This is a genomic window from Paenarthrobacter sp. 10L412 (genome assembly GCF_056395565.1).
In genome coordinates, this window is record NZ_JBFTJT010000013.1 from 115,343 (window position 1) to 170,519 (window position 55,177).

Consider the following 55,177-nt stretch of genomic DNA (forward strand, 5'->3'; position numbering starts at 1 on the left):
ACTGCTGGTGGGCCGAAGGAGTCCCGCAAGTAGACTGCGTCCGAGGTAAAGATCTTGGTCCCGTCCTCCGCCAGGTCGACCTGAAGCGACATTGTTCCCCAAGTGTGGCCGGGGGTGTCTATGACGGAAACCCCAGGGACAATTTCCGTATCGCCCTCGATGGCATCGATGTTGAGACCTTCGAAGTCCGCTTTTAGGTGTCCTCCCAGGTGCGAGCCCATTATTTCCTTGACTCCCTCCAGTTCCTTACGGTTCGCGACGATCTTGGTCTTGCCGTTGTCGAAGAGCCGCGCGTTACCTGCGTGATCAAGATGCAGGTGGGAAAGGATGAGTAAGTCTATGTTCGAGGGTTCAAGGCCGACTTGTGCGAGCGAAGAGTCCAGGAAACCAGATGCGCTGGATGCATCAGTCTTGACCGGAAAGAAATTGTCCATGCCGCTCTCTTGCCAGCGCGAACTCCAATCACGGGGGACGCCGGTGTCCCAGAGAATGCGTCCTTCGGGGTGTTCAATCAGGACTGCATGCGTTGGGATTTCGCCCCACTCACGCTGACGCTCCTTATTGTTGCGGTCCGCGATGATCCTTCCTGGCTTCAACAGGAGCCACGCCATGTCGGCTTCCATCACCCCGGTCTCCAGAACACGGACCTTCAACTGATCTGTCATCGCACTCCATTCCCTAATCAAGGTCACAGCAGTAGATCGCCATACTGTCAGACGATCGGCCGATCATCAAGACTGGCACTTGCACACAAAAGCTATTGCGCGTGACCTGCCTCATACCTATACTCATGGAACAGCTCGTTATGATTGTCATACATTCGTTCTTCATACAAACGAGTTGGTGCGTATCCGTCGCCGGCTGACGTTGAAGTGGCTGTCAGCCAACTTATAAGGAGTTCAGAATGGTCAAAGAAGACCACGATTGCGTTTCTTCTCCCGGCAGCGGGAAGAAACTGGTCAGGCGTGCGGGGTGGGCATTTGCCGTGGCATCGGTCTTGGCGCTCACTGCCTGTGGCGGCGGGGGTAATGACTTTGGTCCGGCGGGTGGTTCTGGGACTTCAACGTCTTCCGAGTCAGCATTGTCATCCCTTCCGCCTGATGCACAGACCGCTTACCAGAATGCTGACGCGTTGACCGGAAAAACGCCCTACGGTGAATCATGGCAGCCCAAGGGGCCTGCACCATGGACCATTGGCTATACAAGTCCCTACGCGGGCAATTCCTGGCAGACAACGGCCATGGACCACCTGATGAAGGATGTAGTTCCGCGGTACCAGAAGGCTGGCCTCATCAAAGAGGTGATCGTCGCCCAATCAGGGGGCGACGACACGGTGCAAAACCAGCAGATCCGGCAACTCGTAGACCAAGGCGCCGACATCCTGATCGCTTGCTGCTCAGCAAAAACCGCCTTGAACCAGTCCATTGAGTACGCTCATGAAAAGGGAGTACCTTTCGTTGCATGGAGTGGGCATGTGGATTCGCCTTACACCGTCAGTGCTGTGACCAACTACCGTCAGGCCGGAAGCGTCTTTGCGAAGTCAGTCTTCGACAAGATCGGTGGCAAGGGCAACGTCCTGGATGTTCAAGGTGTGCCGGGAGCCACAAATGCCATCGATTTCGAAGCCGGGGTTCAGGATGCGCTGAAGGAATACCCCGAGGTTAAGCTTGTAGGCTCTGTAAACGGGATGTGGTCAGCGCCGGTGACAAAGACCGAGGTGCAGAAGTTCCTAGCGACCCACCCAGGCCAGCTCGACGGCATCGTCGCTCAGCCTGCCTCCGCTACCGGTGCCTTGCAGGCACTGCAGCAGTCTGGCCGTCCCGTGGTTCCGATTAACATCGGTGGCGAAACAGGAGCTGCGTGCTATTGGGTGAACCATCCGGAATTCGCTGACACTGGCTACAATATTTGGCCGCCCAAGGGTGAGATGGAACTTGGCATCGAGACCGCAGTCCGGATCCTTCAGCAGCAGGGGCCGAAAATTCAATCCATTGTTCTAAGCGTGTCGCCCATAAGTTACGACGAAGCCAAGGAGGCCCTCGGGTCCAACTGTGATCCTAACGCCGATGGCTGGCTGGAACCTAAGGATGGGTGGCTTACCGGCACCAAGCTTGATGCTTTCTTCGAGAAGCCAAGTGATCCCTTTGCCTGGAAGAAGCCGTAGAAGTCGGGCATGCTCCGCTCCCGAGATAGCTGATCACCGGAAGCGATAGTTACCAAAGAAACAAAACCAAGAAGCTGTCAGATGCGCTGACAGACATCAAAGATGATGGATGGAGAATACGAGAAATGTCTGAGTATGATCTGGTCGTAATTGGTAGCGGTTTTGCCGGGGCCTCCGCGGCTCTGAGCTACTGCGAAAAAGCAGCCGACGAAGGTCGTTCCGGCCGCGTAGCACTGGTCGAAGTTGGAGCAGAAGACGAACGTTCTGGAGGGTCCCGCTGGACCATGGCTTGGCTTCGCGTCTACGAAGACGGCAGGCTCGACGAATCTTGGAAGGACCGAGTGCAGGAAACTTCCAAGGGGCTGGCTGACTTGGAATACTGCCTGGCACTCGAGCGCGAAGTCCCTGGAACCATCAAGTACCTGGAAGCCCACGGGGTCGAGCTGTACCAGCACTGGGAAAACGATGTCGCTCTTGAATACGAAACGGACAAGAGCATCAAATGGCCGGTCGGAGGCGGCCTTCAAATCGTCAATAACCTCCTGGCGCATTTCAAGAAGTTCGATAATTCCGAAATCCTCTATGAAACCGAGGCGGTGAAGCTCAGCATCTCGGATGAAGGGCGTGTTAACGGCGTAGTGGTCCGCGGTAAGGACGGGCTTCTTCGAACGCTCAGCTCGAAGGCCGTCATCATTGCATCGGGTGGGTTCGAGGGCAATCCCGAAATGTTGACTCAGTACCTTGGCAACAACGCTGTCGACATTAAGCCAATCGTTCCAGGGCTGCACCGCAATAAGGGCGCAGGTATCCGCATGGCCATGGACATCGGGGCCGACACCGCTGGACAGTTCGACATGTTCCACTCGGAGGTCGTCGACTCCCGGACCAGTCGCCCTGACTCTGTAATTTGGGGCCACAACTACGGCATCTGTGTCAACCAACAGGGCAAGCGCTTCTTCGACGAGGGCGAAGACTACCTGTTTGCCCACTTCGAACTGCTGGCATACGAAGTCTGGAAAAACCAGAACCAGAAGGCCTACTTCATCACTGATAAGCCAGTCATGGAACGCATGCGTCCAGGCTGGGTCTATGAGACCACCGATTTGGAGCCTGAGGAAGGCGCGACACTGGCTGAACTGGCAGGCAAGCTGGGCCTCAGCCCGGAAGCACTCGAAGCGACCGTTCAGGAATTCAACGCCGCTACCACCGGCGGACCATTCCAACCCGAAATCCTTGACGGGTTGAGCACCCAAGGTCTCGTCCCGCCAAAGTCCAATTGGGCGAATCGGATCGAATCCGGGCCATACTACGGATACCCGCTTGAGGCTAGGATCACGTTCACCTTTGGTGGGCTCAAAACAGACACCGAGGCGCGGGTTATCTCCGGCGGGGGAGTGCCGATCCCAGGCCTTTACGCAGCGGGCGAAATCACGGGATTGTTCTACCACGAGTACCCGCCGGCGACGTCCTCAATTCGCTCCATGACCTTTGGCCGAGTCGCAGGAGCGAACGCTGTGGGCTACCTGAACGAGCTGGAATCAGGCGACGCCTCCGTTTCGGGACCGGCGACTCCACTCGCCAGCCGTGCGGCTGAGGCGGCAGACAGCCAAGGCTCGGCCATCCCCGCAGTGCCGGAGTCCGAAGCTGCGTCGAAGGCTGCTGAGGCAGCCGGAAGCAGGCGGTAGCTGATGCAGGTGAGAGGCCTGCCGCGGGGTTACCTCGCCAAGTCCCCATCCGGGCATAAAACTAGATAACAGGAGTTGGCACGCCTCGGGAACGGGGCGTGCCACTCCCTTTGGGAGGAAGAATGAGTCAACCACGTGTCTTCGACATGCCGCGTATCGAACGAGTCATCGAGGGCGGTGGTGCAATCCAGCAAATTCCTGCCGAACTCGAGCGGCGAGGACTTAAACGCGCTCTTCTCATAACAGGTAAGTCAATCAGCGCCACCCAACCATTCGAGGAGCTCGTCAGCGCGCTGGGAGCCAGAGCCGTAGAGGTTTACAGCAGGGTCGAGGCCCATAACCCAGTCAAGCGACTGGCTGAGCTTGTGGAGATTGCTCGGAACGCACATGCCGACGTCGTGATAGGCGTCGGCGGAGGCTCTGCTGTTGACGCGGCAAAGCTCACCGCCTTGGGAGTGGGGGAGGGTATTCATTCGGAGCAGGACTTCTTGCGCTACAGCATTTCCCACGGGCTGCCGGAGCTGCAGGGTGTCCCGCTTCCTGTCATAGGGGTGCCGACAACCCTATCGGCGGCAGAGTGGAATGGCGTTGCCGCCTTTGTCGACGACACGACCAACACCAAGGAACTCACCAGATACCTCGCCCTTACACCAAGGATTGTTGTGCTGGATCCGGAGCTGTGTGCCTTAACTCCCAGGAAATTGTGGATCACAACCGGTGTAAGGGCCATCGATCATGCGATCGAAATTGCTTATGCCACGAATGCGCACCCGGTCACTACCGCGCTGTGCACTGCTGCTCTCCGCACCCTGGCCGAGGATCTTCCCCTGACGGCGTCTGACCCTCATGACTACGAAGCGGCTCTGCGCTGCCAGCAGGCGGCCTGGATGTCACTGGTCGGAGTTCACAACGTACCAGTTGGGTTATCCCATGCCATAGGCCACCAGTTGGGTGCGGCCGGCGTTCCTCACGGCGTAACGTCCTGCATCACGCTGCCTCACGTTATGCGGTTCTACGCTGAAGCGACCGCAAGCCAACAAGCCACGATGGCCACCGCGATGGCAGCGGCAAGAGGAGCAACGAACGCGATGCCGGCTCCTGAGGAGCTGGAGCTACTCTTCGACAAGCTGGGAGTACCGCGGCAAATCCGTGAATTTGGTCTGAGCCCGGAGGCGTTGGAGAACGTTGTGCGCGCGACGATGGGCGAGGCGGAAGCCGTCATTCGTCAAGCACCGCGACCGGTATCAGCCGATGATGTAAGGGAGCTCTTACAGAAGGCCTATTAGGGAGCGGCATATAAAGCCGAGAACACGTGGTCCTCCTTCGTGGAGCGCAACAGATGCCCAGGCTCGCAATCAGCAGTTCCCGTCGGTCGTCGCGACACCCAAATAATTGGGGCCGCGGCGACCGACCTCTTTAACGTTGACAGGAGGTTGCATAAGCCGGCATACGGCCAGACTGTCCGTTGGTTAGCAGGCTGCTTTGGCACGGTCCGCCGCAGTGCCAAGCGACTTGGGGACTCATTGGTAATCGCGCAAGGGGCACGCAAAAGCCCGGCGGAGTCCCAGCCGGGCTTGAGCGTACTTTCGATCGATGGCGATCATGTCATCGTGCGGGCCCCTATATGGCCTTGATCTCTTCGGCGTCAGCATCGGCGCCCGTGGCTTCGTCGACGTCGGCGGAGCGGGCAACTTCGTTGAGCGTTTCCTGGACGACGCGCATCGCAGCGAGTCCCGCAGGCGCACCGCAATAGGCTGTGGCCTGGACGATTGACTCTACGATCTCGCTTGGTTTTAAACCGTTCCGCAGGCCACCCCGGACATGGACAGAAAGTTCATGGTGCTGGTTGAGCGCGACCAACATGCCGATATTGAGGAGGCTTCGGCTTCGACGGTCAAGGCCAGGTCGCGTCCACACGGCACCCCATACTGTTTCGGTGATGTGGGTCTGAAGGGCTTCACTTTCGGTTCCGGCTGTGCGCTCGAGGGAACCAGTGACGTATGAATCCCCGAGAACCTCCCGGCGTACCTTAATTCCGTCATTCCATAGTTCGCTGTGTTCGTCTGCTTCATACTGGTTAGTCATGTCGGTCCTTCATGTATTCAGTCGATCCCGGGGAGCGGCGCCACTGCCGGAGTTCCCCGGGGCAGAAAGTTGAGTTGGATGTCGGGCGTTAGATTTGCTGTCTGATGTGGGGATTGCGCGCGTAGAAGCCGACGAGGGGCACGATCAGTAGGCCGAGTACAAATTGTTGCGCGTTGTTGTTCAGGCCGTAGCCCACCAAGAGCGAGGTCAAGGCGATCAGGACGAGCACGCCGACGAGAGTGCTGCCATATCCGCCCCTGCCGCCAAGCAAGGAGGTTCCGCCCACGGCAACTGCGGCCACGGTGAGGAACAGGTAGGGATCGCCCACACGCACGAACGCTCCACCAGTGAAGCCGAGCAGGAGTATTCCTGTGGCTCCTGAGAAGAGACCGCTAAGCGCGTAGACAGTGACCCACCTGCGCGGTTCAGAGATGAGCATGAGCCGCGCGGCTGAGCGGTTACCACCTAAGGCGTAGGTGCTCCGGCCAAACCACGTTGAACGCATGATGAAGATCAGGGCAGCGGCGAGAACAAGCCAAATGAGGATGACTGGAGGTACAGGGAGACCCAGCGTTTCTCCGCTCAGCGAGGAAATGTTGGCGAGCCAATCGGGTACTACACCGCTCGTGCCCCCGGCATTCGATGCGCCTGCGCTGGTGAGAACCTGCGTTGCCCCCACCGTGGCGAATCCAACACCCAGCGTCACGATGAGAGCTTGATTCTGGAGATGGAGACTTATGAGGCCGTTTATCGTGCCGACGACGATGCCGAGAACAAGAGTTATCACGATCGCCATGCCTGCCGGTACTCCAGAGCTGATCATGTAGAGGGTCCCGATGTTGGCCGAACCGATCAAGTAGGGAATGGAAAGGTCAAGCCCGCCGAGCAACGCGCAGAGAGTCTGCCCAACCGATGCCAGTCCAAGGAATGCGCCGAGCAGCAGCATGGAGCGAACATTCGAGCCAGAGAGGAAACCTTGTACTGTGGCGGCTCCGACGGCAAGCAATGCCGCCAGCATGATGAGCCCGAGGATGACGTTCTTTTGCCCCGAGGCCTTGGACAGCAGCGGTACCCGGATGGTGCGTTGCTGCGCTTTTACGGTTGTCATGATGCCTTTACCTCCTGGCGCTTGCGCCACAGTGATGGGATTATCACGCTGATCAGAAGTGCTGCGACCAGGATGAGGCCGTACGAGAGCTGCACAACGAATGAAGCCAATGACCCCAGCGAGAACGTGGTCAGAGTGAATGAGATAAGGGTGACGGCGATGGCCCCGGGAATGGAGCCCAATACGCCGCCGCGGCCGCCCGCAAGGCTGATGCCTCCAAGCACCAGGGCCGTGATCGCTGCGAGTGTGTAGGTGCCTCCTTGGGTGGGGTTTCCCGATGCTATTTGACCGGTGTAGGCCAGGCCGCCAGCACCAATCAGCAACCCGGAAATACCGTGGGCGACTACGCGGATCATTGTTACGGGTACTCCGCTGACGAACGCGGTGCGCTGGTTCGACCCCACGAGCCTTAGGTTCGTGAACAGTTGGGTCCTGGTGAATGCCCACCAACCCAATATTGCCGTGATCAGAACTATCGTCATTGGGGCGAGTATCGACCTGCCGGATCCCCATTCAGCGAGCCATCTCGGAGCTTGTCCGCCCGGTTGTGCAAGGATGACCAGGTTGATCCCGGACAGTGCCAGGAATGCACTCAGAGTCACGATCACAGGTTCGATGCGAGCGACCGTAATGACGATGGCCTGGATGATTTGTATCAAGACTCCAATGCCAAGTGCCCATGCGATGACAGCAACGGGTGACCCTATCTGTTGGTCGAAGAGGACTTTGACAAGGGTGACATTGACGAAGATCATCAGCGGACCGGCGGACAGATCGACGCCACTGCCCACCAGGGCCGTGACGGTAATTCCCATCACGACAAGGACCAGAGGTACGGCCGAGACCAGCAGCCCTCCGATTCCGCTGGCGGTGAAGAGGTAAGGCGCGCGTACTTCGCACACGATGAGAAGGACGGCAAGCAAACCCCACGCGGCGAATGCGTAGGCAGATTTGCTGGTGAATCTGCCGAATCGGCTTTGTTGTTTCATTGCTGTTCCACCAGTGCTTTCTCGACGTCGAAGTCTGCTTCAAGGTGACCGAACATTCCGGCAAGAACGCGATCGGAGGTGATGTTGTCGCCGGTCACCCAACCCAGGAGTGCGCCATCGCGGAAAACAGCCACACGGTCGCAGAGCCCGATGAGTTCATCGATTTCAGTAGAGAGATAAATGATTCCGGCTCCTTCCAAGGCGAGATGTTCCAACTGGGCATACAGTTCACGCTTTGTGCTGATGTCGACTCCCCGTGCGGGATCGTTGAGGGCAACAACCTGCGGATCTTGAGCCAGTTCCCGACCGATGAGGACCTTTTGTTGATTACCGCCGCTGAGGGAGGTGATGGGATTCGACGATGCGCCTGACCGTAGCTTCAGGGTTTTGGACATGTCATCAAAGCGCGCGGAGATGGCAGTCCTGTCGATGACGCCGGCACGGCGGTGATGACGGTACAACGGCATTCCGAAATTCTCGAAAATGCTGAGATTTGGGAAAATCCCCTCCTTGCGTCGATCGCCTGAAATATAGGAGACGTTCGCTGCTATAGCCTCTGCCAGGTTGTTAATTGGGTGCTCTGCGCCGGTCCTGGCAGTGGCGGTAACTTCGCCGTTGATTGCCTGTCGGACGCCCGTGAGGGTTTGGAGGAACTCAGCCTGACCTTGACCGTCCAGCCCGGCAAAGCCGACGATCTCGCCACTATGCAGCACAAAGTCCGAAGGCCGTGCTCCCTGCGTTGCCACGAGACCGGCCGCTTGAAGGACGATTTCTGCTGTTCCGCCCTTGGAGACCCTGCGCGATTGAGTTGCCAGGCCGTTCCGCTCCTTGACGCCGGTCATGAGTTCAATGAGGCGGGATTCGGTGATCTCGCTGCCTCTGAGGATGCCGACGTCGATTCCGTCGCGCAGAACCGTTGCACTGTCGGCGAAAGTCGTGAGCTCAGCGATACGGTGAGTAACAATCACGACGCAGACACCTTCGGAACGGAGCCGCTCCATTTGGGCGTAAAGCCGTGCGGCCCCTGATAGGTCGAGCGCCGCGGTGGACTCATCGAAGATCACTACTCTCGGGGAACGGACAAGGGCGCGCGCAATGGTGACCCATTGCCGGTCTGCCAGACTCAGGGTTTCCACCAATGCCGAGGCGTCGACGGGATGGCCCATAAGCTGCTCCAGCACATCGGTTGCACGTCGGTGCTGCTCACTCCTGGACATGCGGGAGCGCCATACGCCCTGCGATCCAATGAAAACGTTGTCCGAAATACTGGCGCCTTCTGCGACGAGGACTTCCTGGAACACGGTCGCGACGCCTGTCTTGAGTGCCTCGGCGGGACTCGACACGTGGTGACCATGGATGTCCACGGATCCTTCGTCGGGGAGAACGATGCCGGACATGATTTTCGCCAGCGTGCTTTTCCCGCTCCCGTTCTCACCGACAATGGCGTGGATTTCCCCAGCACGCGCGGAGAAGCTCGCTCCCCGCAGGGCCTGTGTCTCCCCGAAGGACTTCTTCACGTCCTGGATTGCTACTGCTGTCTCGTGATAGTCGGCCACCATTGCACTCGGGGCCGAATCGAGGTTCAGGTCTTCATTGACCATTATTTTGTCCTTACGGTCGGTATCTGCTTCATCCCTCCTCGGGAAGGAGTGCAGATCACACCAAAAACTGCCCAGTACGATTGTCCCAATGCATTTTTGTCATACAAACAGCTCTTTGCTTGAGTATAGGAGCGGGATGGTGTTAGGGCAATAGACTCTTGGGGTGCGAGAAGATGAACCAGAAGAACGTGACGCGATGACGTGTCGGACAATCCGATCGCCAGTCATTATGGCCGCTCCGGCCCTGACCGTAGTACCCTAGGTCAAGGCATGTTCACGACGGGAGGGGAGGCTGTCATGGAGTCACCACTGGGTTTGAGGCTGCAGCGCGACGACATGTCGCTGCGGAAACTGGCCGAAAACACACTGCGGGACGCTATCTTGTACGGCGCCTTCACGCCCGGGCAAAAACTCATAGAACGGGACCTCTGCGACAGGCTCGGTGTTAGTCGTACCCTCCTAAGGGAAGCGCTGAAGCAATTGGAGGCCGAAGGGCTGATAACCAACGTGGTCCACAAGGGCCCGTCAGTTGCGGTGATCACCGAAGAAGACGCCCGTGAAATTTATGAGGCGAGGGGGCTCATCGAAGGGCACCTCGCGTATTGCTTCACGCTCAAGGCGTCAGACGCCGAAATCGACAAACTCGCAGCCTCTGTTCGGACTCTCCATGAGTCGGACATTGCTGCCAACCAAATAAACGTACTCCAGGCGAAGAACGGGTTCTACGAAGTTCTCTTCGCCGGGTCCGGAAACCACGTACTCGCGCAGATGCTCCAGCAGCTGAACAATCGTGTAACCATGCTGCGTAGGATGACCCTGTCCTCCCCGGGTCGGTTTGACCAGACGGTGGCTGAGTTGGACGAAATCGTTCAGGCGGTCCGTAGCCGAGATGCTGACGAGGCCAGCAGGCTGTGCCGTGCCCACGTTAAGAATGCCGGTGATATTGCGCTTGCCAGTTTCACCACCGCTGATGCCGAAGGTGCGCCCAGCGGGCACTCGGCCGTGGGGGCAAGTTAGTTCGATCCGGGCAGTGTCACTTCCCGCTTCGCTGTAGTCGGGGAGTAGTGGTCGGCCTACTCAGCCGCGCACTTCGGCGCCCGAATCTCCGTCCGGAGTGTCAATCCCCGGTGCGTTTCGTCGTCGCTGACGCGCCCTCCGACGACAGCAGTACCGCATCCAGCAGTCCCGGGAACCTCGCCTGGAGGTCGTCGTTTCGTAGTTTGCTGATACGGGATGTTCCCCGGTAGTGCTGTCGAATGACGCCTGCCTCCCGAAGCACGCGGAAGTGGTGCGTCGACGTGGATTTGCTCACGGGCAGCTCAAATGCGATGCATGCCATGTCGTCGTGCCCCATGGCCAGGTCCCCGACAATTTTCAGGCGGATGGGATCCGATAGCGCGTGCAGAACTGCCTCGAGTCGAATCTCTTCAGGCTCGGGGTGATCCAATAGTCGCGCCTCGGATGTAACTATGGCAGAGCGCATTGTGTCCCTTTCGTTGGTCATCATCAAAGGTACGATACACATCGTAGTTTGACAATATACATACTACGATGCTTATCGTACTTAGGGCCGCTTGCGAACAACGCTGGCTGCCGTCCTCCACGCAGAACCAAGAAGGAGATTTCCTTGAGTAGCCTTTTCGCTCCCCTTAAGCTGCGGGATCTAACAATTCCGAACCGGGTTTGGATGTCCCCGATGTGCATGTACTCGGCCGCTGCCGATGGCCCGGAAACGGGCGTCCCCACGGATTTCCATTTGACCCACTTGGCCAGTCGTGCGGCAGGCGGTGCCGGCCTGGTCATGGTCGAAGCGACCGGTGTCCGGCCGGACGGGCGCATCAGCCAGTGGGATCTGGGGCTGTGGAATGACGAGCAAGAAGAGTCTTTTGGCCGTATAGCAGCAGCAATCCGGTCTTATGGTTCACTGCCCGCTATCCAGCTGGCCCACGCGGGGAGAAAGGCGTCCGTTGACAAGCCTTGGATTTCTGACGGCTACTTAGACGAACGCGACGGCGGCTGGACAGCGGTCGGCCCCAGCCAGGAAGCCTTCCAGGGACTGTCTCTGCCAACGGAGCTGTCCGTCGCCGAAATCAAGCAGCTCGTCACCGACTTCGCCGAATCTGCAAAGCGAGCCCTCAAAGCGGGCTTTGAGGTTGTCGAGGTTCACGGTGCTCATGGATACCTGATCCACTCATTCTTATCTCCGGCGTCCAACAAGCGCACGGATGCCTATGGCGGAAGCTTCGAAAACAGGATGCGTTTTGCGCTCGAGGTAGTGGACGCCGTCAGGACAGTTTGGCCCCAGGACCTCCCGGTCTTCTTCCGTACCTCAGCCACCGACTGGCTAAGCGAGAACGACGATGATCCCCGCGAGGGTTGGACCGCAGACGACACCGTCCGTCTGGCCAAAGAACTACAGGCTCACGGGGTCGATTTCCTTGACGTTTCCACCGGAGGCATCGTTCGGGACGCCAAGATTCCTGCCCGCCCCAACTATCAAGTTCCCTTTGCGGGGCAAGCACGCGACCAAGCTGGAATTGCTACCGGTGCTGTGGGACTTATCACCGACGCCCACCAGGCTGAGGACATACTGAAAACCGGACAAGCAGATGCCGTATTCCTTGGCCGCGAGCTGCTCCGCAACCCGTACTGGCCGCAGCAGGCTGCCAGTGAGCTCGGCATCGAACCCCAGTGGCCCGCACAATATGGCTACGCCGCACAACGTCGCAAGAAGTAGGAAGGTCTCTCCATGAATCACTTGCATAACAAGACCATCATCATCACCGGCGCATCATCAGGCATCGGTGCCGCAGCAGCCAAGGCCTTGGCAGCACATGGCGCGAAACTGGTGCTCGCTGCCCGGGACCAGGATCGCCTCGACGCCCTCGTCGGGGAGATTCGTGCTTCTGGGGGAACCGCGGCAGCGCGTGTCGCCGACGTTACGGATTCTGCAGATATGGACGCTCTGGCCCATTATGCTGTCGAGACCTTTGGTGGCGTCGACATCTTGGTCAACAACGCCGGACTCATGTTGTTCTCCGCCTGGAAGGATTTGGCCGTCAACGACTGGGGCCGGATGATCGATACGAACATCCGGGGGTATCTCAACGGTATCCAGGCTGTCCTGCCCATGATGCTGGAGCGTCAATCAGGCTACATCTTGAACATGGCGTCTGTTGCGGGTCATCAGATCGGCGACTCTGCCGGGGTATACAGCGCAACCAAGTTCTTCGTACGAGCCATCACGGAGAGCATGCGCAAGGAACTCGGAGTGCAACACGGTATTCAGGCCAGCACTATCAGCCCCGGAGTCATCGACACCGGGTGGGCCGACAAAGTGGGCGACCCCGCTGGACGCGCAGCAGCCAAAGAGCTCAATGCACTGGCCATTACCCCGGAGGCTGTGGCCGACGCCGTGGTTTATGTCCTTAACCAACCAGCAAATACCACCGTCAACGATTTGGTGATCTCCCCAACCCGCCAGAATTGGTGACATCAGATGCACCGGGAAGGGGCCGTTCCTTGGAACGGCCCCTTCCCGGTGCAGTTAGTCGCGCTGGTGACGTGGGGTACCTGTCCGCCCTGACGTGAGCGTTAAGCCCAGCAATGCTGTGGCACCGGTCGCCGACGCCAATAGACTGAGCGCACTCACAGGACCGGCGAGGTCGTCACCACAAAAAGCCAACGCCAGTAAACCGGATATCACGGCCCCGGTTGCTGCCACAGACAGCGACTCTGCGGCACTGGTACGACGACGGAGAGACGGAACGGACAGGACCACTGAAGCAACACCCGCACCTATCCCCAGGAAAATCATCACCGTCTGCATGGATCAGCCCCACATTCCTGGTCGACCTGAGCGACTTCCATCCGGCTAAAGCTGAATCCCGGTGTATTTGGTTTCTTGGTAGGCCTCGAGGCCTTCGGTTCCGCCCTCGCGTCCCAGTCCGGAGGCGTTTGTTCCGCCGAAGGGTGCGGACGGGTTGGAGACGAGTCCGCGGTTGATGCCGGTCATACCGGCATCTATGGCGTTTGCGACGCGCAGCGCACGGGAGAGGTTTTCGGTGAAGACGTAGGAGGCCAGCCCGTATGGGGTGTTGTTGGCTTCGTGAATAGCTTCGGCTTCAGTAGCGAACTCGTATATTGCTGCGACGGGACCGAAGATTTCCTCGGTGCGGATGTCTGCGTTTGCTGGGATGTTAGTCAGGACCGTGGCAGGGTAGTAAGAACCAGGGCCCTCGGGAATAGTTCCGCCCGTCAGGCAAACGGCGCCCTTGGCGATGGCGTCGGCAACCAATGCAGCCACCGTATTTACTTGTTTTGCATCCACAAGCGGACCCAGATCCGTGTCGGGGTGTGCGCCGTCGCCGAGACGAGCAGCAGCCATCCGCTCGGTGAAACGGGCAGTGAATTCGGCCGCAATGCCACTTTGCACATAGATGCGGTTGGCGCCGACGCAGGATTGGCCGCCGTTGCGGAGTTTGGCGAGCATGGCGCCTTCGACAGCCTGCTCAAGGTCGGCGTCATCGAACACGATCAGTGGAGCGTTGCCCCCGAGCTCCATGGACGTGTTCATGACGTTCTCGGCTGCTTGGGCCAAGAGCGCACGCCCAACCTGTGTCGATCCGGTAAAGGAGATCTTCCGGACTCGTGAGTCCTTCATAATTGCGGCGATAACGTCGCGGGAATTGGAGGTGGTGATGACGTTGACAACACCGGCAGGGGCGCCTGCTTCTTCGAGAACCCGGGCCAGTAACAGCGAAGTCAAGGGGGTCAGCTCGGCGGGCTTAAGAATCGTTGTACACCCTGCGGCGAGGGCCGGGGCGATCTTCCGTGCGCCCATCGCGAGCGGGAAGTTCCAGGGCGTGATCAACAGGGAAGGCCCCACGGGACGTTTGGAGACGGCGATCTGGTAATTGCCTCCGGGTTCGACGCCGAACTGGCCTTCGGTGTGTATCCGACCGGCGGATTCGGCGAACCAGCGGAAAAACCCGGCACCGTAATCGACTTCAGTCTGGGCTTCCGGGAGAGGCTTACCCATTTCCGCGGTGATCAGTGCCGCGAACTCGTCGCGACGAGCCAGGATTCCTTCGTAGGTGCGAAAGAGGATGTCGGCGCGTTCCCGGGCAGGGGTCGCAGCCCAGGCAGGCTGTGCGTCGACCGCGGCATCGACAGCAGACATGCCGTCTTGAACCGTTGCAGAGGGAACTTCCGCGATGGGTTCTCCAGTTGCCGGGTTTGCGACTGTGAGAGTTGCAGCGTTGCTCGAGGCGATCCATGAGCCGCCGATGGGCATAAGCTTCTCCGGAAATCCAAGCGGGGGAGCGGAAGCAGTTGTGGTCATTTCCATTGAAGTTCTCGTGCTTTCAGCAGATGGGCACTGCCGGGCCCGCTCGGGCCCGGCAAGTGATTGATTGTTGGCTACTTTGACTCGGTGAGTTGTGGGGTGAGCCAGTTTTGGAAGCGGTTGCCGTGGGTGACGGGGTCGATGAGGAGGAGTTTGGTGTTGGGTTCGTTGCCGGGTTCGGTGCGGGTGTGGATGAACCAGGGTCCGTCTTGGGTGAGGGTTTGTTTCAGGGCGAGGGTGAGTTCTTCGGTGTTGTTGGCGCGGAGGACCTTGAGGTCGACGGATTTGGCGAAGCGTCCGAGGTCGATGGTGACGGCTTGGGTGGGGATGGAGGCGGTGGAGGCGTAGACGCCGTTGTCGAGCAGGATGATGACGAGGTTTTCGGGGGCGAGGTAGCCGGCGGTGATGGCTGAGCCGGGGTTCATCAGGAGGGATCCGTCGCCTTCGATGACGACGGCGCGGGTGACGGGGGTGTTTTTGATGGCTTGGGCGATGCCGGTGCCGACGGAGATGGCCAGGCCCATGGCGTCCAGGAGGTAGAGGTGGTTGGGGCGGTCGGCGACGGCGGCCAGTTCGCGGGAGGTCGCGGCGCAGGTCGCGATCACAGGAACGTCCGGGGTGGTCTCAACAATGGCCCGGAGGGCTTCGATGCGTTTCATGCTTTTGCCTTTGCGTCTTTGGGGTCGAAGAATTCCATGAGGACCACGACGGGTCGGAAGGTCATGCGGGCGTGGTTGCCGGCTTCGGCGACGGTCGCGCCCCAGTCCTGGGCCGAATTGCGGCGGTCGACTTGGAACACGGGGATGTTGGTGGAGGCCAGCAGTGCGGGGACGGGTGCGGAGATGGTGTGGATCATGGAGTTGTACTCGCCGAGCCCGCCGCGGGTGTTCGCGACGATGAGCAGGGGCAGGTGGTAGGACACGGCGAAGGTGGTGAGTGCGGTCAGGGCGTTGCCGAAGCCGTTGTCCTGCATGATGATGACCCCGAATTTCCCGGCGAACGGGTAGGCGCCGACGACGCCGATGGCTTCTTCTTCGCGGGAGACGGGGTAGACCAGGGGCAGGTCGCCGTTGGTTTGGGCGGTGAGGACGCCGTTGATGATCGGAGCAATGCTGGCGGAGGGGACGTACGCGACGCCGTCGGGGGCCAGGCGCACGATCGCGTCCACCACTTCGCTGTGGCGGTCCTGGGTGATGGTGGTAGTCATGGGTGGTCAGGCTCCCTTGGGGTGTGGTGTGGTCAGGGTCTGGACGATGCGTCGCAGGCCTTCGGTGAGGTCATCGATGTGGCAGGCGTAAGAGATCCGGATGGAGTGGGTACCACCGTCGGGGTCGAACGCGATCCCCGGAACGACGGCGACGCGTTGTTCCTCGAGGAGTCGTAGCGCCAGTTGTTCGGCTGGTTCGGCGGTCTCGGGTGTGTAGGTGAGGTAGAAGTAGAAGGCGCCGTCGGGTTGGCTGACCGTGACGCCGGGAACGCCGGTGAGGATCTTGAGACCGGCTTTGCGTCGTTCCTGGAATTGGATGCGCATCGCTTCCGCCTCGGGGCCCGCGTGGCGGAGGGCTGCGGCCGCGCCCGGTTGGAGGAAGGTGGGGGCGCAGACGGTGGTGTACTGGCGGACTCTTAGTGCCGGTGTGATGAGTTCTTTAGGGCCGGCGAGCCAGCCGAGGCGCCATCCGTCCATGGCGAAGGCTTTCGCAAAGCCGCCGATGACCAAGGTCCGTTCGCGAAGGTTCCCTACGGCGGCCGGGGACTGGTGGCGGATCTCGTCGTAGACGAGGTCGGCGTAGATTTCATCGGACATCAGCAGCGCGTCGGTCCGTTCCAGGACGCTGGCGAGTCTTTCGATTTCCTCGGCCGTTGCGACACCGCCGGTGGGGTTGTTCGGGGTGCAGAGGATGACCATGCGTGTCGCGGGGGTGATTGCGGCGGCGATCGCGTCGACATCGAGACTGTAATCATTGTCCGCGTCGAGCCGGACAGGGACAGGGGTGGCGCCGGCCAGACGGATGCAGGACTCGTAGTGCGCCCAGGCCGGGACGGGGAAGATCACTTCATCGCCGGGGCCGCAGAAGGCCATCAATGCAAGGAACACCGCTTCGTTCGCGCCGATCGTGACGAGTACTTCGGTGCCCGGGTCATAGCCGGTCCCGCGGCGCTCTTGCAGATACCCGCTGATTGCCTGGCGAAGATCCATCGTTCCTGCGTTAGGGCCGTAGTGGACTTCCCCGCGGTCCAACGATGCAGCCGCTGCGTCCTTGGCTACCTGCGGGGTATCAAAATCCGGGCGTCCGATCTCGAAGTGATACACCTTCTCACCTGCAGCTTCCAACGCCGCAGCCTTATCAAAGATCGCCCGAATAGGCGACGGACCAATATCCCGCAACCGATCAGCAAACCGTCCAAACCGTGTAGTGGTAGCGGTACTCATAGGGATACTCCAATTTCAGGGGATACAGGTGGTGGAATCGAGCCTGCATCGAAAGCAGGCGGTCTTCTTGAATGCAGCATCCCGCGATCCGGACAGGTTCCGAATGGAGTGCTGGGATAGTGTGGTAGACGTGACCAGCAAGCCTCCAACTGCAAGAATGTTAACATTATGAAATCTGACACCACAGCAAATGTCAAGAACGGAACCCTTCGTGCACCCCTGAAACGTCGCGGTATGGCCCAGGATGTCGCGGACCGGATCCGTGACGCGATTCTGGCCGGTGAAATACCTCCCGGGGAGCGGATCAATGAAGTGGAGATGGCTGCGTCCTTATCCGTTAGTCGTGGACCGGTGAGGGATGCCATCGTTTTGCTGCGGCAGGAGGGCCTACTTCAAGGCGACTGGCACCGGGGATCGCGGGTTACCGTCTTTACGCACAAAGACCTCGAAGAGATCTACTCGCTCCGGTACTCGATAGAGTTGCTCGCCGTTCAGCGGCTGATTGCACACCGCACCGAGAGGGATTTGGACCTACTTCAGGTGCGTGCCGAGGACATTGAACGGGCTGCCGCCCTGGGGGATAGGGGCGACATGCTCCAATCGGACATTGCGTTTCATGATGCGATCTACGCCTGTGCCGGTCACGAGAGATTGGAGCAGGTTTGGTTGGGCCTGCGTTCGCAAATCGCGCTGCTTCTCCTTAATCGACAGCAAGGCCATGATGACTACAGGACCCGCATCGGCCCTGAGCATTGGGAAATGTTCCGCGTGATCCGCGACAAGGATGGTGCGAAGGCTGAAGAGCTGGTGCGTGAGCACATCGAGACTGCGTTCGAAAGAATCAAAGCCGACCTCGACAGCAGGGAACGCCTCGAAGGGGCGGGCTAGTCACATGTCCTTCTGAAAGTCCGCCGGTGGACGAAGCCCGGTGCCGGCTTCGTCCAGGTTTGGAGCTCTCTCGGCGGACTTGCCCTCTCAGTGTCTTTGCCGTACAAATGTTAACATTCTTACTTTCGTAACTTAGGTCACATGGGAATTCAGGGAAGAAGCCCTGCACCTCCCGCCACGACCGTCGAGACGAAATATCCCCGAACGAATGGCGAACATGGAACTGCAAAAGTTTGTTGACAGCACTTCTGAAGCTGCTGGTGATGAGAAGAAGGCGATGATCTCCATCCGGGGGGTCAGCAAGCATTTCGGACCTCTGCACGTCCTCCGTGATGTCAATCTTGAGGTTGCCCAGGGTCAGGTTGTGGTTGTCTTGGGTCCCTCAGGCTCGGGAAAATCGACTCTCTGCCGAACTATCAACAGGTTGGAGACTGTCGAAGCCGGCACAGTCGCCGTCGACGGCAAGCCTCTTCCCAACGAAGGCAAGGCGCTGACGCGCTACAGGGCCGACGTCGGAATGGTCTTTCAGTCATTCAACCTCTTTGCCCACAAAACCATTCTCGAAAACGTCATGCTTGCGCCACTCAAGGTGCGACGAATCGGAAAGGCCGAGGCTCAGACGCGGGCAATGGCCCTGCTCGAGCGAGTAGGAATAGCAAATCAGGCGCATAAGCTCCCCGCCCAGCTTTCGGGTGGGCAGCAACAGCGTGTTGCCATTGCCAGGGCGTTGGCCATGGAGCCGAAGGTGATGCTTTTCGACGAACCTACCTCGGCTCTTGACCCGGAAATGGTCACCGAAGTACTGGATGTCATGACGTCGCTGGCACAAGGAGGCATGACGATGCTCGTAGTCACGCACGAGATGGGCTTCGCTCGACGCGCCGCCGACCGGGTGGTGTTCATGGCCGATGGTCAGATCCTCGAGGACACAACCCCTGACCGGTTTTTTGACAACCCAACCACCGAGCGGGCCAAAGAGTTCCTCGGCAAGATCCTCAGCCACTGACAAGCCACCCCAATCTAGAAAGCAGCACATCGTGAAGCTCAAGTTCCTGGCCATTCCGGCCGCAGCGCTGTTCCTTGCCAGCTCGATCGCCGGTTGCTCCGGTGCATCCGACAAAGCGAAAACAGTTGAAGCAAGCGCTCAATCGGGCCACCTCACCATCGGTATTTCCTTTGATCGCCCAGGGCTTGGAATCAAGACTCCGGACGGATCATTCAAGGGTTTCGATGTTGACGTTGCCAAGTACGTCGCCAAGAAGCTTGGCGTTGAGGAGTCTTCCATCACCTGGAAGGAAGCGACTCCGGCGCAGCGTGAGAGCCTGATCCAGAACGGGCAGGTGGATTATGTGGTGAATACCTACAGCATCAACGACGCCCGAAAGGAGAAGGTCGCCTTCGCGGGGCCCTACTTCCTGGCTGGCCAGTCGCTCCTGGTTCGTTCTGACTCCACGGACATCACGGGCCCGGAGTCCCTGAATGGGGGCAAAAAGTTGTGCTCGGTGACCGGTTCCACACCAGCACAGAACATCAAGAAGAACTACAGCAAGGACGCGCAGCTTCAGGAGTACGACACCCCTTCCGCATGCGTTGAAGCCCTGAAGAGCGGCGCCGTTGACGCAATGACCACGGATGATATTCAACTTGCCGGTTACGCAGCTGCCAATCAGGGAAAGCTGAAGCTTGTTGGCAGTACCTTCAGCAAGGAGAACTACGGCATTGGTCTGAAGAAAGATGACACCGCGGGCCGTGCCAAGATCAACGACGCCATTCAGTCCATGATCGACGACGGATCGTGGGCCAAAGCGTTTGAGAGCAACGTTGGACCGTCCGGTTATGCATTGCCCGCCACGCCAGTGGTAGACCGCTACTAGTCGGGGCAGCCAGACAAGAGACTGGATATTTAACATGAACATCCTCAACGAATACGGGGATCAGATCCTGGCGGCCTTCCTGATCACCCTGCAACTCACGGCGCTGTCGGCACTGGGCTCGTTGGTATTGGGCACTGTACTGACTGCCATGCGGGCTTCACCCATTTGGGCGATGCGGACGCTTGCTACCGGGTACGTGAACATTGTCCGGAATACCCCTTTGACCCTTGTGGTGCTTTTCGCATCGTTCGGATTGGCGCAGCAACTCGGCATCACCTTGGCAGATCCAAAGTCCCCCACATCCATCACAGACAGTTCGTTCCGGCTGGCTGTCCTGGCCTTCAGCCTGTACACGTCGACGTTCGTATCCGAAGCGCTAAGGTCCGGTATTAATACGGTCCCTCCCGGCCAGTCGGAAGCAGCCCGGTCGTTGGGCCTGAACTTTATGCAGGGATTGGGCCACATCGTCCTGCCGCAGGCCTTCCGGGCGGTCATTGCGCCTTTGGGCAGCATCCTCATTGCGTTGACCAAAAACACAACGGTTGCCTCCGTCATAGGTGTGGCTGAAGCCGCTCTTCTGATGAAGGAAATGATAGAGAACACCTCCGCCCTCATCGTTGTTGGGCTGATCTTCGGGGCCGGCTTCATGTGCCTGACTCTTCCGACCGGCGCGGCTTTCGGATACCTAAGTAGGAAGTTTGAGGTCAAGCGATGAGCAACACTCGAGCGCCCATCAACAATCTGTATGACGTCCCCGGGCCCAAGGGGCAAATTCTGAATGTCCTCATCAGCGCTCTGTGCGTCGTTGGGCTGGCAGCGGCCGGATGGTTCGTGGCGTCAGCCCTGGCAGACAAGGGTCAACTGGCGCCGGAGAAGTGGCAGCCATTTCTCACGCCGGAAATGTGGCAGACGTACCTTCTGCCCGGGATTGTGGGAACGCTCCAGGCTGCGGTGTTTGCCATAATCCTCGCCATAATTCTGGGTATCCTGCTCGGCGTCGGACGTCTCTCCGACAATCGGTTCGTGCGCTACGCGTGCGCCGCCGTGGTGGAGTTCTTCCGGGCAATTCCGCTGCTGATTCTGATGATTTTCTGCTTTCAGCTCTTCGCCGACTACGACTTGTTCCCGTCAACCGATCTGGCAGTTGCGGCAGTGGTTACCGGCCTTGCTCTGAGCAACGGGGCCGTGATTGCAGAGATTGTGCGCGCAGGAATCAAAGCCATTCCGCGAGGCCAAGGGGAAGCTGCTGTGGCTCTTGGGCTGGGCAGTGGACAAACCCTCCGTATGATTCTTCTGCCCCAGGCAATCACGGCAATGCTCCCGGCAATCGTCGCTCAATTGGTTGTGGCGCTGAAGGACACTGCGCTTGGTTACCAAATCACCTACGTGGAAGCAGTGCGGCAAGGAATCCAGGCCGGCTCTGCGTATTCGAATTACATACCGGCGCTGGTAGTGATCGCGCTTGTGATGATTGTCATCAATCTGGGACTATCGCGACTGGCAACGTACATTGAGCTTCGACTCCGAAGCGGCCGCAAGGCCCCCGCCGAGTCAAAGGTTGGCGACGTCCTGGTTCCCCAGACCTAGATGCGGGCGATCATCCGTCAGGATGCTCGTTGCCTCAGTCCGGAATTGCGTTCAGCCGCAATGACGACACTCAGCAAGCCTGGAAACAGCGATTCCATAACGCCGGTCCGAAGCGTGTTGAGAATCGCCGTTCCCTGATAGTGCTGTTCTATGATTCCCGCCTCGCGAAGCACGCGGAAGTGATGGGTGGACGTGGACTTGCTCACGGGCAGCTCAAACGCGATGCATGCCTGGTCGTCATGGCCATCGGCCAGTTGAGTTACTATCCGACGCCGGATGGGATCGGCCAGCGCCGACAGCACGCCATCGATGTGAATCGCGTCGGGCGTAGGGTGGTCCAGAGTTCGCATGCTTCGATTATCCAAGAAGTTCGAGGACCTGGCGATTTACAAATCCTACGCTTGTCGTACTACGATAAATATCGAACTTAAAGTGAAGGGAGACGCACATGAAGGTGTTCCAAGTAGGCGCAGCCGGGGGAGTAGGCCGACGTCTGGCCCAGCGCCTGAGCGGCCGCGGTGACACCGTCACGGGAATGTTTAGGAATCCCGCTCAAGCTGACACCGTTGCCTCCAGTGGCGCGACGCCCGTAGTGGGAGACCTGATTAAGGACTCCATTGAGGCGTTGGCCGGAAAGTTCAAGGGACACGATGCCGTCGTCTTCTCTGCGGGCGCCCATGGCACCGGGATGGACCAAACCACCCTCATCGACGGCAAGGGGTTGGAGAAGGCTGCCGATGCGGCCGCCCTCGCTGGAGTGTCCCGTTTTGTCCTGGTATCTGCCTTCCCGGAGTCAGGGCGGGGTGAATCGGTGAACGAACGTTTTGAGCACTATATGCGCACGAAGAAGACAGCAGACGTCTACCTCACGCGCACTGATCTGGATTGGCTGATAGTTCGCCCGGGGCTTCTGACCGACGCCCCAGGAGATGGGCGGGTAACGGCCGGTCCTGCGATTGAGTACGGAGACATTCGACGCGATAACGTCGCGGCGTTCATTGACGCGGCGCTTCATAACTCACAGCTGAACCGGACTATCGTTGAGCTAACTGATGGCGATACCGCGGTGGCAGAGGCTGTGTCCAGGCTGGTTGGCTAACAGGCAGACACGCCTTGTCCAAAGGTCGGGAGGGGGGTACGCGAATCGCGTGCCTCCCTTCCTCGTGTTCACTCATGAATTCACGGGTGCCCAGGCTTACGGGTCGACTCCATGGCAATGAGTGCGGCTTCCGCGGCGTTGGATGCATGTACTTCACATGCTCGCCGGGCCGCCTCGGGATCTCTAGTGATGGCAGCTGACGTGGTGATGTCCGTCAGCTCGGACAACATGTGCGGACTCCGCCCAGGGGAACTCGTTGAGAGGGCCCGAAGTACTTGAGTGCGGGCATTGATTTGCCGAAGCATGCCCGAGATTTCCTTGTTGCCAGCACCAGCCAGAAGCACTTCATAGTAGCTATCTTTCGCGGCCACCAAGTGCTGCGCACTGCCAGCTGACTCTGCTCTTCGGATGTCAAAGAGTCTCGCCACGAGTTGCCCACGCTGAGCTTCTGTGGCTCGCTCTGCGAACAGGCTTCCGGCGAGCGATTCCAAAGCGCCGCGAACTTCATAGAGACTTCGGGCTTCGGTGGGCGTGAGGGTTGCAACTTCGGGCCCGCGGTTCGGCACCGTCACTACCAACTGCTCGGATTCCAGCTGCCGCAGTGCTTCACGAACCACTGTCCGGCTGACGGAGAACTTATCGCAAAGCGCAGTCTCCACCAGCCTCTCTCCAGGTTTGTACTCGGAGGTAACGATCGCCCGCCGAAGGGCGGCAACCACCTCTTGGCGCAATGGCGCGGCTGTTCGCTGGATTGTTTCCGAAATCATTCTCGCCCCTCGCGTGCTGAATACCAGTACGAACGAAAAAACCGGGGGAGGCGGTGAGCCTCCCCCGGTTCTGTTCGACTAGGCCTCGTACTGGTGGTAAACCTTGGCGATGATCTTCCAATCGCCGTCCTGCTTCAGCAGGGTGTGGAAGTCGGTGTAGTCAGCACCAATGGCGTCATTTTCCATGTCAACCTTCACCACGGCAGTTGTCTGGGTGATGCCGATGATGTCCACGCGGGTCTTGACATCAGGAGCCGCGCCGTTGTCGGCGACGAAGTCGTACAAGTTCTTGATGGGGCCGCCCAGAAGCTGGCCGTTGGTAAAGCCGTACATGGTGGCGTCTTCATGAAAGGCTTCTGCAACGCCTTCGGGGCTGCCAACGCGCAGGCCTTCGACATACTTCTGAACGGTGGTGACGATCTGGTCATATTCGTCGGTCGGGACGACCTTGAGGTTCTTGGGCATGGTTTCTCCTTATGACTTATCGAGCGCCTCGGCACCCGAGGGTTTGTTTGGTTTAGGAAACGCTTTGGGTTATCGCTTTCGAATCACGACGGTTTTGTTGTTGGTGTGCGAGGCCAGGCCTTCATCACCGTGTTCGACGCTCAGGCCGGACTGTTTGTGGCCGCCGAACGGCGCATGATCCGGGTGGCTCTGGCCTTGATTGACCCAGACGTTGCCGGAGTCGATGCGGTCCGCCACGGCCAGTGCCCGCTCTTCGTCTCGCCCCCAGATGGTGGCACCAAGGCCGAAGATTGTGGCGTTGGCGCGCTCGATGACGTCCTCGACGTCGTCGTACACGAGTACGGGTACGATCGGTCCAAAAGGTTCCTCCTGGACGATGCGGCTGTTTTCGGGAGGGTTGTTGACGATGGTGACTGGAACGAAGTTGCCATCCAGGGACTCGTCGATGGTGCCTCCGACTGGGACGTCGTACCCATGGCGGCGAGTGTCTTCGAAGAGGTCACGAAGCTTGTCGTACTGCATGCGGTTGTTGATGGGGCCAAGATCGCTGGTGGGATCCATGCCGTCGCCGACCTTTTGCGTTTTGGCATAGTCCACGAGCGCGTTGACGAAGTCTTCATGGAAGGAACGGTGTACGTAGATGCGCTTGGCCGCGATGCACCACTGTCCCGAGTTACCAAAGGCGGCGTTGAATACCTGCGGCACGGCGTCCTGCCAGTCCGCGTCCGGGAGTAGGATCGCAGGATCATTTCCACCCAGTTCGAGAGTGACCCGCTTGATGGTGCCGGCGGCTGAAGCCATAATCTTGGTCCCGGTTTCCGTGGATCCCGTGAAGGTGATCATCCCGACGTCGGGGCTCTCGGTGAGGATCTGCCCAAGTTCGTTGCCGCCTGTGACGATGTTGAAGACGCCGGGAGGGAAGACCTGGGCTGCCAGCTCCCCGATCCGCAATGCGCAGAGCGGGGTATAGGGAGAAGGCTTGAGAACTACGGTGTTGCCGGTGATCAGCGCGGGGACGGTCTTCCACAGAACGTGGAGGTAGGGATAGTTCCAGGGGATGATGGCCCCCACGACACCGAGCGGTGAGCGGCGAAGTTCTACGCGCTTCTCATCGTCCTCCACCAGAACCTTGTCCTCCAGCCTCGACTTGGCGGTGTTGGGGATCCAGGGGTTGGCAAGGTTAACTTCGAACGTCGCCTGATTGTGTCGTGGCTTGCCCTGCTCCAGTGAGAGCAAGGTAATGAACTCCTCTTTGTGGACCTCGAGGGCCTCGAAGAATTCGACGATGATCGCTTCGCGCTCGTCCGCGGTCAGCGCAGCCCACGCGGGGAAAGCCCGCTTGGCGGCGCCGATGGCGCGTTCCATGTGTTCCCGTGTGCCCTGGGGTGCGGATGCGAGGACCGAGTTTGTGGCTGGGTTGTAGACGTCAAAATGATCCTCAGTCTGAACGATGTTGCCATCAATGAGCAGTCCGTAGGGTCCGTTGAAGTTCGGGGGCGTGATGGTACGCGCGCCCTCTGTGATGGAAACTCCCATGTGATCTCTCCTGTCGTGCGGCGGCTTGCCGTGGAGCGGTGAACGAATCGAATGCTGAAACAGATTCATGTTTCAGTTTAGGGGCAGGGACTTGGGCTTGCAAGACCTTTTGCCAAATTCTGAAATGCGATATTGTTTCAGTTTAGGGTGTGATGATCGACACGATGGCAGTGCGACCTCCCCTGAAGTCCCTTACCAATGAAGCTCAAGGAGCAGACATGAAACTCGACGGACAGTGCCTTTGTGGTGAAGTCACCTACACGATTGACAGCGAGCCGAAGTTCACGGCCTTGTGTCATTGCACCGATTGCCAGCGTCAGACAGGTGGCGCGTACTCGCTGGTCATCGGAGTTGACGACGAAAAGCTGAAAATCACGGGCGACGCGGTGAAGACGTTCATTACCGTCGGCTCCGAGCACGAGACCAACACCAACCGTTCGTTCTGCGGGGAATGCGGTTCGCCAATTGTTGGGCGCATTGACGCGATGCCTGGATTGGCCTTCGTCAAGGCGGGAACACTCAACGACACGTCATGGCTCAAGCCGACAGTGGAAGTCTGGTGCCGGTCCGCGCAGCCATGGGTTGAGGCCCTCCCGGGTGCGGAACGTTACGACGGCGACATCCCGGCCTGATTCGGGCCTGCGCGCGGAAGGGCGCGCAGCATCGGGGTTGGGTGGATCGCTTCTTGGAGGCGGGCCATCCAGCCCCCTCTTCTTTTCTCGAAAGGAACCAAGGAATATGACGTCCATCGCGATTTCCCTCGGCGCCAACAGCATCGCTGATCGGCAGGAAGGACCCCTGACGGTCGCGGCAGCCGAGGATTGGATCCAGCGCTCCTGCTTCACGTCCGGCCCGGCCGGGCGCATCGGACTCGAGCTTGAGTTGCTCATGGGGCGAATCGGAGATCCGTGCCTGCAGCGTCCGTTTGCAGACGACAACTATCGGTGTTTGTTCTCGGAACTGCGTCGTCTGGACGTTGCCGGAAGTCTTACGCTCGAGCCGGGTGGTCAGCTTGAGCTCAGCTCGCACCCCGAAGCCTCTTTGCAGGACGTCATCTTGTCAGTGCATGGCAGCTTGAAATTGTTGCGGGAGCAGGCTGCCGATCTGGAGGCAATTCTGGTAGGTGCCGGAGTATCACCCCATCGGGAACCCAGGCGGATTACGCAAGCCCCCCGCTACGCTGCCATGGAAGAGTACTTTGAACCGTGGGCGCCGGCGGGTAGCACCATGATGTGTTCCACCGCGTCAGTGCAGGTCAACGTTGAGGCGGGCGCGGATGATCTCGAAATCCGTCAACGGTGGAACCTCCTGTATTCAATGGGGCCAGTGCTCGCAGCGACGTTCGCGAACTCCGGTTGGATCGGTGGCAGACGCAGCGGTTGGAAGAGCACACGGCTTGCGGCCTGGCTCGCTCTGGACCCGGCCAGGACTGGCGTACCGCATCTCAGTGCTGCCCAGGATCCCGGGGTGTCTTACGCTCGGTGGGCCTTGGACGCCCCCTTGATGATGATTCGCCGTGAAGTAGGGGAGTGGCATGCCCCCGCCGGTCTGACGTTCCGCGATTGGCTCCGTCTAGGGACAGCGGTGGTACCGGACCGACCACCGGCAAATCTTGAGGATTTGCAGCAGCACTTGAGTACTCTATTCCCCCACGTTCGGCCCAAAGGGTATTTCGAAGTCAGATACATCGATGCACAGCCCGGCTGCTGGTGGGCTGTTCCTGCTGCTGTGGTCGCTGCGCTCATCGCCGATCCTGCGACCTCTGATCAAGCGCGCGGGATTTGCGTCGGCTCTCCGGGTTGGGAAGTTGCTGCCCGGTTTGGGATGGGAGACCCGGCAATAGCCACTCGGGCTGTGCAGCTAATGGCGTTGGCCGCCGACCGGCTCAGGCTTGACCCTTCCACAGCGGGAACAGCCCGCCAGGTTGAGGAGTATACCGAGAGGTGGACTACCCGTGCTCTTTCGCCGGCGGATGATCATCCGTCCGAGTGGTCGTCCCGCAGACATGGTTGTGGACTGGACAACGGCACTTGCTAAATCAGGCCGAGGTCCGTGGCAACGATGACGGCTCGCGTCCTCGTCGTCGATGAGAGCTTGCCTCGCGCGTTCTCCATGTGCGTAGAAACCGTGCGCGGTGAGAGAAAGAGTTCGCTGGCTATTTGGGTGTCCGTCAGGCCCCTCTTTACCATTCGAAGGATCTCCAACTCACGCGGAGTAAGCCCCAGGCTGCGGCTCTGCCTGGCTCGTTCGACCATATCTGCAAGTACCGGTCGCAGGGCCGTCAACATGGGTGCCGTGAGTGCAGGCCAGGCCGCGCGATCAGTGCTGATGTTGCAAGTCCCGACGATTTCCCCCTTCACTGTCAGGGGCATCGTGACGCCGTTTTTGAAACCTTCCGGGCCGAAATGCAAAAGCGCGGGCGCTGAGGCTCGGTAGCCTGGCAGGTTATCCCAGTCATAAATGGTGGACTCATCCCGCAGTGCTTGCCTGGCAGCTTTGTCGTGGAGAAGCAGATCCCGGGTGATGTAGTCCACCACGGCGTCACGGTAGCCTGAGCTGCCGACCGCGATATGAGTGTGCGCCAAAGGATCCACATACGTCAGAAGGATCGCTCCCGCACCGCTTTCGAAGCGAACGAGGTCGAAGTATGCATTGCGTCGGCGAATACTATCGTCGCTTTGAAGGTCCTGCAAGATGAGAACCCGGGACGCGGAGTCCATGTGGCCTCCATGGTTCGTAGGAAAAAGCTCACGTTAGTTGTCAGATCAAACCAACGACGACAAAGACCCGGGGCAGCTGGCCTGTCGGGGTTCGCATGGAGTGGTCGCACTTTGTAAAAGCGATCCGCATCACAAATATACGTGAAATCACCGATGGTGGCCAGAGCGCGGCGTTCCTAAGCTGGGTCTACTCCCCAGGAAACCCAACCCTGCGGACCCACAATCCATCCCTCAGGAGCATCAATTAATATGCATCTCAAACCAGCTCTCATCGCAGGCGCCGCCACCTTGGCCCTGGCGTCTGCAGCCGCGCTTTCGGCCTGCAGCGCCCCAGCCTCCAGTTCGTCCAATGCTGAGTGTTCAAAGACGTACACCATCGGCTTCAGTCACCCGATCGGGGAGGCCGAGGTGATTAAGGCGTTGAAGTCACTGGCGAAGGACTACTCCACCAAAGTTGGTTGTGTGGACCTGCTTCTGGACAACACCACCGGAATGAAGCTTGAAAGCCAGCGCGCCACAGTTGAAAGCTGGGTGACGCAACACGTTGACGCTATTGTGCTTTGGCCTGTCGACTCGACGGCTTTCGCAGGTCTCCAGAAGCAGGCACAGAGCCAAGGCACTAAGTGGCTAACATATCTGACCAGCATGGACGGACAAGATGGCAGCGTGGGCTTTGACAACAAGCTCCAAGGAGAGCAGATCGCGGCCGACGTCACAACGTGGATCGAGAAGAACTATCCCAACGGCGGTGCAACAGCCGCGGTCAGTACGTTGACCACGCTGCCACCTTCACGCCCCAGATACGAGCTTCCCATCAAGGCAATCGAAGCGGCCGGACTCAAAGTTGTTTCTGAACAAAACTGCACAGATCAAGCCTGCGGACTGCAAATTGCCGAAGACGCCCTCCGCGAGCACCCCGATTTGCGCATCTTCATTGGGCTCAGCGACGAGTCCGCCATTGGCGCGATGAAGGCCTTCAAAAACGCTGGTATCGACCCAAACACCGTCTACATCGCTGGCCAGGACGGCTCACCGGAAGGTCTGGCCGCGGTCAAGGAAGGCGGCATGTACCGGGCAAGCTCCGCCATACCCATGGACGCCCTTGCAGCCTCCATCGTAGACGCTGCCATGGCCGCGGCAACAGGCAAGGGTGAGGCCAACCTTGTCACTCCGACAGTTCTGGCAAAGGCCGACAACCCGCAACTTGTGGCTGATCTCATCGGGAATTTTGAGCGTAAGGGCCAATGAAATGCTTCGGGACGCTTTGATTCAGGAAGATGCTGGGAATTTCGGCCTGGTGCTATCAGAAATCCGCAAATCGTATGGAACAAATCACGTGCTGCGGGGCATTGATATGAATATTCCTGCCGGCACAGTCCACGCTCTTCTCGGTGCCAATGGTGCCGGGAAGTCCACACTCCTGGGGTGCCTCAGCGGAGCCACGAGTCCCGACGACGGTGAAATCATCATTGGGGGACGCTCATACCGTGGGCTAACGCCTACGCAGGCCTTTGAAGCTGGATGCGCCATCATTTACCAGCACTTTCAACTCATCGGTTCGCTCTCCGTCGCGGACAACATATTTCTTGGCCAAGAGCGTCGGACCGTCCTCGGTGCAGTGGATACGCGCCGGCAGGAGCGTGAAGCACTGACCATTCTTGAATCTCTGGACGTGGACATAAGCCCCAGAGCCTTGGTCGGTTCACTTTCAGTAGGCGAGCAGCAGATCGTGGAAATCGCACGGGCGCTGCGTCGGAAACCGGACCTCCTCATTTTGGATGAGCCAACGGCAGCCCTCGGCCCACATGAGGTGACGGCCCTGATCCGGCTCGTGCGCCGGCTGGCCACGACGCAGGGACTCACTGTTATCTACGTAACGCACCTGTTGAACGAGGTGTTGCAGGTAGCCGACGCTGTGACTGTCCTCCGAGACGGCCGGGTGCACTGGACCCGGGATCGCCTGGACCTCGAAATGAAGGACCTGGTTGATGGCATCTCTCCAGGGAGCTCACTTTCCGGAAGGGCATCAGACTACGCACCCGGCGAGCCGTTGCTGAAGCTGGAGGCATTCCAGTGCTCCTTCACGGGGCCTTTGACGACGACAGTACATGCCAACGAGATTGTCGGACTGTTCGGGCTGCTGGGCTCGGGGCGGACGAACCTTCTGGAGTCTCTGGCAGGGGTAAGGAGACCCGTCGGAGGGAACGTAAGTCTGTCGCGGACGTCCCGTGCAGCAACGCGGTCCAAGTCTCTGAGGGCAGGCATTTCCTTGGTGGCTTCTGATCGAAAAGAACAGTCGCTCTTTGGCAGCATGACCGCTGAAGAAAACGTACTGCTTCCCCATTACCACCAGCTCTCGCGCGGATTTCGGAGCCGTGGCCGCGAACGCGCGGCCTTTCTTGAGACGGCCGGGAGGATTCGGCTGAGTCCGATGTCTCCAAGGAATCCAGCGGAGTCCTTTTCAGGGGGAAATGCCCAAAAGTTGGTCGTTGGACGTTGGGCCGGTGAACTTGGCGATACATCGGTTCTGCTCCTGGATGAACCAACTCAAGGGGTGGACATCGGATCCCGGCGCGAGATCTACGAATTACTCCGCGAGTTTGTCTCTGGTCCTGAGCGGTGCGTGATCTTCGCGAGCAGCGAACCCGAGGAAATCCTCGCGCTTGCCACCCGTGTCTTCGTTCTGGTGGACGGAGTGCCCAGGGAGATCGCCGCCGAAGACATTACAGAAAACAACCTACTGTCAGCTGCCCAAGGCAGTCTTGGCGAAGCGGAAGGAACAGCAAAGTGACTACGTTGGAATCCACCACCATGAGTCCCTCGAGTATCAACGTAGAGACCAAACAGCCCGGCGTTGCCGGCAAGAAGCTAGTTTTGCAGGGCATCAACTGGTTCATGCCGGCCGCCACTCTTGGTCTCATGGTGTATTTCTCTCTCGCGACCAAGTCTTTCTTTACTGGCGGCAACCTCTTGGCAGTACTAACGCAGAATGGACCGACCTTCATAGTGGCCGTGGTGGCTGCAGTGTTGCTGATGGCCGGATTCGTAGATCTGTCCGTCGGTTCCACGTTGGCCTTGGCCGGAGTGTGCTCCGGGCTCACTTTCCTGGGTTCTGGTCTCATCCCCGGACTCTTAGTCGGAATTGCAGTAGGTACTGCAATAGGCGCCATCAACGGATTGCTGATTGGATGGCTGGAACTGTCTCCCTTGGTAGTAACGCTCGGAATGCTCGCGGCCACTCGGGGTGTGGCTCAGTATCTCGCCCCCGATTCACTCTACGGTTTTCCGTCTGATGTCAATGTCCTGGGCAACGGCTCCATTTTCGGTGTGTCGTACCTGGGCCTTGCAGCGCTGTTTGTCATCGGCGCGGCTTTGCTCACCATGAATCGTTTTCCTGTTGGCCGCAAAATCATCGCAATTGGAGTAAATGCCAGGGCTTCATACCTTGTAGGCATCCCGGTCAAGCGCCTATCGGTGCTCCTCTACGTTGTAGTAGGACTGGCGGCCGGTATTGCCGGTGTCCTGCAGGTGGCGAGACTGGATAGTGCCCCTTCAGGCACCCTCGGGGTGGGATTTGAAGTGACTGTTCTGACGGCTGTGCTACTGGGTGGTGTCCCGTTCAACGGTGGTCGTGGAAGCGTGCTTCGCGTCGTTCTCGGAGTTTGGCTCATTGCCATCCTTAAGAACGGCCTAACACTTCTTAACCTTGGGCCGGAGATCGCGGGAATTGTGACCGGCAGTGTCCTGGTCCTGGCCGCCGGCCTTGAGGCCATTCGCTTCTGGGTTCAACGGTCCAAGTGACGCGCGCCAAATGATGCGCCACAGCTAAATCAAAAAGTCCTAAATCTAAGGAGAAACTCATGGACCACGGCATCGCTGAAGACATCCCATGGATGAGCGCGACGCACATTAGGGAGACGGTGCGTCGTCAGGAACTTTCCCCTATCGATATCGCTACGTCGATGTCGGACCGCATCAGGGCAGTGAATCCGCAATTGAATGCATACGTCACCTTCGACGAGGAACAAGTCCACACGGACGCCGAACGTCTGCAGGCACAGGTGGACTCAGGTTCAGAGCTTGGGCCGCTTCACGGCGTCCCATTCGCAGTCAAGGAACTCACCGCAATGAGTGGACTGCCGGCAACGTACGGCTACTTGCCGTTGAAAGGCACAGTTGCTAGGCACGATGCTGCCGTCGTCAAACGACTCAAAGCGGCCGGGGGGTTGTTTCTGGGGAAAACGAACATGCCTGAAGGCGGCTATTACGGAGGGACGGACAACCATCTCTACGGGCCCACGCACAATCCCTGGAAAAGGGGCTACTCGGCTGGGGGGTCCAGCGGGGGCTCGGCCGCTGCTGTGGCTGCAGGTTTGACCCCTATAGCGGAAGGGAGCGATGGTGCGGGATCGGTTCGGATCCCGGCTTCAATGTGTGGTGTTGTCGGTATGAAACCAACCCATGGGCTCATCCCACAGACAATCCTGGGCGGTCGTTTCTATACCTGGATCTATCATGGGCCGATTGCCCGGACAGTGGCCGATGCTGCGCTCATGCTCAATGTCATGGCTGGCCCGGATGACGAAGACCCAACCAGTCTTCCGGATATGAATATTGACTTCACCGAGGAGATCAAGAAGCCGATCGATGGCCTGCGGATCGCTTGGTCCTCAGATCTCGGCCTTGGCTACGTGGATCCGGAAGTCTCGGCGATCTGCAGGTCTGCCATGGACGCGTTTGATGAACTTGGTGCGGTGGTTGAAGAGGCTACTCCGTCGTGGCGCGGAGCCCAGGAGGCGATGTGGAACGGCGTCTGGCTTCCCGGATTTGCGAGCCAGGTAGATCTACTGGACTGGCAGGGAATGACGGGGCAGGTGGATGACAACCTTCTGGAGATCATGAGGCAATGCAAGACGCTGAATGGAGAAGATAAGGGTCGGGCTGACCTGTACCGCGGTCAGATGTGGCAAACCTTCAGGGAGTTCATGTCAGGTTTCGACCTCTTGATTTCTCCGACCCTGACTTCAGCGGCCTTCCCGCTGGAGCAGTTCGCGCCCAGCTGGCTTGAGGGTAAGCCGCTAAGGGAGCAGATCCTCGGATGGTTGCTCACGTATCCATTCAACATGATGACGACGCCATCCATCACGGTGCCCGCAGGATTTACATCCGAAGGGCTGCCCGTTGGACTGCAAATTGCCGGCGGGTTTCACGCAGATGCGAAGGTTCTGAGGGCCGCAGCGGCCTTCGAAGCCGCCAGACCTTGGTCGCAGATCCGACCTGCTCAATCGGTAGACCGGGTGCTGACAGCTCAGCGTCCCGCATAGGCATTCTTCGAGTACTGGCGAATCCCAGCTGCGGTCTGGCGCCCCTGGACACAGCTGAAGTGAATATTTCTTCCTGGATCGGCCCGGACGTTCGCGTCCGGGCCGACGTGCTGCCTGCTGTCCAACCGGCCGAGGGCTTGGGATCCTACGGCAGATAGGTGGCCAGGTACTCGATGCTTGAGCGCTTCATTTCTTGAAGCAACGCCTCGTTGCCTCGATCAGGCGACTCTCGGTACGCAAGGTCAAATCCCTTGTCCAGCATGCCGACAAAAATCTGGGTCACAACGCCCAGCGGAACCTGAGGCGCTTCGGGCTTGACGTTGGTAATGGTTCGGGCCAAAAAGGCTGCCAATTCGTCGTCGTGCATACGGTTGGCCCGGATCATGCGGCCGGTGAACTCTGTGGAGAACCAGATAGCACGGAAGGCCGGCGTCTCGTTGAAGAATTCGATATGGGCCTCTACGCCGGCTTCGGCCTTCTGTTTCCAGTCAGGTCCGCCCAGGTCGAAATCAACCTTGTCCAGACGGTTATCCAGGTCCTGCAGGCAAGATACAAGAATTTCCTCAAGCAAGGCCTCCCGGCCATCGAAGAAGTTATAGAGCCAGCCCACAGATACACCTGCCCGCGCCGCCACGGTAGTAGTAGTGACGGCCTCCGGCCCGCCTTCGACGAGAAGATCGATTGCGGCATTCAGCACTGTCTCCATCTTCGACCGGCTCCGCTTCTGTACGGCCGTCCTATGAGCGCCGACCGTGGCGGATGCTTCGGTCAGCAGCTCGGACAGGGAGTGCGGTGGTCCCGACGTCGCAAGGGGATCGACCCCGTCAGGGCTTGGCAGAAGTCCGTCTACCTCGCGCTGTGCTGCCTGACTCATCTGGCGCCCCCTTCGGCCTGCCCAAATACGTAGATGTTTCACCTTTAACCTCAGCCCAGTCTAAGGCGTTCATTACGGATCATGCGTCGCTGCCGGAAATTGCCTATTGCATGAAGTGTGAGCCATGCCTCATACTTCAAATATGAAAGATGAATGTGTTTCATTCTTTCGGACTCTCGCTGGACGCAGCGATGTCCTGCCTGACTACGACTGATCTGCCACCCCTATGTGCGGTAAACCCTCCACAGGAGGTGGCAGAACGATGCGGTCCAACTCCGTCTCATGACAACGACGGTTCCGCATCCTCCCAATGTTCTTTGTCGTGCTCCCCAACAGTGCGCCAAAATTTGAAGAAGGACCCCCCATGGCAACTTCCAGTGCCCTTTCCGCGTCATCTGAACAGACAGAAGTCCATCGCCTCAAGTCCGGTTCCCTTGGACTGGTAGGCATTCTTCTGCTGGCTTTCTCCAGTGCAGCGCCCCTGGTGGGCTGCTTGGGCAACATTCCGCTTGCGGTCGCATTCGGCAACGGGGTTGGAGCTCCAGCCGGATTCATCGTCGCAATGGGCGTACTCCTTTGCTTCGCAGTCGGCTATGTAGCAATGACACGACGTCTCAGTGCGACCGGCGGCTTTTACAGCTTTATCAGCAACGGTCTGAGTAAACCGCTCGGGCTGGCATCAGGGCTATCCCTGATGCTGGGGTATCTGTGCGTCCAGGTGGCAGTGTTGGGGGCAATCGGTTACTTCGGCTCTGCCGCACTGAAGCAGTCCTTCGGGATGGACGTGTCTTGGCTTGTGATCGCAGGTATCGCACTGGTCCTCGCCGCTGTGGCATCGTACTTCGGAGTCGAACTCTCAGCTAAGGTTCTCGGCGTCCTGTTCATCGGGGAAATTATCATTCTTGCCATCGTCAATGGCGCCATCTTCATCAACGGTGGACCGGAGGGCGTAAGCCTTGAACCGATCAACCCCATCAACGCCTTCGGAGGAATCGCCCCAGGCATCGGGATCTTCTTCGCCTTCTGGTCCTGGCTCGGATTCGAAGTGGTACCCAACTACGCTGAAGAATCCAAGAACCCCAAGAAACTTGTGCCGCTGGCAACCTACCTTGCAGTCATTGGCATCGGCCTGATTCTCTTCGTCACGGCTTGGGCAACAATCACGGGTTTCGGAACCGGCAAAGTAGTCGATGAAACAACCGGCCTGTTGGGCCAGTCCTACATCTCTCTCGCACAAACGTATGTTGGCGCCTGGGCAGCCGACTGCATCAACTGGCTTGTGATTACCGGTTGTTTCGCGTCTGTGCTGGCATTCCACCAAACTGTTTCACGCTATATCTACGCGATTGCACGTGAGGGTGTTCTGTTCCCGGGCAAGCTGGGCCACACACACGCGCGCTATGGAAGCCCCCACCACGCTGCCGTTGCGACGTTCTTTGGAGCGGCACTCATTCTGGCACTTTTCACGGCTTTCTACTTTGCGGCTCCTTCGGCCCAGGAATTCGCTGGCAACGACTTCAACACGGCCGCCTACTCCGAGGTCTTTGGCTGGTTCGCCATTGCATGTACTTTCTGGGTCATGCTCAATCAGATTCTGTGTTCCATTGCGACCATCCGGTACCACCGGCTGCCGGCGCACCGCATGCACGCGCACTGGTGGCGGACCATGCTGGCCCCCGGAATCGGAGCACTCGGTCTGGGTGGCGCTCTCTACCTGCTGTGGTCGAATCTCAGCTCCCTCGGGGGCGATATCATCTGGGTCAGTCTCATCCCGTGGTTCTGCATCGGCTGGTTTGTCTTCAGCCTCCTCATCGCATTCTGGCTGAAGGCCAAGCGCCCTGCGGCATACGAAGGACTCGGCCGCGTGCTCTCAACGACGGCAGATGACGCCTAGGAGACTGCTGAACTAATCGGCGGTTGTGGGGCGCGTCGGCTGGACTGGTGGGCCTGGTGGTCAATGGCTGGTCTTATGCAGGGACGCGAGGACGCGCAACGCGGGTATTTGGATGTGGAGGCGCTGGCCGGAGAGTTGTTGGCTCCGGGCAGCGCCTTCAGCTTTTCTGGCCAGGCATCGGGGGCGCCTGTTTCCGGATTCGATGATGGAGGATCTCTTCCCGTCGCGGCGGGGCCGGCCATCGGTTCCGGCGCCGGTGATGGGTCCGGTGCTGGTGTTGCAGGCGTTGCAGGGGCTCTCTGATCGGGAAACGGCCGAGGCGTTGACGTACGATCTGCGTTGGAAAGCCGCGTGCGGACAAGGGCTGACGGATACCGCGTTCCACCCGAGCACGCTGACGTACTGGCGGCGGCGCCTGGCCGGGTCGGGAAACCCGCACCGGATCATGGAAGCGATCGCCGAGGTCGTGGTGGAAACCGGCATCCTGAAGGGCAAGCGCCGGCGGGGTGTGGATTCGACGGTTCTTGATGACGCGGTCGCGAGGCAGGACACCATCACGCAGCTGATCGCGGGGATACGCCGCTTCGGCCATGATGTCCCGGCGGGAAGGAACTGCTGGCCGCCCACGCTAACGGGTATGACTACACGCGTACGGGAAAACCGGACATCGCGTGGGGTGACCAGGATGCCCGGGATGGGCTGGTTTCTGCGCTGGTCACCGATGCGCTGGCGCTGTTGGCCGCCGTCGATCCCGAGACGCTGGAGGGCAGGGCGGCCGATGCGTATGCGCTGCTGGCACTGGTCGCCGGGCAGGACGTGGAACCGGCCGAGGATTCGGACGGCACCGACGGGCGGTGGCGTATCGCCCGGAAGGTCGCACCGGACCGGGTGATCTCCACCGTGGATCCGGACACCCGGCACGCGCACAAGACCCAGTCCCGCCAGCAGGACGGATTCAAGGCCCATATTGTCCAAGACTCTTACCGTAACACCGGCCAATGGTCGAGCGGTCCATCGCGTGGCTCACCCGCGGAAACCGCCGCGTTCCCCACCGCGGCATCAGCCGGAGCAACGCCTGGCTGCAGCTACGGATCGCGGGGCTAAACCTGCGACGCCTGCTCGCCCTCGGACTGACCGCGAACGAAGGATCATGGGCGCTGGGATAAATCGCTGCCCGGACCCCTGCCTATCAATAATCCACTGGATGACGCTCCGGATCTGGGGCAGAATGAACCCAGCGGGCGGAACGACCCCGTTGTCGCACCCAAGGGTGCTGACCAGAACACGCCGCTAGACGGCCACTTGGTGGCGTTCCGCCCGCCCCACCATCCCGCTTATTCGGCAGTCTCCTAGGGCCGACGCCTACTCCCGCATAAGAAAAGTAAGCCGCCCCGGGCTGGGGCGGCTTACTTTTCTTAGTCGTTTGGCGGACTTACGCATCGATGGCTCGCGTCAGCCTCTCATCGTGAGGATCAGTTTCCCACCAACAGCGCGATTCCCTAAACGGTTCAGCGCGACGGCCATTTCATCCCATGGCAGTACTGCGGCAACGTGCGGGTCGAGTGCACCTTGCACCATGAGTTCCAGGAGCTTTGCCAGGTCCCGTCCGAAGGGAAGAGGATCGAAGAACAGTTCGAAACCCAGGATCCTGACCAAGGCCCCGTTGTAAACATCACGGACATTGAACGTACTTGGCTCGTCGGACGAATTACCAAAGGCAACCAGGCGGCCCCGTGGATCCAGCATGGAAAGTGTGCGGCCAAGCACTTGGCCGCCCACCGACTCAATGATCACGTCGAAACGATCGTGGACTTGCTCGATGTTGGATACGACCTGTTTGGCGCCCATGGCCCTGATCGCGTCAGCGTGGGTGCCCTTTGAGACCAGAGCCGTAACCATGGCTCCTGCTCGTGCGGCGAGTTGAACAGCGAACTGGCCAACACCGCCGGAGGCGCCGGTGATCAGGACATGATCGCCGAGGCCCGTCTCGCCCAGCCGCAATGTGCGTAAGGCGGTGAGTGCGGCCGTCGGCAGGGCAGCGGCCTGAGCGAACGTCAGCTCATCAGGAATGGCTGCAATCGAGTCTCGCTGCACGGCGACCATCTCTGCCCAAGCGCCATGTTCCACTATTCCGAGAACCCTCGAACCAGCCCTCAGTTCGTCGCTGGCGTCCTCCATGAGGACACCAGCGAAGTCCCAGCCTGGGATGATGCCTGCGGCCGCAGCGCGAAGTGCACGCATCTCGCCTCGGTTTAGGGAAATGGCATGAACCTCAACCAGGACTTCTTCAGGCTGTACTGAAGGCGTGGGGACGTCCTGGATGGCGATTCGGCCGGGCGCCTCAGGGCTGACGGCCAGTGCACGCATTGTTGACGTGGCAGGTGGTGAGTGTTTCACGGGTCCTCCGGGGGTGCGTTCTGCGGCGGGTTAATGACTAGGCCGGGGAGACAATGACGCCTTCGCGGTAGTCGAAAGCCCTGCGCTGGTGGGTAGTGTCGGAGACTACCCAGATGACAGTGCAGGTTTCGGTGATCGCGTCTACTGTTGCCCGATACGGCTCGCCAACAGATTCACTTACCAGGACGTTCTGGGTAGGCCGAAGCCCGGACCAGTTCTGACTGGTCCGGGCTTCGGTGGTGGAGGCTGTTTCCATCCGCGTGCCTTCCTAAGGAGCTTCTGCGGGGCTGTTGGCAGTGACATAGGTGGAAACGGTCCGCGCTTCCAGCTCGGGGATGATATGTACAGCCCCGATGGTGAGGAAATGTTGCGTCTGCCGATGCAGATCGAAGTCCTCGGCAGTGTGATAGCTCTCAAGGATGACAATCTTCCGGTCATCCTCAACTCCACGGAAGAATTCGTAGGAGATGTTGCCGGGTTCGTCGCGGGTTTGGGCTGCCATTCTTCCCAGATGCCCAAGAACCTCATCCGTGGTTCCTGGCTTGGTTCTGTATCTGGCAACGACATTGAAAGTGCTGGTCATGATGTCTCCTATTGGTCTTGGTGGGATGCGCCGATGGCCACGCCGGCCCCGGCGGGGAGCTCTTGGCAGGCGCGGAAACGCGTGAGCACGTCTGGATCATGGCCCGCGACGACGGTAAGTCCGCGCTGCCGCACTTCTTCCCGGATGAAGGCAAAGGCCTCATACATGGCTGGCAGGTCACTGATTGCCGTAAAAGGCATGTCCCGTTCAAGCTCCTCGTAGAAGTGGACAGCGTCTGAGGCCAGCAGCACTTCGCCCTCCGACGTGGGGACGTAGACAACTGCCTGCCCCGGCGTGTGTCCGCCGACCTCCACGAGCCTGAGTCCCGGCGCCGGTGAGGTTTCGCCCGAGAATAGTTTCAGGCGCCCTTGGGCTTCTGTCAGGCGGAGCTGATCAATCTCGACGTCTTCTGCGTAGAAGGAGAACTGGATGTGCCCAGCTGTGGCGGACGTCCAGAATCTGTATTCTGCTTCCGCCATATGTATCCGCGCGTTCGGGAACAGATCCAGGTTGCCAATGTGGTCGTAGTGACCGTGGGTCACGATGACGTCATCAACACCGGCCGGGGCGATGCCCAGCAGGTTAAGTGCCTCGGCAGGGTGCAACAGCAGAGTGCGGCCACGTCGGCGGCCGGCATCTTCGCCAAAGCCGGTGTCCACAACAACGGTTCCTTCTGGCCCTTGAAGGATCCAGAAGTAGTAGTCAACGGTGGCCGGTCCGTCGTCTTCCCCGTACAAACGGTAGTTAAGGTAGATGTCGCTGCGTTCTGTGGCCCGGGTGCCGACGCGAACGGCGACAACCCGGTAGCCGCCGTCGTTCTTAGCCGGCGCCATTGCCGCCCTCGTGAACGGCCACGGACGGTTCGAGTCCGTCAGCGCCGACCACTTCCCGCCATGCCTCGAAACCAGCCTGGAATGCTACGACGCCGGCTTCCGGAAGCGAAATTTCGATCGCTTCCAGGATTTCGGTCGGCGTGAGGCCAAGGTCGAGCGCTACGCGGATGTGGGACTGGATGTGGCCCTTGGAAGCGCGCATGACGGTGAGGCTGACAATGAAGATGAGTTCCTTGGTCCTACGGTCAAGAGTGCGCTCATCCAAGTAGGCGGCGGAGACGACATGATTGGCAGCCTGAAGTACGGGAAAATCGTGCTTGGCCATTACCTTGTGATAGTCGAGGACGTATCCGCGTTTGCGCGCCATGTCGTCGATGTACGTCTGGGCCTCGGCGGTCTGGTCGTTCAGATCAATGGTCATACTGGTGTCCTTCCGGATGGTGCGGCGATCAGCTGGCGCGCAGCGGTGTGCCGTTGAGTTTTTCGTAGTAACGGGCAAATTCGGTGTGGTCCGGATTGTCGCTGTCCAGGAGCTCGCGCGCCTTCTCGGCGGTTTCCTGTGCGGTGAGCACGATCGGCGCCTCAGCGGACTGCTGGGAAATAAGGTTCCTGGCAATCTTCAGGTCCTTGAGCATCAAGTCCATGGCAAAGCCGGAATCAAAACTTCCAGTCAGGATGTGGCGGGGATACTTGAACTCTGACGCCTGGCTGCGGCCTGTGGAGCCATTGATGACTTCCAGCATTTTCTCCGGTGCAATTCCAGCCGTTGCGGCCACCGTCAGAATTTCGGCGGCCGCCGCGAGGTTCGTGGCCGACAGCAAGTTGTTCAGCGCTTTAGCTGCGTGTCCCGTCCCCGGGGGCCCAACGTGAGTGATGGACTCGCCCAGGTTACGAAGATGCCGTTTGGCACGTTCGACGGCGGTGCTGTCGCCACCCACCATGATGGCCAGCTTCCCGGTCAGGGCTTTTGCCACACCACCGGACACCGGTGCATCGACATAATCGATGCCGAGGGCAGCGGCTTCAGCAGCAAGGGCTGCGGTGCTTTCGGGTTCGGAGGAGCTCATGTCGATGATCAAGGTTCCAGCCTCCAGGCGATTCAGGAGTCCCGGGCTGGTGCGCAGGACGGACTCGATGATCCGGCTGTTGGGGAGCATGAGAATCACGGTCCCTACGTGGGACGGTATGTTCTCCAGGTCCGGCAGAGCTGTGCCGTTCGTAGCCGCAGCTACCTCCGCGGCGACCGCAGGGTTCGTGTCGTAGACGAACAGTTCGCGTCCGGGGGAGTAGTTGATGGCCATCGGCCGGCCCATGTTGCCGAGTCCAATAAAAAGGGACGCGTGATTGTCGGCGATTACCATGTTGACGTTCCTCCGTCGATGGTGAGTACAGATCCCGTAGCGAAACTGGACTCTCTGGCTGCAAGCCAGACAATGGCTTCAGCTACTTCTTCCGGGCGGCCCATGCGGTGCATAGGCGAACGGCCGTTGAGAGAGTCGACGAGTTCTTGCGGTTCTGCCGACTCGGCAATCATTTTGTCGAAGTAGGGCGAGTTGATGGTTCCCGGAGCCACGGCATTGACACGAATGCCTTGATCCACGTGGTCCAGCGCCATGGCCCGCGTCAGCGCCGATACACCGCCCTTGGAGGCCACATATGCGGCGCGGTCGCGGATGCCAACGTTGGCTGTATACGAGGAGGTGTTCACGATCCTGCCGTCACCCGTCTTCGCGAGTTCCGGGATGGCGTACTTTGAACAGAGGTAGACGCCTTTGAGGTTGACGGACATGAGGCGGTCCCAGTTGTCTTCGTCGATTTCCAGCACGTTTCCCGGGAACCCGAATCCCGCGTTATTGCAGAGGACATCGATGCCCCCAAAGTTATCGACGACAGCCTTGATCATGGAGCGGACGCTGGCCGAGTCGCTGACGTCGACGGTGACTGCAAGGGCCTTGGCGCCAGCCTCATCGGCAACTTCCCGGGCAGCCGCTTCGTTTTTGTCGGCGATGACGACGTTGGCGCCAAGCTCGGCGAACCTGAGGGCGGCCGCCCTGCCGATTCCGCTGCCGGCGCCAGTGACTATGACGGTTTGGTCAGTGAAGTTCACGAGGCGTTTCCCTTAAGGTCAATGATCTGACGGATTACTCTGCCTTCGCGGAGTTCATCCATGGCGTGATTGATGTCGTCCAGGGCGATGGTGCCCGAGATGAGTTTTTCTACTGGCAGGACGCCATCCAGGTACATCTGGGCATAGCGGGCGATGTCTTCGGACGGAATGCCGGAACCCATGTAGGAGCCGATCAGTTGACGGGCTTCAACCACCAGGCTCAAGGGCGAGATTTCGAGGCGGGCGTCGGGCCGTGGAAGTCCGACTGTTACCGTGCGGCCGCCTGGTTTGGTCATATCGATGGCACCGGAGAGCGCAGCGGGATTTCCCACACATTCGATCACGGCGTCGAACTTCAGGCCTGCGGCCGCCGCGTCGGCAGGGGTGTAGGCGGCTGTCGCACCAATTTCCAGCGAAGTTTCCAGCTTGGACGGGAGCATGTCGATCGCGACGACTTCGCCTGCACCTGCTGCTATGGCCACAAGAGCAGCTGCAAGGCCAACGCCACCCATGCCAACAATTGCAACGGACTCTCCGGGCCGGACTTTGGCCGCATTGATGACTGCGCCGCCGCCAGTGAGGACAGCGCACCCAAGGAGAGCGCCGACGTCGGCGGGTACACCTTCGGGCAGGGGGACGACAGAATGCTTGTCCACAACGGCGTATTCAGCAAAAGCCGAAACTCCACCGTGGTGGTCCAGGGGTTGGCCGTTGATGCGCAGGCGTCGGTCGCCGTGAAGCAGCGTTCCTTCCGCGTTGGCCTTGGTGCCTTCGAGGCACAGCGCCCAGCCGCTGGAAGTACATGCGGTGCATTCACCGCAACGCGGCATGAAGGTCATCGTGACACGCTGTCCGACCTTCAGGTCGCCACAGTCTTCGCCGAGTTCCTCGATGATGCCTGAACCTTCGTGACCAAGGACCATGGGTACGGCGCATACGCGCACACCGCTGACGCGCGAGAGATCCGAGTGGCAGACTCCCGCGGCTTCCATGCGGATGAGCACTTCGCCGCGGCCCGGTGCGTCAAGTGTCAACTCAGCCACATTGATGGGAGTGGTGTCCCCCCAGGGCGTGGGCGCCCCGATGGTTTCCAGAACTGCTCCTCTGAACTTCATCGTTCTCCTCCAGTCGCCGCCGTCGCCGGCGGAATCATTCTCTGTGAGCCGCATTTGCGCTAATCCAGTATTACAGTAATACCTGCAGGCGTGTCCAGTCCCACATTCGGCGTTATCGCGTATGATGGTGAAACCCTTTAGAAGGAATGCCATGACTATTGACGCCATCCGCAGAACAGCTGCGCCGCTTCGCACGGAAGTGGTCAACGCGCTGCGTCGAGCCATCGTTGCCCAGGAATTTGCGCCCGGGGACCGCCTCGTCGAGACGGTAATGTGCGAGAAGTATTCCGTGAGCCGGACCGTGATTCGTGAAGCCCTCAGGCAGCTCGAGTCCGAGGGGCTCGTAACGATGGTCCCGAATCGAGGCCCTGAAGTTGCCACGCTCAGCATTCACGACGCGGAGAGCCTCTATGAGGTACGCCGTGCACTCGAATCACTGGCCGGCAGCCTTTTCGCCGAGCGGGCGAGTGACGCGCAATGTGCCGAGCTGGTTTCCAGGCTTGGTGAAGTCAAGGTCGCCGTGGCCTCGGGGGACCCTGAAAAGCGCCTGGCCGCTAAAGATCGCTATTACGACGTGCTTCTCGATGGCACCGGCAATGCGGAAATTGCACGGATGTTGCGAAGCGTGAATGCCCGGACTCAGATGCTCCGTACGCTCTCTCTGGCTGCTCCGGGCCGTGATGCCCGGACCATCGCTGAGATCACCCGGATCACAGCTGCGGCAGCAGTCAACCGCGATCCCGATGAAGCCCGCTTGGCCTGCGAAGAGCATGTCCGCAATGCTGCAGAGGCGGCCCTGGGGGAGATGCGCAAACTTCACGCCAGCTGATTCCACACCCTCCAAGCTCCGGTTCGCCCATGGTGAGCCGGAGCTTTTGCTTTGCCTCATGGCGAGTTGACGTGGATCACATGGCGTTCTAAGCTCATAACACCGTAATACGGTCTTATGACATTCCAGTATGTACTGGATCCCCCAACTCTCTGTTTCGAAAGGTTGAGCGTAATGGGCGCATCATCCGCGACACTGGCGTCGCCGCCTTCACCGGCGAAGGTCGCCATGGCCAGCTTCATCGGCACCACGATCGAGTGGTATGACTACTACATCTTTGGCGCTGCCACTGTCTTGGTGCTGAACAGCCAGTTCTTCCCCACCCTTGACCCGTTTGCAGGCACGCTTGCTTCATTCGCCACCTTTGCGGTGGCATTCATCGCCCGCCCCTTCGGTGGCGCGTTCTTTGGACACTTCGGTGACAAGATCGGCCGGAAGAAGATGCTCGTTTGGTCTGTCCTGGCCATGGGACTCGGCACGCTCGTGGTGGGGTTACTCCCTAACTACGCCACCATCGGTATCTGGGCTCCGATTCTGCTCGTGGTCTGCCGGTTCCTGCAGGGCTTCGCAGTCGGCGGGGAATGGGGCGGTGCAGTGCTCATGTCTTTGGAGCACGCCCCAGCCAACAAGCGTGCCTTCTTTGCCAGCTTCCCCCAGGCCGGCGTCCCTGCAGGGACAGTCCTCTCCAGTGGCACCTTTGCGCTGATTGCACTCATGCCCCAGGACCAGCTTCTGGCGTGGGGCTGGCGGATCCCGTTCGTTGCCTCCATCCTGCTGGTCATCGTTGGCCTGTGGATCCGGCTGAAAGTCACCGAGTCTCCTGAGTTCCTGGAAATCCAGGAAAAGAACGAAGTCCCCAAGGTGCCGGCGTTTGAAGTCTTCAAGTACCACAAGCGCTCACTCATGCACGGTATTCTCTGCGGTTTCGCGCCGAACTTCACGTTCTATATCGCCACCGTATTCCTGGTCAGCTATGGCCCCAAGCAACTCGGCATCCCGTCAAGCACGATCTTCGTGGCACTGATGATCGCCGCATCCCTTCAGGTGTTTACGTTGCCGTTCTTCGCTACCTTCGCGGACAAGTACAGCCAGAAGAAGGTGCTGCTGACGGGTTGCGTCCTGGTGGGAGTGGGAGCCTTCCCGGTCTTCGCTCTCTTCAGCACGGGAACATTCTGGGGAATTCTGCTGGCGCTCGTTATCGCGCTCCCGATCCTTCATGGCGTCTCGTACGGCGTGATCTCCGGTTTCACGGCAGAACTCTTCCCCACGGAAGTCCGTTACACAGGCACGTCCCTGGCCTACCAACTCGGCGGCATTGTCACATCAGCACCCGTACCGATCATCGCAACCCTGCTGATTCAGCAGTACCAGTCCAGTAACGCGGTCGCTTGGTACATGGTCATCTCGGCAGTGCTGGGTTTCATTGCCATCGTCACTGCAAAAACCATTCGTGACAGCAAGGCCAACTCCACCGTCCGCGTGGACGAACTGAGCATCTGAGTCTTATCGCGGTTGCAGGGCCGGGGCTATTGTCCCGGCCTCACAACCGAGCACTGTGAGTCCGTTCCCCGAACGCAGAAAGATATTTCATGACTTCAACTACCGGCACACCTCCCGCCATTTCGGAATTGTGGTTCACCCATCTAGCAAATGCAGTGGACAGTGATCGTGAGCTTCAGGTCATCGGCAAATACAGCAACTTCTGGATTGACGCCGTTTCGCCAGGCCACTGGCGGATTGCCCTGAACTTCCACGGTTCCAGTCTCAATCCCAGGCCCTGGAAAGACCTGCCGCTTGACCACATTGTCATTTCGGCTACACCAGATGGCTGGGGACAGATATTCGACCCCCAACCTAAACCGTTGCTGCATGACCTACTCGCGCTCGGAAAGAACAGCCCGGATGTAACTCTAGGTGGTTCCGACGTCGAACTCGTCCGCAACCTCAGGGTCCTCTCACGCCTCGTGGACCTCGGAAAGGCCCTCCATGTCCAGCACTGACACACCAGTAGCCAGCATCGAAGACGTCGTTGGCCGCTACGTAAACCTGCGCTCATCAGGCCGTGACCAGCGCATCTACTTCGAAGAAGCCGGCAGCGGACCGGTCCTGCTTTGCCTGCACACGGCCGGCGCAGATTCCCGACAGTTCAGGCATATGCTCAATGATCCTGAGATCACCAGCCGCTTCCGGGTCGTGGCATTCGATCTTCCCTGGCACGGCCGGTCCCTCCCACCCGAAGGATGGTGGGAAGAAGAGTACCTGCTCACCGCCGATGCCTATGTGGCCATTGTTCGGGACTTCTCGGCCGCATTGAACCTGGAGCAACCCACAGTCATCGGCTGCTCCATGGCCGGGTCCCTCGTGTTGGAGCTGGCCCGTAGGCATGCCGACGAAATCGGCGGAGTCATAGGCCTGTCGGGGGCGCTCAAGGTCAACGGGCGATTCCAAGACTGGTCCCTGCGGCCGGACGTCAATGCCCAGCAAGCTGTCCCCACGTGGACGTCGAGCCTGATGGCACCGCAAAGCCCCGAGGTTTCCCGCCGCGAAGTCTGGTGGATTTACAGCCAAGGTGGTCCCGGCATTTACCGCGGTGACACCTACTTCTACTCCCAGGACCTCGACCTGCGGGGAAAGGGCCACGAAATCGACACCAAGGCCTGCCCCGTATATCTCCTCACGGGTGAGTACGATCACGCCTGTACTCCTGCCGACACGGCAGATGCCATCGCCGAAATCCCGGGTGCGAAGGGTGGTGCCATGAAGGACATCGGGCACTTCCCGATGGCGGAGAACTACCCGCTGTTCAAAACCTACCTCCTGCCGATCCTCGAAGAACTCCACGCGGACGTAGTCGGTAATGACCTTGAATCACTCGCCTTGGAAGGAACCCACAATGCCTGAAACGGCTACTGTAACCCCTGAACTTGAGCGTCTTCTGCTCTCGACTATTCCCACCGGCCTGCTGATCAACGGCGAGTGGCGCGATGCCAGCGGCGGCGGGACGTTCGTCGTCGAAGACCCCGCGACGGGAAAGAAGCTCCTGGAGATCGCGGACGCCACCAGCGCCGACGCGATGGCAGCACTCGATGCTGCCGACGCCGTACAAGCGTCCTGGGCGCGGACAGCCCCTCGCGTCCGGGCCGAGATCCTGCGTCGCGGTTTTGAACTCGTCACCGAACGGGCCGAAGACTTTGCGCTGCTGATGACCCTGGAGATGGGCAAGCCCCTGGCTGAGGCACGCGGCGAAGTGACCTACGGCGCGGAGTTCCTGCGCTGGTTCTCAGAGGAAACCGTCCGTGATTACGGCCGCTACCTCACGTCCCCTGAGGGGAAGAACAAGATCCTCGTCCAGCGCAAGCCCGTGGGGCCATGCCTGCTCATCACACCGTGGAACTTCCCGCTGGCGATGGCCACCCGAAAGGTTGCCCCGGCAATCGCGGCCGGCTGCACCATGGTCCTTAAGCCAGCCAAGTTCACGCCGCTGACTTCGCTGCTATTCGCCCAGGTGATGCAGGAAGCAGGTCTGCCTGCGGGTGTGCTGAACGTTGTCGCTTCATCATCCGCGTCAGCGATCTCGGGTCCCCTGATGAAGGACTCGCGGCTTCGGAAGGTTTCCTTCACGGGCTCGACGCCGGTCGGCCGACGACTGCTCGCGGATGCGTCCAACAATGTGCTGCGGACGTCGATGGAGTTGGGCGGCAACGCGCCGTTCATCGTTTTCGAGGACGCTGACGTGGACAAGGCAGTCCAGGGCGCGATGGCAGCGAAGATGCGCAACATGGGAGAAGCCTGCACCGCAGCCAACCGTTTCCTGGTGCACGAATCGGTCGCAGATGACTTCACCTCGAAGTTTGCTGCGGCCATGGGTTCACTGACGCTGGGCCGAGGCACTGACCCGGGTACCGCCGTCGGGCCCATCATCGATGGTGGTGCCCGCAAGGACATCCACGCTCTGGTCACCGAAGCAGTAGAGCAAGGGGCCACTGTGGCAACTGGCGGCGCACCGCGCGACGGCGCTGGCTACTTCTACCCGCCCACCGTTCTGGCCAACGTCCCGCATGATGCAACGATTCTGGCCAGCGAAATTTTTGGCCCCGTTGCTCCGGTCACCACCTTCCGCGCTGAGGAAGAAGCCATCCGCCTGGCAAATTCCTCCGAGTACGGACTGGCTTCCTACCTCTTCAGCCGCGACCACGCACGGATGCTCCGCGTCGCAGAACAGATCGAGTTCGGCATGGTCGGCTTCAACAGCGGCATGATCTCCAATGCGGCTGCTCCGTTCGGCGGCGTCAAACAGTCCGGACTCGGCAGGGAAGGTGGAGCCGAAGGCCTCGCTGAATACACCACCGCGCAGTACATCGCTATTCCAGACCCCTACGCGGATTAATACGGTGCTCCCGCATTGGTAAGCGCGGAGCATCGCCCACACACTGGCCCCCGCCCTTTGCTCGCAACAGGGGCGGGGGCCATTCCATGCCCAAACGGACGTCAACAGAGAGGTTGTCTTCATGCAAAGGACAAGCACAACACCACTTCCCGGTACCACAGAACCATCCGCAGCCACCCGCCGCAAGACTGCCCTCGCGGTGGGCATCGGCAACTTCATGGAATGGTTCGACTTTGCCGTTTATGGCTTTTTTGCCAGCATCATCGGGAAACTGTTCTTCCCTGAAAGCACCCCAATTCTTTCCCTACTGAGTGCGTTCGCAGTCTTTGCCGTGGGCTTCATCATGCGTCCTTTGGGCGCGTTTATCCTTGGCCCCATAGGCGACAAGCATGGTCGCAAGGCAGCGCTCGTATGGTCAGTTCTGCTCATGGGCGGGGCAACAACCGTCATGGGCCTTCTCCCCACATACGCAGTGGCCGGCCTGCTGGCACCAATTCTGCTGGTCATGTTGCGTTGCGTGCAGGGTATTGCCGCTGGTGGCGAGTGGAGTGGCTCTGCCGCCTATTTGGTGGAAAGTGCCCCGAACAATAAGCGGGGGCTATACGCCAGCCTCATCTCCGGGACCGCCGCCTTGGCGTTCATCGTCGGAAGCTTCGTGGCGCTTGGGCTTAGCTCTGTACTTTCCCCGGAAGACCTGTCGGGCTGGGGATGGCGGCTTCCGTTCCTCCTAGCGGCGCCCATGTCCCTGGCCGGACTCTATATCCGCATGAAGCTAGGGGATACTCCCGTCTTTGAGAGCATGAAGTCGGAAGACCGGCTGGCTGGTTCACCTCTGGCAAAGGCAGGCACGAAGGGCCATAAGCCGATCCTGATCACATTCGCGTTCTCCAGCGTCTCCGGGCTCGGCATCTATTATCTGGCGACGTACATGAACAACCACCTGACCACCTCGCTTGGTTTGGACCGTGCCTCAGCGCTAACGCTCAGCGGTGCCGGCTTGTTCATCTATCTGCTGATGTGCCCTTTGGCAGGCATCCTGTCTGACCGCTTTGGTCGTCGCAGCCTGAATATTCTTGGAACCGTAGGTTTTGTTGTGCTGTCCATCCCGTCCTTCCTGCTCATGGGAACAGGGAACGGCGTGGCAATCGTTGCGGGGCTTATCCTCTTCGGGGCCTGCCAAGCACTGTGCAGCGTAACCAACGTGGTATTGCTCGTGGAGCTCTTCCCCGCCTCCACCCGGTCCAGCGGCAGCGCACTCGGTTACAACCTGGGACTCGCCATCGTCGCCGGCCCTGGACCGCTAATCGCAGCAGCGCTGGCAAGCTCGACAGGAACGTCGACGTCGGCGGCCTGGTACATGGCAGTGGTGGCACTCATTGCGGCTCCCATCCTTCTGAAGTGGCTCCCGGAAACATTCAAGAAGGACATCCATGCCGGTTAGGCAGTGTCAGGATCAAAGATCATGCACGCCGCTGGCCGATCGGAGTGGGAAACGGGGGATAGATGGTGTTCTCTGAACGACTCCGGATGTTGTGGAGGGGTCTTGTCGAAGCAGGTTGTGATGGGCTCTACAAATCGATGCCTATCCCACTCCAGGATGAGGTCTCCGGTAGCAATTAGGGCTAGAGCCGGATGAGCCTCGGGCTACGCCTCAAACATTGCTTAGCGACGGGTTCTGTACGTCTTCGAGTTTGGTTGGGTCGGCAGCTATGCCTGCGTCAGCATGAGGCGTTCGACCCAACCGAATCCATACAGAGCCACTCATCCAACCTCCCGGACGATGCCCGGACACGTGGGCGCAATAACGAACAGTCCAACGCCGGGTAGAACTCCACTTCAGTTGATTCCAAGAAGCGTCTTCTCGGCTTCGGCTTTCAGGGCGGCGAACAGCGGCTGCCGCAGCGTTCGCGCAGGCAGGTCCGCTTCAGGATGCCACTGGATGCCGACAACCCAGTTGTCGTCTACCGACTCGATAGCCTCGAGGAGACCGTCGTCGGCCACCGCGGTGGGGCGCAGTCCGTTGCCTAGACGATCAACAGCCTGATGGTGGAAGGATGCCACCGGAATCCGGGAAGCACCATCGAAGACGGCGGCAACGCGGCTTTCCCGCCCGAGTTCCACGTCATGAACGGAGAAATCCCGGGAGCCTGCTTCGCCTTTCCAGACATGTGAGACGCTGCTTGATGCTAAATCGATGTGCAGGGAACCGCCGTAAGCGACATTGAGTAGTTGCATACCGCGGCATATGCCCAACACGGGGATGCCGTGGTCTATCCCGTACTGGATGACTGCGAGGTCAAGGCTGTCTTGTGCCGCATCGACTCCGAAAAGAGAAGGATCCTCGGCTGACGCGCCGAAAAGGACCGGGTTAACGTCCCCGCCGCCTGGGAGGACGAATCCATGGCAGGCAGCGAAAGTTGCCTCGAGCTCCAGATCGCTGGCTGGACCGATAAGAACCGGTTCAGCGCCGGATTCCACGATCAGGGAGACCACTGCGTCAAAGGCCCTCTCAGCCTCCTTCAGGACTGGGTCCGAGACTCCGCAACCGAGGCCGGAGAGGCGGACTGGAATGCCGATCCTGGGGGAGTTCGTTGCAAATGTGGCCAAAATATGCTCCTGAGTGGGGTGTCGACCAGCTATAACTGGTTGCGAAACGCTTAGGTATTAGGTATGAGCCAAATACCTTAACAGGATGACGTCACCCACTGGAGCCTGTCAACTGGATTGAAAATGCCCATCATGGCTACATCCGATCATCTCTTGACACCTGAAAGTGTGTCATGTTTCATAGTTGGAAGGTCAATGGACCATACCTAAGACCTTTACAGCGGAGATGGGCTAGCCAATCACTGCGGTCTCAGTCGCACTTGTGGGCCGCCGCCCTTTCTCACTACTCCTTGGGAGCATTTAGATGAAGAAGCAATCCTTTGCCGCCGTCGCCCTGACGATCGGGGCTCTCGCCCTTACTGCATGCGGTGGCAACGCAAACTCGAGTTCGTCAAGCAGCGCCTCCGGTTTTGGCGACTGCAAAGTTACTGGCCAGCCGGACAGCATCAAGCTCAAAACCCAAAAGCCCGATGTCCTAACGGTTGCCGTCGCTCTGCCGAACCCTGGGTGGTCCAATGGCTCCGGCCCGGATTCGGTTAAGAGTGGATTCGAGTACTGCATGGCGGCGGACATAGCCCACCGTGCAGGCCTCAAATCAGTCCAGCTGAAAAACCTTGCCTGGGACCAGTTCATCTCCGGGACGGCATCCGGCTATGACATTGGACTGGCCACGGTGACCATCACTGATAAGCGGAAGGAGGTCTTTGACTTCTCACGGCGTTATTTCTCATCAAACCTTGGCATAGCCACCAAGAAGGATTCAAAGGTCACGGCCGATACTCTCCGTGACTCCAAGGTCGCCGTCCTCCAGGGCAATGTAGGCGCGCAATGGGTGGCGGATGTGCTCAAGCCCACCAAACCCGCAGCCGTGTTCCAGTCCGCCTCGGAAATCTTCACGGCGCTCAGCGCCGGACAGGTTGACGCAGTTGTTACTGACACCACAATCGCCCTCATCAGTGTAAAAGAAACCGGAGGCGCTCTTACCGTAAAGGGGCAGATAGCCCTCGATCAGGGCTATGGGGTTGTACTGCCTCGCAACTCCGAGAACACCTCTGCCGTCGATAAGGCCGTCGGTGACCTGGACTCTGACGGGACACTGAAGTCGCTGGCCGCCGACTACCTTCAGCCAACCTTTGGGGTTGACCCCAACTCCATTCCGTTCTGGACAGTGAAGTGACCTCGGTAGCTGCCTCGGCGCTAGCTGGCGCCGCGCGTCTCAGCCCTCCGCCGAAGAGTCGAGCGCTATCGTCGGCAGCCACAGTCTTCGCCGCGATCCTTGTATTGGCAGTCGCGGCCCTCGGTGCAGCAGCCATGAATGGATCCGAAGAAGGCACCACTCCCCATGTTATTGGCTGGCTTTTGAGTACCGTGGGGGTGCTGACTGCCGGCGGGGTACTGTGGATCGCTGTACGGTCATTGCGCCGGTCCCTTCGTGCGTCCCGTCAAGTGAATGAGGGGCGGATTCTCGACGCCCGAGCGAGCGGTGCGGCATCACTGAATGATGCAACCTTCACCTTCGGGCTTGGCATTGCAGTCCTCATTGTCATCACCGCCGCAGTGATGCTCACGGTCAACGATTCTGTTATCCAGAAGACATTCCTTCGTTGGGACCTCATGGCTGCGAGCGCGGGTGACGTCTTTGCGGCCTTTGGCCTGAACATTTGGATCGCCGTGATCACCGAAATCTTCGTCCTCGCGTTCGGTTTACTGCTGGCAGTAGCCCGCCTTGCCCCCGGAAACGCCTGGCGGCCGGTACGAGCCATTGCCATCGCCTATGTCGACTGCCTGCGCGCCGTGCCGGCTATCATCGTCATCTATCTGGTGGGATTTGGCCTGCCTCTACTACAGCTACCCGTACTGTCAGATCTGCCGCCGGAGTGGTTCGCCATTATTGCGCTGACTCTGACGTTCAGCGCTTACACCGCCGAGACATACAGGGCTGGCATAGAAGCAATCCACCCGTCACAGTGGTCCGCTTCCCGTTCGCTCGGATTCTCATTCGGAAAGACACTCCGGTTCGTCATATTGCCTCAAGCCGTGCGAGGCGTGATCCCGCCCCTGCTCAGCTTGTTCATCTCGCTGCAGAAGGATACTTCGCTGGTAAACATTATTGGCACGATGGACGCGTTCAACCAGGCCAAGTTCTATTCATCGGCGAACTTCAACCTTTCGTCAGTCACAGTGGTGGCCGTCCTCTTTATCTTGATCACTATCCCGCAGACCCGCTTCGTTGATTGGATGCTGGCGCGAGGCGTTTCCCGCCGTGGACGAAAGGGAAGCAAATAATGTCTTTCATTGAATTGGTCGGCCTACACAAGAGCTACGGTGCCCATACTGTGCTGCAAGGTATCGACCTACAGGTCGAGCAGCATCAAGTAGTCACTCTGATTGGTGCCTCCGGATCCGGAAAATCTACCCTGCTGCGATGCATCAATGCCCTGGAGCCGATAGATACAGGCGAGATCCGCATTGACGGAGACGTGGTCAGTGGACCCGGCGTCAATGTCAACAGTCTTCGCCGGACCGTGGGAATGGTATTCCAGTCCTTCAACCTTTTCCCGCATATGAGTGTCTTGGATAACGTTGCCATCGGTCCAATCAAACTCCTTGGGCTTCGCCCGGATGTTGCGCGCGAACGCGCCTACGCTCTTCTTGAACGGGTCAACCTTGGAAATCGCTCAAGCTATTTTCCGGAGCAGCTTTCCGGTGGGCAACAGCAGCGCGTAGCGATCATGCGAACACTCGCGATGGAGCCCAAGGCTGTGCTCCTGGACGAAATCACTTCCGCCCTTGACCCGGAGTTGGTTGCCGAGGTCCTCAACATCGTTCGTGAGCTCGCGGCAGACGGGATGACAATGATGCTTGCCACCCACGAAATGCACTTCGCTCGCGAAGTATCCGACCTCGTCGTCTTCTTGGAGCAAGGACGGCTCCTGGAGCAAGGCCCTCCGGAGCAGGTGTTTGGTGATCCCGTGCAACCACGCACGCGTGAATTCCTTCGCCAGATTGTGGAGGCTGGGCGTCTCTAACATCTGAATCTGAAGCTGTAGCCCGGCAGCACCTCACCATACGAGGAGGCTGCCGGGCCTTCGTCGTGAACAGCACTGACAACACTGACTCTAAGAAATGAAGCAAGTATCGGGCAACGGCCTGTCTTAGCCCGATACGTGAACTAATCCGTATCGAGCTCTGGGTTCCAGACATGGCGCAGGTCTGTCTGTGGAAGGCCCCTGCAAGGCCTAATCAGCTTCCGACTTGAGTATTCTGATGATTTCGTGGCGCGTATGTTCGATATGGTCCCGCATCGCCTCGTGTGCCAGCAGGGGGGCTCTGTCCTTGATTGCTTCAAATACGCGCTTATGCTGTCGTTGATCGTCCTCGACAGGATCCGGGTGTTCCAGCATGTCCGCCGGACTGAAGAACTCGCTTCTCGCATTTCGAATGGCAGCCTCCAGCCGCTTACTCCCTGCGGCCCTTGCTACTGCATCATGGAAGGCAGAATCTGCAAGCCTGTATTCGGCCCGGTTGGACGCGGCGGCCTGTTGGTTGATGGCGGCCATCATGGCGTCGAGGTCGTCTTGAGTTCGCCGGGTGGCGGCCAGAGTCGCAGCATGGGACTCCATTGCAACCCTCACGGTGGTCAGGTCGTCCAGCTCTTCCTCTTGCTCCAGAATGCTGCGACGCCACTCTGCAAGTGGCTGGCTCAAGGCCGTGACGAAATTGCCTCCGGTCTTGCCCCGCCGGACGACGATGTAGCCCTCCTCTTGCAGTTGCTTGAAGGCTTCCCGGAGGCTCACCCTAGCTACGCCCAGAGATTCAGCAAGTTGCCGCTCCGGCGGAAGCCTGTCTCCGGGTCCGAGTTCGCCTCGCCGGATCAGTCC

The 55,177-nt window shown here is 59.4% G+C and carries 56 protein-coding genes and 1 pseudogene (2 of these 57 cut by a window edge); 30 read left to right on the forward strand and 27 right to left on the reverse strand.

Annotated elements, in window-relative coordinates:
• Positions 1 to 665 carry the 5' portion of an N-acyl homoserine lactonase AhlD gene (ahlD, locus tag AC1DD7_RS18400; protein WP_477516072.1) on the reverse strand. Its footprint begins 154 nt before the window's first position, so only the first 665 of its 819 coding nucleotides appear in the window; the start codon lies at positions 663 to 665; its stop codon lies off the left edge, out of view.
• 239 nt (positions 666 to 904) lie between these two features.
• On the opposite strand from ahlD, the gene AC1DD7_RS18405 reads away from it, so the two are divergent.
• The 3 genes from AC1DD7_RS18405 (at position 905) to AC1DD7_RS18415 (ending at position 5,135) form a co-directional block, all read left to right on the forward strand.
• On the forward strand, positions 905 to 2,164 hold the full coding sequence (locus AC1DD7_RS18405) for an ABC transporter substrate-binding protein (protein WP_431114727.1): 1,260 nt from the start codon (positions 905 to 907) through the stop codon (positions 2,162 to 2,164).
• Positions 2,165 to 2,289: 125 nt separating this feature from the next.
• The gene (locus AC1DD7_RS18410; RefSeq protein WP_431114728.1) at positions 2,290 to 3,849 is read left to right on the forward strand and encodes an FAD-binding protein; all 1,560 of its coding nucleotides are present in this window, start codon (positions 2,290 to 2,292) and stop codon (positions 3,847 to 3,849) included.
• Positions 3,850 to 3,971: 122 nt separating this feature from the next.
• Positions 3,972 to 5,135, forward strand: coding sequence for an iron-containing alcohol dehydrogenase (locus AC1DD7_RS18415; protein WP_477516073.1), 1,164 nt, complete (start codon positions 3,972 to 3,974; stop codon positions 5,133 to 5,135).
• A 334-nt stretch (positions 5,136 to 5,469) separates the two neighbouring features.
• Here the strand turns inward: AC1DD7_RS18415 and AC1DD7_RS18420 are convergent, their stop codons facing one another.
• From AC1DD7_RS18420 to AC1DD7_RS18435, 4 genes are all read right to left on the reverse strand, one after another.
• Positions 5,470 to 5,934, reverse strand: coding sequence for a carboxymuconolactone decarboxylase family protein (locus tag AC1DD7_RS18420; protein WP_477516074.1), 465 nt, complete (start codon positions 5,932 to 5,934; stop codon positions 5,470 to 5,472).
• Positions 5,935 to 6,022: 88 nt separating this feature from the next.
• Positions 6,023 to 7,042 (reverse strand): ABC transporter permease, encoded by a 1,020-nt coding sequence (locus AC1DD7_RS18425; protein WP_285241555.1) that lies wholly within the window; start codon positions 7,040 to 7,042, stop codon positions 6,023 to 6,025.
• Positions 7,039 to 8,031 carry an ABC transporter permease gene (locus AC1DD7_RS18430; RefSeq protein ID WP_477516075.1) on the reverse strand — a complete coding sequence of 331 codons (993 nt, stop codon included), beginning with the start codon at positions 8,029 to 8,031 and terminating at the stop codon, positions 7,039 to 7,041. The genes AC1DD7_RS18425 and AC1DD7_RS18430 overlap by 4 nt, the downstream gene beginning before the upstream one ends.
• Positions 8,028 to 9,632, reverse strand: coding sequence for a sugar ABC transporter ATP-binding protein (locus tag AC1DD7_RS18435; protein ID WP_477516076.1), 1,605 nt, complete (start codon positions 9,630 to 9,632; stop codon positions 8,028 to 8,030). The genes AC1DD7_RS18430 and AC1DD7_RS18435 overlap by 4 nt, the downstream gene beginning before the upstream one ends.
• A 297-nt stretch (positions 9,633 to 9,929) precedes the next feature.
• Between AC1DD7_RS18435 and AC1DD7_RS18440 the strand changes: the two genes are divergently transcribed.
• Positions 9,930 to 10,649 (forward strand): GntR family transcriptional regulator, encoded by a 720-nt coding sequence (locus AC1DD7_RS18440; protein ID WP_477516077.1) that lies wholly within the window; start codon positions 9,930 to 9,932, stop codon positions 10,647 to 10,649.
• 100 nt (positions 10,650 to 10,749) lie between these two features.
• Here the strand turns inward: AC1DD7_RS18440 and AC1DD7_RS18445 are convergent, their stop codons facing one another.
• Entirely contained in the window at positions 10,750 to 11,139 is a 390-nt protein-coding gene (locus tag AC1DD7_RS18445; protein WP_477516078.1) for an ArsR/SmtB family transcription factor, read from the reverse strand.
• Positions 11,140 to 11,259: 120 nt separating this feature from the next.
• On the opposite strand from AC1DD7_RS18445, the gene AC1DD7_RS18450 reads away from it, so the two are divergent.
• Together AC1DD7_RS18450 and AC1DD7_RS18455 are read left to right on the forward strand one after the other, a co-directional pair.
• Positions 11,260 to 12,369, forward strand: a complete 1,110-nt coding sequence (locus tag AC1DD7_RS18450; RefSeq protein WP_477516079.1) for an NADH:flavin oxidoreductase/NADH oxidase — start codon at positions 11,260 to 11,262, stop codon at positions 12,367 to 12,369.
• A 12-nt stretch (positions 12,370 to 12,381) separates the two neighbouring features.
• Positions 12,382 to 13,125 carry an SDR family oxidoreductase gene (locus AC1DD7_RS18455; RefSeq protein ID WP_477516080.1) on the forward strand — a complete coding sequence of 248 codons (744 nt, stop codon included), beginning with the start codon at positions 12,382 to 12,384 and terminating at the stop codon, positions 13,123 to 13,125.
• A 54-nt stretch (positions 13,126 to 13,179) separates the two neighbouring features.
• Here AC1DD7_RS18455 and AC1DD7_RS18460 read toward each other — a convergent pair whose 3' ends face one another.
• The 5 genes from AC1DD7_RS18460 to AC1DD7_RS18480 form a co-directional block, all read right to left on the reverse strand.
• On the reverse strand, positions 13,180 to 13,461 hold the full coding sequence (locus AC1DD7_RS18460; RefSeq protein WP_477516081.1) for a hypothetical protein: 282 nt from the start codon (positions 13,459 to 13,461) through the stop codon (positions 13,180 to 13,182).
• 45 nt (positions 13,462 to 13,506) lie between these two features.
• Complete coding sequence (locus AC1DD7_RS18465) at positions 13,507 to 14,976, reverse strand: NAD-dependent succinate-semialdehyde dehydrogenase (RefSeq protein ID WP_477516082.1); 1,470 nt, start codon at positions 14,974 to 14,976, stop codon at positions 13,507 to 13,509.
• 77 nt (positions 14,977 to 15,053) lie between these two features.
• A complete protein-coding gene (locus AC1DD7_RS18470; protein WP_477516083.1) occupies positions 15,054 to 15,638 on the reverse strand; it encodes a thiamine pyrophosphate-dependent enzyme in 585 nt (194 codons plus the stop codon).
• Positions 15,635 to 16,186: a thiamine pyrophosphate-binding protein gene (locus AC1DD7_RS18475; RefSeq protein WP_477516084.1), complete on the reverse strand. Its 552-nt coding sequence runs from the start codon at positions 16,184 to 16,186 to the stop codon at positions 15,635 to 15,637. Before AC1DD7_RS18475 ends, AC1DD7_RS18470 begins: the two co-directional genes overlap by 4 nt.
• Before the next feature lie 6 nt (positions 16,187 to 16,192).
• Positions 16,193 to 17,410, reverse strand: a complete 1,218-nt coding sequence (locus AC1DD7_RS18480; protein ID WP_477516085.1) for a pyridoxal phosphate-dependent aminotransferase — start codon at positions 17,408 to 17,410, stop codon at positions 16,193 to 16,195.
• Between the two features lie 168 nt (positions 17,411 to 17,578).
• On the opposite strand from AC1DD7_RS18480, the gene AC1DD7_RS18485 reads away from it, so the two are divergent.
• The 5 genes from AC1DD7_RS18485 (at position 17,579) to AC1DD7_RS18505 (ending at position 21,759) form a co-directional block, all read left to right on the forward strand.
• Complete coding sequence (locus tag AC1DD7_RS18485; protein WP_477516086.1) at positions 17,579 to 18,298, forward strand: GntR family transcriptional regulator; 720 nt, start codon at positions 17,579 to 17,581, stop codon at positions 18,296 to 18,298.
• Positions 18,299 to 18,575: 277 nt separating this feature from the next.
• A complete protein-coding gene (locus AC1DD7_RS18490) occupies positions 18,576 to 19,304 on the forward strand; it encodes an amino acid ABC transporter ATP-binding protein (protein WP_477516117.1) in 729 nt (242 codons plus the stop codon).
• A gap of 28 nt (positions 19,305 to 19,332) precedes the next feature.
• Positions 19,333 to 20,172: a glutamate ABC transporter substrate-binding protein gene (locus AC1DD7_RS18495; RefSeq protein WP_429331906.1), complete on the forward strand. Its 840-nt coding sequence runs from the start codon at positions 19,333 to 19,335 to the stop codon at positions 20,170 to 20,172.
• A gap of 34 nt (positions 20,173 to 20,206) precedes the next feature.
• On the forward strand, positions 20,207 to 20,887 hold the full coding sequence (locus AC1DD7_RS18500; protein ID WP_477516087.1) for an amino acid ABC transporter permease: 681 nt from the start codon (positions 20,207 to 20,209) through the stop codon (positions 20,885 to 20,887).
• Entirely contained in the window at positions 20,884 to 21,759 is an 876-nt protein-coding gene (locus AC1DD7_RS18505) for an amino acid ABC transporter permease (RefSeq protein WP_431114743.1), read from the forward strand. The genes AC1DD7_RS18500 and AC1DD7_RS18505 overlap by 4 nt, the downstream gene beginning before the upstream one ends.
• Before the next feature lie 17 nt (positions 21,760 to 21,776).
• Here the strand turns inward: AC1DD7_RS18505 and AC1DD7_RS18510 are convergent, their stop codons facing one another.
• Positions 21,777 to 22,109, reverse strand: a complete 333-nt coding sequence (locus AC1DD7_RS18510; RefSeq protein ID WP_477516088.1) for an ArsR/SmtB family transcription factor — start codon at positions 22,107 to 22,109, stop codon at positions 21,777 to 21,779.
• 98 nt (positions 22,110 to 22,207) lie between these two features.
• Here AC1DD7_RS18510 and AC1DD7_RS18515 point away from each other — a divergent pair, with 98 nt between their 5' ends.
• Positions 22,208 to 22,858: an NAD(P)H-binding protein gene (locus AC1DD7_RS18515; RefSeq protein ID WP_477516089.1), complete on the forward strand. Its 651-nt coding sequence runs from the start codon at positions 22,208 to 22,210 to the stop codon at positions 22,856 to 22,858.
• A gap of 80 nt (positions 22,859 to 22,938) precedes the next feature.
• Here the strand turns inward: AC1DD7_RS18515 and AC1DD7_RS18520 are convergent, their stop codons facing one another.
• From AC1DD7_RS18520 to AC1DD7_RS18530, 3 genes are all read right to left on the reverse strand, one after another.
• Positions 22,939 to 23,625, reverse strand: coding sequence for a GntR family transcriptional regulator (locus AC1DD7_RS18520; RefSeq protein ID WP_477516090.1), 687 nt, complete (start codon positions 23,623 to 23,625; stop codon positions 22,939 to 22,941).
• A gap of 78 nt (positions 23,626 to 23,703) precedes the next feature.
• Positions 23,704 to 24,090 carry a nuclear transport factor 2 family protein gene (locus AC1DD7_RS18525; RefSeq protein ID WP_431114747.1) on the reverse strand — a complete coding sequence of 129 codons (387 nt, stop codon included), beginning with the start codon at positions 24,088 to 24,090 and terminating at the stop codon, positions 23,704 to 23,706.
• Positions 24,091 to 24,159: 69 nt separating this feature from the next.
• Positions 24,160 to 25,626, reverse strand: a complete 1,467-nt coding sequence (locus AC1DD7_RS18530) for an aldehyde dehydrogenase family protein (RefSeq protein ID WP_477516091.1) — start codon at positions 25,624 to 25,626, stop codon at positions 24,160 to 24,162.
• 218 nt (positions 25,627 to 25,844) lie between these two features.
• Between AC1DD7_RS18530 and AC1DD7_RS18535 the strand changes: the two genes are divergently transcribed.
• Both AC1DD7_RS18535 and AC1DD7_RS18540 read left to right on the forward strand, forming a co-directional pair.
• Positions 25,845 to 26,258, forward strand: a complete 414-nt coding sequence (locus AC1DD7_RS18535) for a GFA family protein (RefSeq protein WP_442017927.1) — start codon at positions 25,845 to 25,847, stop codon at positions 26,256 to 26,258.
• A 106-nt stretch (positions 26,259 to 26,364) separates the two neighbouring features.
• Complete coding sequence (locus AC1DD7_RS18540) at positions 26,365 to 27,663, forward strand: glutamate-cysteine ligase family protein (RefSeq protein WP_477516092.1); 1,299 nt, start codon at positions 26,365 to 26,367, stop codon at positions 27,661 to 27,663.
• Here the strand turns inward: AC1DD7_RS18540 and AC1DD7_RS18545 are convergent.
• A complete protein-coding gene (locus AC1DD7_RS18545) occupies positions 27,660 to 28,346 on the reverse strand; it encodes a response regulator transcription factor (protein WP_477516093.1) in 687 nt (228 codons plus the stop codon). The genes AC1DD7_RS18540 and AC1DD7_RS18545 overlap by 4 nt on opposite strands.
• Before the next feature lie 249 nt (positions 28,347 to 28,595).
• Between AC1DD7_RS18545 and AC1DD7_RS18550 the strand changes: the two genes are divergently transcribed.
• The 4 genes from AC1DD7_RS18550 to AC1DD7_RS18565 all read left to right on the forward strand — a co-directional run bounded on the left by AC1DD7_RS18550 (position 28,596) and on the right by AC1DD7_RS18565 (position 33,670).
• Positions 28,596 to 29,594, forward strand: a complete 999-nt coding sequence (locus tag AC1DD7_RS18550) for a sugar ABC transporter substrate-binding protein (RefSeq protein ID WP_477516094.1) — start codon at positions 28,596 to 28,598, stop codon at positions 29,592 to 29,594.
• An 88-nt stretch (positions 29,595 to 29,682) separates the two neighbouring features.
• Positions 29,683 to 31,137, forward strand: a complete 1,455-nt coding sequence (locus AC1DD7_RS18555; protein WP_477516095.1) for a sugar ABC transporter ATP-binding protein — start codon at positions 29,683 to 29,685, stop codon at positions 31,135 to 31,137.
• Positions 31,134 to 32,147, forward strand: a complete 1,014-nt coding sequence (locus tag AC1DD7_RS18560; RefSeq protein ID WP_477516096.1) for an ABC transporter permease — start codon at positions 31,134 to 31,136, stop codon at positions 32,145 to 32,147. Before AC1DD7_RS18555 ends, AC1DD7_RS18560 begins: the two co-directional genes overlap by 4 nt.
• A 59-nt stretch (positions 32,148 to 32,206) precedes the next feature.
• Entirely contained in the window at positions 32,207 to 33,670 is a 1,464-nt protein-coding gene (locus tag AC1DD7_RS18565; RefSeq protein WP_477516097.1) for an amidase, read from the forward strand.
• A gap of 145 nt (positions 33,671 to 33,815) precedes the next feature.
• On the opposite strand, the gene AC1DD7_RS18570 is transcribed toward AC1DD7_RS18565, so the two are convergent.
• A complete protein-coding gene (locus tag AC1DD7_RS18570) occupies positions 33,816 to 34,544 on the reverse strand; it encodes a TetR/AcrR family transcriptional regulator (protein ID WP_431114751.1) in 729 nt (242 codons plus the stop codon).
• 364 nt (positions 34,545 to 34,908) lie between these two features.
• Here AC1DD7_RS18570 and AC1DD7_RS18575 point away from each other — a divergent pair, with 364 nt between their 5' ends.
• The 3 genes and pseudogenes from AC1DD7_RS18575 to AC1DD7_RS18585 all read left to right on the forward strand — a co-directional run bounded on the left by AC1DD7_RS18575 (position 34,909) and on the right by AC1DD7_RS18585 (position 37,604).
• Complete coding sequence (locus tag AC1DD7_RS18575; protein WP_442017935.1) at positions 34,909 to 36,438, forward strand: APC family permease; 1,530 nt, start codon at positions 34,909 to 34,911, stop codon at positions 36,436 to 36,438.
• A gap of 75 nt (positions 36,439 to 36,513) precedes the next feature.
• Positions 36,514 to 37,407: pseudogene (locus AC1DD7_RS18580) on the forward strand (transposase); the annotation flags it as partial.
• Between the two features lie 29 nt (positions 37,408 to 37,436).
• A complete protein-coding gene (locus tag AC1DD7_RS18585; RefSeq protein WP_477516098.1) occupies positions 37,437 to 37,604 on the forward strand; it encodes a transposase in 168 nt (55 codons plus the stop codon).
• A gap of 286 nt (positions 37,605 to 37,890) precedes the next feature.
• Here AC1DD7_RS18585 and AC1DD7_RS18590 read toward each other — a convergent pair whose 3' ends face one another.
• Genes AC1DD7_RS18590 through AC1DD7_RS18625 form a run of 8 tightly spaced genes read right to left on the reverse strand, consistent with a single transcriptional unit; the run spans position 37,891 to position 43,473 of the window.
• A complete protein-coding gene (locus tag AC1DD7_RS18590; RefSeq protein ID WP_477516099.1) occupies positions 37,891 to 38,835 on the reverse strand; it encodes a zinc-binding dehydrogenase in 945 nt (314 codons plus the stop codon).
• Positions 38,836 to 38,872: 37 nt separating this feature from the next.
• Positions 38,873 to 39,091 carry a hypothetical protein gene (locus AC1DD7_RS18595; protein ID WP_431114754.1) on the reverse strand — a complete coding sequence of 73 codons (219 nt, stop codon included), beginning with the start codon at positions 39,089 to 39,091 and terminating at the stop codon, positions 38,873 to 38,875.
• Positions 39,092 to 39,103: 12 nt separating this feature from the next.
• On the reverse strand, positions 39,104 to 39,418 hold the full coding sequence (locus tag AC1DD7_RS18600) for a putative quinol monooxygenase (RefSeq protein ID WP_431114755.1): 315 nt from the start codon (positions 39,416 to 39,418) through the stop codon (positions 39,104 to 39,106).
• Positions 39,419 to 39,426: 8 nt separating this feature from the next.
• A complete protein-coding gene (locus tag AC1DD7_RS18605) occupies positions 39,427 to 40,251 on the reverse strand; it encodes an N-acyl homoserine lactonase family protein (RefSeq protein WP_477516100.1) in 825 nt (274 codons plus the stop codon).
• Entirely contained in the window at positions 40,238 to 40,672 is a 435-nt protein-coding gene (locus AC1DD7_RS18610; RefSeq protein WP_039240875.1) for a carboxymuconolactone decarboxylase family protein, read from the reverse strand. The genes AC1DD7_RS18605 and AC1DD7_RS18610 overlap by 14 nt, the downstream gene beginning before the upstream one ends.
• Positions 40,673 to 40,700: 28 nt before the next feature.
• Positions 40,701 to 41,612 (reverse strand): NAD(P)-dependent oxidoreductase, encoded by a 912-nt coding sequence (locus tag AC1DD7_RS18615; RefSeq protein ID WP_431114757.1) that lies wholly within the window; start codon positions 41,610 to 41,612, stop codon positions 40,701 to 40,703.
• Positions 41,606 to 42,358: an SDR family oxidoreductase gene (locus tag AC1DD7_RS18620; RefSeq protein ID WP_477516101.1), complete on the reverse strand. Its 753-nt coding sequence runs from the start codon at positions 42,356 to 42,358 to the stop codon at positions 41,606 to 41,608. Before AC1DD7_RS18620 ends, AC1DD7_RS18615 begins: the two co-directional genes overlap by 7 nt.
• The gene (locus tag AC1DD7_RS18625) at positions 42,355 to 43,473 is read right to left on the reverse strand and encodes an alcohol dehydrogenase catalytic domain-containing protein (RefSeq protein ID WP_431114759.1); all 1,119 of its coding nucleotides are present in this window, start codon (positions 43,471 to 43,473) and stop codon (positions 42,355 to 42,357) included. The genes AC1DD7_RS18620 and AC1DD7_RS18625 overlap by 4 nt, the downstream gene beginning before the upstream one ends.
• A 151-nt stretch (positions 43,474 to 43,624) precedes the next feature.
• On the opposite strand from AC1DD7_RS18625, the gene AC1DD7_RS18630 reads away from it, so the two are divergent.
• The 6 genes from AC1DD7_RS18630 (at position 43,625) to AC1DD7_RS18655 (ending at position 50,130) form a co-directional block, all read left to right on the forward strand.
• A complete protein-coding gene (locus AC1DD7_RS18630) occupies positions 43,625 to 44,302 on the forward strand; it encodes a GntR family transcriptional regulator (RefSeq protein ID WP_431114760.1) in 678 nt (225 codons plus the stop codon).
• A gap of 174 nt (positions 44,303 to 44,476) precedes the next feature.
• Positions 44,477 to 45,802: an MFS transporter gene (locus tag AC1DD7_RS18635; protein WP_477516102.1), complete on the forward strand. Its 1,326-nt coding sequence runs from the start codon at positions 44,477 to 44,479 to the stop codon at positions 45,800 to 45,802.
• An 89-nt stretch (positions 45,803 to 45,891) separates the two neighbouring features.
• Positions 45,892 to 46,302: a hypothetical protein gene (locus tag AC1DD7_RS18640; protein WP_431114762.1), complete on the forward strand. Its 411-nt coding sequence runs from the start codon at positions 45,892 to 45,894 to the stop codon at positions 46,300 to 46,302.
• Entirely contained in the window at positions 46,289 to 47,203 is a 915-nt protein-coding gene (locus AC1DD7_RS18645; protein WP_477516103.1) for an alpha/beta fold hydrolase, read from the forward strand. The genes AC1DD7_RS18640 and AC1DD7_RS18645 overlap by 14 nt, the downstream gene beginning before the upstream one ends.
• Positions 47,196 to 48,689 (forward strand): NAD-dependent succinate-semialdehyde dehydrogenase, encoded by a 1,494-nt coding sequence (locus tag AC1DD7_RS18650; protein ID WP_477516104.1) that lies wholly within the window; start codon positions 47,196 to 47,198, stop codon positions 48,687 to 48,689. Before AC1DD7_RS18645 ends, AC1DD7_RS18650 begins: the two co-directional genes overlap by 8 nt.
• Positions 48,690 to 48,810: 121 nt before the next feature.
• Entirely contained in the window at positions 48,811 to 50,130 is a 1,320-nt protein-coding gene (locus AC1DD7_RS18655; protein ID WP_477516105.1) for an MFS transporter, read from the forward strand.
• A 395-nt stretch (positions 50,131 to 50,525) separates the two neighbouring features.
• On the opposite strand, the gene AC1DD7_RS18660 is transcribed toward AC1DD7_RS18655, so the two are convergent.
• A complete protein-coding gene (locus tag AC1DD7_RS18660) occupies positions 50,526 to 51,296 on the reverse strand; it encodes a gamma-glutamyl-gamma-aminobutyrate hydrolase family protein (RefSeq protein WP_477516106.1) in 771 nt (256 codons plus the stop codon).
• A gap of 304 nt (positions 51,297 to 51,600) precedes the next feature.
• Here AC1DD7_RS18660 and AC1DD7_RS18665 point away from each other — a divergent pair, with 304 nt between their 5' ends.
• From AC1DD7_RS18665 to AC1DD7_RS18675, 3 genes are read left to right on the forward strand one after another with little or no spacing between them, the layout of a single operon-like run.
• Positions 51,601 to 52,473, forward strand: a complete 873-nt coding sequence (locus AC1DD7_RS18665) for an ABC transporter substrate-binding protein (RefSeq protein WP_477516107.1) — start codon at positions 51,601 to 51,603, stop codon at positions 52,471 to 52,473.
• Complete coding sequence (locus AC1DD7_RS18670; RefSeq protein ID WP_477516108.1) at positions 52,470 to 53,582, forward strand: amino acid ABC transporter permease; 1,113 nt, start codon at positions 52,470 to 52,472, stop codon at positions 53,580 to 53,582. Before AC1DD7_RS18665 ends, AC1DD7_RS18670 begins: the two co-directional genes overlap by 4 nt.
• The gene (locus AC1DD7_RS18675; RefSeq protein ID WP_431114769.1) at positions 53,582 to 54,325 is read left to right on the forward strand and encodes an amino acid ABC transporter ATP-binding protein; all 744 of its coding nucleotides are present in this window, start codon (positions 53,582 to 53,584) and stop codon (positions 54,323 to 54,325) included. Before AC1DD7_RS18670 ends, AC1DD7_RS18675 begins: the two co-directional genes overlap by 1 nt.
• Positions 54,326 to 54,535: 210 nt before the next feature.
• Here AC1DD7_RS18675 and AC1DD7_RS18680 read toward each other — a convergent pair whose 3' ends face one another.
• Positions 54,536 to 55,177, reverse strand: partial view of a FadR/GntR family transcriptional regulator gene (locus AC1DD7_RS18680; protein ID WP_477516109.1) — the 3' portion only. It continues 57 nt past the right edge of the window; only the last 642 of its 699 coding nucleotides appear in the window; its start codon lies beyond the right edge, outside the window; its stop codon occupies positions 54,536 to 54,538.

Bases quoted from the DNA above. Each gene is read 5' to 3' on its own strand.
- AC1DD7_RS18405 (WP_431114727.1), top strand. From the start codon at position 905: ATGGTCAAAGAAGACCACGATTGCGTTTCTTCTCCCGGCAGCGGGAAG.
- AC1DD7_RS18410 (WP_431114728.1), top strand. From the start codon at position 2,290: ATGTCTGAGTATGATCTGGTCGTAATTGGTAGCGGTTTTGCCGGGGCC.
- AC1DD7_RS18415 (WP_477516073.1), top strand. From the start codon at position 3,972: ATGAGTCAACCACGTGTCTTCGACATGCCGCGTATCGAACGAGTCATC.
- AC1DD7_RS18420 (WP_477516074.1), bottom strand. From the start codon at position 5,934: ATGACTAACCAGTATGAAGCAGACGAACACAGCGAACTATGGAATGAC.
- AC1DD7_RS18425 (WP_285241555.1), bottom strand. From the start codon at position 7,042: ATGACAACCGTAAAAGCGCAGCAACGCACCATCCGGGTACCGCTGCTG.
- AC1DD7_RS18430 (WP_477516075.1), bottom strand. From the start codon at position 8,031: ATGAAACAACAAAGCCGATTCGGCAGATTCACCAGCAAATCTGCCTAC.
- AC1DD7_RS18435 (WP_477516076.1), bottom strand. From the start codon at position 9,632: ATGGTCAATGAAGACCTGAACCTCGATTCGGCCCCGAGTGCAATGGTG.
- AC1DD7_RS18440 (WP_477516077.1), top strand. From the start codon at position 9,930: ATGGAGTCACCACTGGGTTTGAGGCTGCAGCGCGACGACATGTCGCTG.
- AC1DD7_RS18445 (WP_477516078.1), bottom strand. From the start codon at position 11,139: ATGATGACCAACGAAAGGGACACAATGCGCTCTGCCATAGTTACATCC.
- AC1DD7_RS18455 (WP_477516080.1), top strand. From the start codon at position 12,382: ATGAATCACTTGCATAACAAGACCATCATCATCACCGGCGCATCATCA.
- AC1DD7_RS18460 (WP_477516081.1), bottom strand. From the start codon at position 13,461: ATGCAGACGGTGATGATTTTCCTGGGGATAGGTGCGGGTGTTGCTTCA.
- AC1DD7_RS18465 (WP_477516082.1), bottom strand. From the start codon at position 14,976: ATGACCACAACTGCTTCCGCTCCCCCGCTTGGATTTCCGGAGAAGCTT.
- AC1DD7_RS18470 (WP_477516083.1), bottom strand. From the start codon at position 15,638: ATGAAACGCATCGAAGCCCTCCGGGCCATTGTTGAGACCACCCCGGAC.
- AC1DD7_RS18475 (WP_477516084.1), bottom strand. From the start codon at position 16,186: ATGACTACCACCATCACCCAGGACCGCCACAGCGAAGTGGTGGACGCG.
- AC1DD7_RS18480 (WP_477516085.1), bottom strand. From the start codon at position 17,410: ATGAGTACCGCTACCACTACACGGTTTGGACGGTTTGCTGATCGGTTG.
- AC1DD7_RS18485 (WP_477516086.1), top strand. From the start codon at position 17,579: ATGAAATCTGACACCACAGCAAATGTCAAGAACGGAACCCTTCGTGCA.
- AC1DD7_RS18490 (WP_477516117.1), top strand. From the start codon at position 18,576: ATGATCTCCATCCGGGGGGTCAGCAAGCATTTCGGACCTCTGCACGTC.
- AC1DD7_RS18500 (WP_477516087.1), top strand. From the start codon at position 20,207: ATGAACATCCTCAACGAATACGGGGATCAGATCCTGGCGGCCTTCCTG.
- AC1DD7_RS18505 (WP_431114743.1), top strand. From the start codon at position 20,884: ATGAGCAACACTCGAGCGCCCATCAACAATCTGTATGACGTCCCCGGG.
- AC1DD7_RS18510 (WP_477516088.1), bottom strand. From the start codon at position 22,109: ATGCGAACTCTGGACCACCCTACGCCCGACGCGATTCACATCGATGGC.
- AC1DD7_RS18515 (WP_477516089.1), top strand. From the start codon at position 22,208: ATGAAGGTGTTCCAAGTAGGCGCAGCCGGGGGAGTAGGCCGACGTCTG.
- AC1DD7_RS18520 (WP_477516090.1), bottom strand. From the start codon at position 23,625: ATGATTTCGGAAACAATCCAGCGAACAGCCGCGCCATTGCGCCAAGAG.
- AC1DD7_RS18525 (WP_431114747.1), bottom strand. From the start codon at position 24,090: ATGCCCAAGAACCTCAAGGTCGTCCCGACCGACGAATATGACCAGATC.
- AC1DD7_RS18530 (WP_477516091.1), bottom strand. From the start codon at position 25,626: ATGGGAGTTTCCATCACAGAGGGCGCGCGTACCATCACGCCCCCGAAC.
- AC1DD7_RS18535 (WP_442017927.1), top strand. From the start codon at position 25,845: ATGAAACTCGACGGACAGTGCCTTTGTGGTGAAGTCACCTACACGATT.
- AC1DD7_RS18540 (WP_477516092.1), top strand. From the start codon at position 26,365: ATGACGTCCATCGCGATTTCCCTCGGCGCCAACAGCATCGCTGATCGG.
- AC1DD7_RS18545 (WP_477516093.1), bottom strand. From the start codon at position 28,346: ATGGACTCCGCGTCCCGGGTTCTCATCTTGCAGGACCTTCAAAGCGAC.
- AC1DD7_RS18550 (WP_477516094.1), top strand. From the start codon at position 28,596: ATGCATCTCAAACCAGCTCTCATCGCAGGCGCCGCCACCTTGGCCCTG.
- AC1DD7_RS18565 (WP_477516097.1), top strand. From the start codon at position 32,207: ATGGACCACGGCATCGCTGAAGACATCCCATGGATGAGCGCGACGCAC.
- AC1DD7_RS18570 (WP_431114751.1), bottom strand. From the start codon at position 34,544: ATGAGTCAGGCAGCACAGCGCGAGGTAGACGGACTTCTGCCAAGCCCT.
- AC1DD7_RS18575 (WP_442017935.1), top strand. From the start codon at position 34,909: ATGGCAACTTCCAGTGCCCTTTCCGCGTCATCTGAACAGACAGAAGTC.
- AC1DD7_RS18585 (WP_477516098.1), top strand. From the start codon at position 37,437: ATGGTCGAGCGGTCCATCGCGTGGCTCACCCGCGGAAACCGCCGCGTT.
- AC1DD7_RS18595 (WP_431114754.1), bottom strand. From the start codon at position 39,091: ATGGAAACAGCCTCCACCACCGAAGCCCGGACCAGTCAGAACTGGTCC.
- AC1DD7_RS18600 (WP_431114755.1), bottom strand. From the start codon at position 39,418: ATGACCAGCACTTTCAATGTCGTTGCCAGATACAGAACCAAGCCAGGA.
- AC1DD7_RS18605 (WP_477516100.1), bottom strand. From the start codon at position 40,251: ATGGCGCCGGCTAAGAACGACGGCGGCTACCGGGTTGTCGCCGTTCGC.
- AC1DD7_RS18610 (WP_039240875.1), bottom strand. From the start codon at position 40,672: ATGACCATTGATCTGAACGACCAGACCGCCGAGGCCCAGACGTACATC.
- AC1DD7_RS18615 (WP_431114757.1), bottom strand. From the start codon at position 41,612: ATGGTAATCGCCGACAATCACGCGTCCCTTTTTATTGGACTCGGCAAC.
- AC1DD7_RS18625 (WP_431114759.1), bottom strand. From the start codon at position 43,473: ATGAAGTTCAGAGGAGCAGTTCTGGAAACCATCGGGGCGCCCACGCCC.
- AC1DD7_RS18630 (WP_431114760.1), top strand. From the start codon at position 43,625: ATGACTATTGACGCCATCCGCAGAACAGCTGCGCCGCTTCGCACGGAA.
- AC1DD7_RS18635 (WP_477516102.1), top strand. From the start codon at position 44,477: ATGGGCGCATCATCCGCGACACTGGCGTCGCCGCCTTCACCGGCGAAG.
- AC1DD7_RS18640 (WP_431114762.1), top strand. From the start codon at position 45,892: ATGACTTCAACTACCGGCACACCTCCCGCCATTTCGGAATTGTGGTTC.
- AC1DD7_RS18645 (WP_477516103.1), top strand. From the start codon at position 46,289: ATGTCCAGCACTGACACACCAGTAGCCAGCATCGAAGACGTCGTTGGC.
- AC1DD7_RS18650 (WP_477516104.1), top strand. From the start codon at position 47,196: ATGCCTGAAACGGCTACTGTAACCCCTGAACTTGAGCGTCTTCTGCTC.
- AC1DD7_RS18655 (WP_477516105.1), top strand. From the start codon at position 48,811: ATGCAAAGGACAAGCACAACACCACTTCCCGGTACCACAGAACCATCC.
- AC1DD7_RS18665 (WP_477516107.1), top strand. From the start codon at position 51,601: ATGAAGAAGCAATCCTTTGCCGCCGTCGCCCTGACGATCGGGGCTCTC.
- AC1DD7_RS18675 (WP_431114769.1), top strand. From the start codon at position 53,582: ATGTCTTTCATTGAATTGGTCGGCCTACACAAGAGCTACGGTGCCCAT.